Below are 56,929 nucleotides of genomic sequence, written 5' to 3'. Positions count from 1 at the left end.
GTCGCGCCGCCGAGGAGGGCGTCGAGGCGAGCTGAGGCATCCCGGAGGGGACCTGTACGCAGCCTGCCCGGGTACAGCCCCGAACGTGCCCGCCCCCGGGTGTCAGGTGGTGGCGGGCCGCTCGTCCTCGGGCTCACCGGGCAAGGCTGACTCCACCGGCGCGGACTCGGTCGAGGCGGCAGCCGCCTCCGAAGACCCCTCCGGCGCAGAAGCCTCCCTCCGCCCCAACTCCCCCGCCAGCCGCCGCTGTTCGTCCTCCACGATGTGGCGGGCCAGGGAGCGGTCCGAGACGTCGACGGCCTCGGGGTCGGATTCGGCGGTGTCGCTGCGGCGGGCGTAGGCGTCGAAGAGGCGGTCCTTGTTGCGGAGGATGTCGAGGAGGCGCTCGTCGACGCTGTCGGTGGCCAGCAGGCGGTGCACCTGGACCGGGCGGACCTGGCCCATCCGGTGGGCGCGGGCGATGGCCTGGTGCTCCATGGTGGGCTTGACCTGGGGTTCGCAGAGGATGACGACCGAGGCGGCCTGCATGTTGAGGCCGACGCCGCCCGCCTGGATCTGGCTCAGGAGTACGGCGTGGCCGGGGGCTGCGGCGAAGTCGTCCACGAGCTGCTGGCGCCGTTCCGCCGCCAACTCGCCGGTGAGCGGCCCGAAGACGTCCTCGCCGAGGGCCGCGTGCACGGTGGCGAGGACCTCGCGGAAGTAGGAGAAGACCACGGCCTTGAGCCCGTTGTCGGCGGCCTCGGCGAGGAGTTCGCGCAGCCGCTCCAGCTTCGCGGAGTCGGCGGGCGCGGCGTAGGCGGCCCGGCGCATGGCCATGAAATTGCCCGCGGCGACGGCCTCGGCGTACTCCTCCTTGTCGGCGGCGCTGAACTCCTCCCACTCGTCGACCTTGAGCAGGGCGGGCAGTTCGGTCAGTACGTCCTGCTGGTTGCGGCGCAGATACGCGGGCGCGACGGCCCTGCGGAAGGCCTGGGAGCCCGCCGCCCCGGCGCCCTGCTCGATGCGGTCCACCAGGGCGGGCTGGAGGTGGCGCACCAGGTTGCGGAACTCCTCGACCCGGTTCTCCATGGGGGTGCCGGTCAGGAAGAGCACCCGCTCGCTGCGTTCGGCCCAGCGGGCGACGGCCCGGGAGCGGCGTGCCGCCGGGTTCTTGACGTAGTGCGCCTCGTCCACGACCAGGAGCGCGGGCCGGACGCCCGGGTCCGCGAAACCGGTATCGAGGGTGCCGGCGAGCCCGGTGCCGGTGCCGGCGAGCCCGGTGCCGGTGCCGGCCGATCCCGAGCCGGAAGCCGCCGACCGCGAGGGGGAGTTGCCCGGCGCCGCGTCGGTGAGCGCGTGCAGGACGTCGAAGGTGGTGAGCGCGACGCCGCCGCCGGTCTGCCATTCGGCGAAGGCCTCGGCGCGGGCGGGGCCGTGTACCGGTACGGGGCGCAGGGCGCTGCGGGAGCGGATCTCGCGGGTCCAGTTGATCAGGACGCTCGCCGGGCAGACGACCAGGAAGTGGCGCTCGCCGCGGGCCGCGAGGTGGGCGAGGACGGCGAGAGCCTGGACCGTCTTGCCGAGGCCCATCTCGTCGCCGAGGACCACCCGCCGCTGCGCGAGCGCGAACCGGGCGCCGAAGGACTGGTAGCCGCGCAGCGAGACCCGCAGCAGGCCCTCGTCGAGGCGCTGCTCGCGTACCCGCCCGGCGACCTCGTCCGGCAGGAAGCCCTCGGCCGCCGCCACATCGGTCCCGCCGCCGGTGTACTCGGCGAGCAGGCTGTAGTACTCGGCGGAGCGCAGCTCGAAGTCGACCAGGGCGGCGAGCGGTTCGGCGTCCTCGCGCAGCAGGTCGACGCTGGACTGGGCGAGCAGACCCGGGGTCCCGGCGCGGTGCAGCTCGCCGGTGAGGGCGCGCAGCCGGGCAGCGGCGCCGAGGGCCGCCTCGCGGGTACGGCGCCGGGCGAAGAGCATCCGCAAGCGGCCCGCGGCGGGAGCGGCGAGCGGGAGCAGGGCGCCGAGTCCGCGGGCGGCGCGGGTGGCGGACTCGGTGGCGCGGCGCAGCTCGGGGCCCGCCTCGACCAGGCGGTGCAGGGCTTGGAGCAGGGCGATGGCGCGGGCGTCCGGTGCGTCGGCGTCGATACGTACCGAGACCGTCTCGGAGACCGCCTGGGCGAGCTGTTTCGCGGCGGCGAGGGCCTGGTCGGCGGTCTGCTGCCCGACGCCCGGTATCTGCCGCAGGGCATGGCGGCTGGCGGCGTGCACCGCGCCGACCGTGGTGTACCCGGCGTCCTCCAGGGCGCCGAGCCGCAGCCGTCCGCCGGTGACCTCGCGCAGCCGGGCCACGGCGATCTGGTCCAGCTCGGCGGCGATCAGCTCGTCGAGGACGGGGGCGAGCGCGGCGCGTACGGCCTCCTGTGCGCGGGTGTGGTCGGCGAGCAGCTGCCGGGCGGCGGCGTCCAGGGCGCGGGCCTCGGCGAGCAGCCCGGCCACCGCGCGCCCGGGGCGCTCAGCGCCGGGTCCGGGCGCCTCGGCCCCTCCGGCGGGACCGCCCCACCCGAGCCCCGCGGCCTCTGCGCCCCCTCCGCCTTCCGCCATCACGCCCCTCGCGCACCCACCGAATCCGTCATCCGTACCGCCGGGACCTGCTCGCCCCGGACCCCCGCTGTCCCTTCGTTCTCCGCTCGCTGCTTCTCTCGCATTACTTCTGCGCTTCTGTCGTTCTTCTCGCGCCCTCGGCTCGCACCGCGCTCTTCGTTCTCCCCGTCTCCTCAGCCCTTCTCCGTCTTCTTCGCCTTCTCCGTCTTCTTCGCCTTCTCCGCTCCCGTCCGGATTGCTTCGCCGCATCCTGCCACGCGCCACCGACACGGGGCCGGGCTGCCGGGAGGGGCGGCGGGCGAGCGGGTCACGGGTCGCGGGTCGCGGGTGGACGGCATCGGCTCACCCCGCCCCCGCCACCCCCCTCGCCCCCAGGCCCCGTTGACGTCGCGCCCCGTACCTGATTGCCTCCTACACCTACCGACCCCGCTGAGCGGCCGCTCAGCAACCCCTCCCGGGAGGCCGCGGTGACCTCGGTGCACGACCCCGGCTCGGCCCTGCCGCCGCTCCCCCGCCCCACCGCCGGTCCGTCCCGCCCGGCGGCCCCGACCGCCTCGCCCGTCCCGGCGGGCCCGGCGGACCCGGGAAGGCGGCCGCCCCCGGCCCCCTTCGCGGACCAGGTGCGGCTTGAGGCGGACGGAGAGGACCAGTACCTCGGTCTGTGCCATGAGGGGCGCAAGGGTGCGGGCTTCGGCGGATCGGTGCTCGCGCAGGCGCTCGCGGCGGCCTGCCGGACCGTGCCGGGGCAGCGGCCGGTGCACTCGCTGCACGCCTACTTCCTGCGGCCGGTCTCCTGCGAGGAGAAGGTCGCCTACCGTGCGCTGCGGATGCGGGACGGCCGCTCGTACTCGCTGCGCCAAGTCCTCGCCCGGCAGTCCGCCGGGGAGGTGCTGAGCCTGCACGCCTCCTTCAAGTCGCCGGAGCCGGACGGCCACCGCAGCCAGGTGCAGGCGCCCGGGGTGTCCGGACCCGAGGGTCTGCCCGACGCGCTGGCCGGCCATCGCTCACCGGCGCTGCGCGAGGTGCTCGACCTGCGGTACGTACCGGAGGAGGAGGTCCAAGTCGGCGGGCGCGAGGGCGAGTTCACCCTGTACACCTGGTCCCGTACCCGGCTGCCGCTGCCGCCGGAGTCCGCCGCGCACGCCTGCGCGCTCGCGTATCTGAGCGATGTGACGCTGGCGCCGACCGCGACCCGGGCCTTCCACCGGGTCTTCCCGCGCAGCGGGGGTTCGCCGGTACGGCTCGTCTCGCTCGACCACGCGCTCTGGTTCCACCGGCCGGTGCGCGCCGACGCGTGGCTGCTCTTCGCGCAGCGCAGCCGGATCGCGGCGGACGGACGCGCCCTGTGCCAGGGCGAGTTCTTCACCCGGAACGGCGAACTCGTCGCCACCGCCGCCCAGGAGGCCCTGCTGCGCGCCCCCGCCGACTGACCCGCGCCCGTCCAGGGCGTTTCCTTTCTTGCGCACCGGTATTGCGCACCGGCCCGCGCGGGCCCTGCCTGATCCGGCGGAAAAGCCCTACGACAGCCCGTGCTTGCGCGTCACCAGTCGTTCGGCCGCCCCGTGGCTGAGCAGGCGGCGCAGGGTGAAGACCAGCGGGGCGTTGCTGCCCACGGCGTAGAAGGCCTTGGGGCGTTGGGCCCCGATCGCGGTGAGGATGGTGTGGGCGACCTTCTCGGCGGGGATGCCGATCGCCTCGTTGGCGTCGAGCTTGGCGGCGACCGTGCCGTACTCGGCCGCGTAGGGGGAGCCCGGGGCCTGGTAGCGGGTGCGGCGCTCGCTGATGCCGGTGCGGATCGAGCCCGGTTCGACGGTGCTCACGTAGACGCCGTACGGGGTGAGTTCGCGCCGGGCGGCGAGGCCGAAGCCCTTGAGTGCCGCCTTGGAGGCCACATAGGAGGAGCGGAAGGCGAGCGGGAAGCTGGCCAGCATCGAGCCGACCATCACCACCCGGCCGTGGCGCCGCTCCCGCATGCCGGGCAGCAGGAGCTGGGTGAGCCGCACCGCGCCGAAGACGTTCAGCTCGAACAGCCGCCGCAGGGCGTCCATCGGCAGCTCTTCGAGGGCGCCGAGCTGGCTCTCGCCCGCGTTGTTGACCAGGATGTCGACCGGGCCCGCGGCCTCGGCGCAGGCGAGGATGGACGCCTCGTCGGTGAGGTCGAGCGGCAGGTACTCCACTCCGGGCAACCGGGCTGCCTCGTCGAGGAGTTCGGGCTTGCGGCTGGTGCCGAGCACCCGGTGGCCGCGGGCGACCAGGGCGGCGGCGACGGCGCCGCCGATACCCGAGGAGGCGCCGGTGATCAGTGCGGTCCGCTGGGTCATGCCGTCTCCCTCGGGTGCCAAGTGGTGCTGGATGGGCGGGGGTTCGCCTCGGGTGCCGGGCAAGTGCCGTCCGGCGTGGCGGAGTTCACGCGAGCGACCGGGCGAGGGCGCGGCCGGCCGCGCGGCCGGAGAAGATGCAGCCGCCGAGGAAGGTGCCCTCCAGGGCGTTGTAGCCGTGCACTCCCCCGCCGCCGAATCCGGCGACCTCCCCGGCCGCGTACAGGCCCTCGAAGACCTCGCCGTCCGGCCGGATGACGCGCGCGTCGAGGTCGGTCTCCAGGCCGCCGAGGGTCTTGCGGGTGAGCAGGTTCAGGCGCACCGCGATCAGCGGGCCGTGCGCCGGGTCGAGCAGCCGGTGCGGCTTGGCGACGCGGGCGAGCCGGTCGGGGAAGTAGGCGCGCGCGTTGCGCACCGCCATCAGCTGCATGTCCTTGGAGTAGGCGAGGTCCACCTCCCGGTCGCGGGCCAGGACCTCCCTTTCGACCTGAGCGTAGTCCAACTCCGGTGTGCTGCCGAGGGAGTTCATGCCGTCGACCAGATCGCGCAGGGTGCGGCGTACGACGAAGTCCTCGCCGTGTTCCATGAAGGCGGCGACCGGACCGGTCGGGCCCTTCTTGACCCGGTTCAGGGTCAGCTTCAGGTCCTTCCCGGTGAAGTCCGGGTTCTGCTCGGAGCCGGAGAGCGCGAACTCCTTCTCGATGATGGTCTGGGTGAGCAGGAACCAGGTGTGGGCGTGGCCCGTGCGCTGGATGTGCTTCAGCGTGCCGAGGGTGTCGAAGCCGGGGAAGTACGGCGGGGGCAGCCGCTGCCCGGTCGCGTCCAGCCAGAGCGGGGAGGGGCCGGGGATGATCCGGATCGCGTGGTCGGGCCAGATCGGGTCCCAGTTCCTGATGCCCTCGGTGTAGTGCCACATCCGGTCGCGGTTGACGATGTTGCCGCCCGCCTGCTCGGTGATCTCCAGCATCCGCCCGTCGACGTGCGCGGGGACCCCGCAGATCATGCGGGCGGGGGCGGGGCCGAGCCGCTCCGGCCAGTTCCTGCGCACCAGTTCGGGGTTGCCGCCGATACCGCCGGAGGTGACGACCACGGCCTGCGCCCGCAGCTCGAACGAACTCACCTTGTCACGCGAGGACTTGACGCCCCGCGGCGCCGCGGAGTCTTGGAGCACCGTTCCGCGCACGCCCACCGCGGCGCCGTTCTCCACCACCAGCTCGTCGACCTGGTGCCGGTGACGGAACATCACCAGGCCTTCCCGCTCTGCCCTCTTGACCGGTTCGAGGAAGACCCGGACCACCTCGGGTCCGGTGCCCCAGGTCAGATGGAAGCGGGGTACCGAGTTGCCGTGGCCGGAGGCGAGTCCGTCGCCGCGCTCGGCCCAGCCGACGTTCGGCATGAACCGCAGCCCGAGGCCGTGCAGATAGCTCCGCTTGGGTCCGGCCGCGAACTCCACATACGCCTGCGCCCACTTGCGCGGCCAGTGGTCCTCGCGCTCGCGGTCGAAGGCGGCCGAGCCGAGCCAGTCCTGGAGGGCGAGTTCGTAGGAGTCCTTGATCTTCATCCGGCGCTGCTCCTCGCTGTCGACGAGGAAGAGGCCGCCGAGCGACCAGAAGGCCTGGCCGCCGAGGTTGGCCTCGTTCTCCTGGTCGAGGACGAGGACCTTGCGCCCGGCCCGGACGAGTTCGTACGTCGCGACGAGACCGGCGAGCCCGGCCCCCACCACGATGACGTCCGCGACGTCTGCCCGCTCGCTCACTGGTCTTCCTCGCCTTCGCCGGGACCTTCGGTGGAGTACGCCATCAGTACGTGGCGGAAGAGCTCTTCGCGGCGGGCGCGTACGGCCGGGTCCGCGGGTTCGAGAAGCACCTGCACGCTGGTGCCGTCGTGCACGGCGATCAGCGCCTGCCCGAGTGCGGTGCGGTCGGTGACCCTGCGGCCGATCCGTGCCAGGGCTCCTTCGACCAGGGGCAGCAGGGCGTCCAGGATCGCCGCCTCGCGGGCCGCCATCACGCGCCTGAGCGGCGGATTGCGCAGCGCGTGCGCGGTGAACTCGGCCGTCACCCGGTACCAGGCGTCGTCGACCGGGATCACGTCGAGCACGGCGCGCAGCACCCGCTCGGGGTCGTCCGCGTCCAGCGCGCCGGAGCCCTCGGTGGCCGCGATCGCCTCGCGCAGGCCGTCCCGCATCGCCGCCGCGCGCTCCTCCCACATGGCGAGGAACAGCTCGTCGAGGGAGGTGAAGTTCGAGTAGAAGGCGCCGCGGGTGAAGCCCGCGCGCTCGCAGACCCGGTCGACCGTGGAGCGCCCGAAGCCCTCCTCGGCGAAGACGTGCAGAGCCGCGTCGAGCAGCCGCTGCCGGGTCAGGGCGCGGCGCCGGGTGACCCGCTTGGGCTGCTCACCACGCGTCAGGGATGTCATACGGTGCCGCTCTCCGCCGCCGTCGTCGCCGCCGGGCCCCGGAGCGGTGACCCCGGAGCCGGTCTCCGGACCCGGTGCCCGGGCCCGATACGCGGACCCGGGCGGCTGAACCGCTGGATGGCCGAACCGCCGGACAGCTGGAGACCCGGATCCGATACGGGAATGTATCCAGTACGTTCGTGTATCGACAAGGGGTGGGACGGAGACCGGTCCGCGCGGGCCGGGTGAGCCCCCGGCGCGACGAGGCGGCGCGGCGGCGGAGTGCGACCGGCCCCCTACCCCGACCGGCGCCGCGCCAGCATCCTCCGCTGCACCCGCCGTCCCCGCGCGACCGCCAGCGGAAGGGCGCGCAGCCCGAGCGAGGGCAGGGCGTCCGCGAGCCGCACCTGGAGTCCCCGCCGGCGCGGTACGGCGGTCACCGGGCGCGGGCGGTCGAGGACCCCGCGTACCGCCGCGACGACCTCCTCGGGCCGGAGCAGCTTGCCGGAGAAGGAGAGCGCCGAGGCGGGGTCGTCGAGCTTGTCGTGGAGCATCGGGGTCCAGATGCCGTCCGGGCAGACGCAGGAGATGTCGACCCCCTTGATCCCGGCGAGCCGCAGATCGGCGAGGGTGCTCAGGCTGAAGCCGAGGGCGGCGTGCTTGGACGCCGCGTAGACCGCCTCGCCCGGCACCGCGGTCAGCCCCGCCAGCGAGACCACGTTGACGATGTGGCCGCCGGTCTCCCGCATGGCCCCGATCGCGGCGACCGTGCCGTTGACGGTGCCGAGCGCGTTGACCTCGATCATCAGGCGGCGTACGTCCGGGGGTTGCTCCCAGGCGGGCCCGGTGGCGAGCACCCCGGCGTTGTTGACCCAGACGTCGAGGCGGCCCGCCTCCGCGAGGACGCGGTCCCGTGCCGCGGTGACCTGCGCCTCGTCCCGTACGTCGACGGCGGCCCAGCCGGCCTCGGGGCCGAGCGCGGCCGCCGTGGCCCGGGCCGCCTCCGCGTCGAGGTCGGTGACCAGGACCCGGTGGCCGCGCTCGACCAGGGCACCGGCGATCAGCGCCCCGAGGCCGCGGCCCGCCCCGGTGACCACCGCTCCGGCGGGGGCGCGGCTCACCGGCGGCCGCCCTGGATCTCGCCGTAGGAGATGCCGCCGTGGACGTAGGTGGGCACCACCGGCCAGAACCGCTTCCACGGGGCGAGTTCGGTGGAGGGCAGGATCTGCAGCCAGCGCGGGTCGGCCGCGCACCGGTCGGCGAGGGTCTTCTCCTTGACCATCGAGTCGTACTGGTCGAGCGAGTCCTCAAGGGTGTTGGCGTTGGGGCAGATCTCGCGGCCGAACTCCTCGTGGTAGCGGCGCACTCCGGGAATTCTCGACAGCTCCGGCTGCCAGTTGTCCAGCGCGATGCCGTTCTCGGAGGAGACCCACACCCCGTCGGGCGTGTTCAGCAGCAGCGAGTGGTTGCCGTCGGTGTGCCCGGGGGTCCACAACAGCGCGACGCCCGGGCCGAGTTCGACGTCCCCGTCGAGGACGGCGAACCTCTCCCGGTCGACACCGCCGAGCCCGCCCTCGACGTACCAGGCCCACTGCATCGGGTGCAGCGACTCCAGGGTCGCCAGCTCGCGGCGCTGCACCAGCATTCTCGCCTCGCCGAACAGCGGTGCGCGCGGGGCGGTTTCGCCCTCGACGACCTCGGTGGAGCCCAGGATCATCCGCGGGTCCTGCACATGCAGGTGGTCGAAGGTGCAGAAGTCGATGTCCGCCGGGGTCAGCTTCAACTGCCGCAGAACGTCGCCGGGTTGGGCGTAGTAGCGGACGATGGCGCGCTCGATCAGCCCCCCGCCGGGGACCCGGTCGGTGAGCCTCCGCAGATTGCGGTAGAAGGGCGCCTCCGCGGAGCCGTCCGGCACCGTCGGCTCGAAGACCAGGGTGCGGGCCCGGCCGTCGAAATCCTCGTACTGCACGACGATCATCCGGTTGATCATCGAGATCAGCGGCAGCGTGGGCACCGAAACGGCGTTGTGGAAGGCGTACTTGACCGGATAGGGCGCCGCGGCGATGTCCACCGACCGCACCGCGCGCACCTGGCCCTGCGCGGTGAAGCGCTCCTTGTACGCCGCGGCGGCCGCACGGACCGCCCGCAGCCGTTCGCCACGCGGCCACACCTCGTGGACGCCGTCGAACTCGGGGATCGGGCGGGCACCGATCGCGGTCAGGTGCTCGGTGCCGGTCGGGTGATCAGCGCCTGCCGGACGGTGCTCGCTCCCGGTCGGACGGTCGGTTCCGGGGGTCGCCATGAGCCGCTCCTCGCTCGCCGCGTCGGTCGTGGGGTCTTCGGGTGGTCCGGGTCGTCGGGCCAGCAGGATGCCCGCCCGGGTGGGGCGGTACTTGTTCCCGCGCGACAATCTCCGGAGCGGCTGCGCGGCGGGGGCGGCCCCTGAGCGACCGGTGGTCCTCAGGCCCCGCCGCGCGTGAGGCGCCGTACCTCGCCGGGGCTGGCCCCCCGCCAGCGCCGTACCGCATGGCTCAGTGCGGACTGGTCGGCGAAGCCCGCCATCGCGGCCACCTGCCCGAGCGGCAGATCGGTGGTGGTCAGATACCGCAGCGCGAGATCCCGCCGTACGTCCTGGAGGATCTCCTCGAAGCCGGTCGACTCCGCGGCGAGCCTGCGTTGCAGCGTGCGCGGATGCATCCGCAGGAGCCGGGCGATGCGGGCGAGCACCGGCGGGGTGGTGCCGAGGCTCGCGGTCAGCGCCCGGCGGACATGGGTGGCGACCAGGCCTTCCGGATCGGTGTGGTGCCCGGCCAGGTAGTCGACGGCGAGCCGCCGGATCGCCGCGTCCGCGCCCCGGAACTCCTCGTCGAGGAGCCGCCGTTCCACCCGCAGCGCGGCGCTCGGGGCCCCGAACCGCACCTGGGCGCCGAAGAACTCCGTATAGCGCGCGACCGGCGACAGCGGCTGGTGCGGCAGCTCCACCGACCGGAGCCCGGTGAGGCTCCCGACCAGCGCCACCGCCACCCGCTGGAAGAGTCCGAGCCCCAGCTCCATGGCCTGCGGGGAGTACGGCGACTCGCGCGGATCCTTGCGGTAGGTCAGCGCGACGACCTCGCGGCGCCCGCGCGGATCCGCCTCCACGGCGATGCTCAGCGCCGGGCTGTGCACGAACAGGAAGCGCGAGGCGCACTCCAGCGCCCCGGCCACCGTAGCGGAGGCCTGGATCGCCACCGCCAGCCGGCCGAGGATGCTCAGATCCTGGTCGTCGGCGAGCCGGAGGCCGAAGTCGGGGCAGCCGAGGTCCCGGGCGACCGCGTCCAGCATCAGGTCGTGGCCGGTGATCGGGATCAGCCCCTCCTCGGAGGTCAGCGCCTGCGCCGGGATCGCGAACCGTTCGAGGAACTCCCCCGGATCGCCGCCGAGTTCCGCGACCAGCGCCGCGAAACCGCGCAGGCTGGCTCCCCGGATCATCGCGCTCATCGGGGGATGGTAGCCGCGTACGCGGGACCGGTGTACCTCCCCGCCCGGGGCGAGTGCGTCACCTGGCGCGCCCGGATCGAGGACACCTGGATCCTCAACGAGGGCCACTGCGGCTGAGGTTCACGGCCCCGCCGGGGCGTACGCGGCAATCGGCGGGGCCGCACTCGGCGACGGTCACCGGTCACCGGTCGTCAGTGAGCAGTCCCCGGTCACCGGTCACCGGTCACCCCGGGCGACCCGGTGGTCCCGCCGATGCGCAGCAGCCGGGCCAGCCGGTCGGGCAGCGTCCAGTTGATGCGTCCGAAGAGGCCGACGAGCGCGGGGGCGAGCAGGCCGCGGACGATCACGGCGTCGATGACGATACCGAGGGCGAGGGCCGTGGCGAGGATCTTGACCTCCACGGCCGGCACGGTGGCCAGGGCGACGAACGCCAGGAAGAGGATCAGCGCGGCGCTGGTGACCAGCCTGCCGGTGCGCGCGATGCCGTCGACCACGGCGCGGCCGGTGTCCCCGTGGGCGTCGTAGGACTCGCGCATCCGGGCCAGGATGAACACCTCGTAGTCCATCGACAGTCCGAAGAGGAAGGCGAAGACGGCGATCGGCACCCAGGTGGTGACCGCGCCGCTGGCCTGCTGTCCGAAGAGCAGTTCGGAGCCCCAGCCGTGCTGCCAGATCAGGACGGTGACGCCGTAGGCCGCGGCGAGCGAGATCGCGTTGAGCACCAGCGCCTTCACCGGGAGCCACAGCGAGCGCAGGGCCTTCGCCAGGAGCAGGAAGGTCACCACGACCACGGCGAGCACCACCCAGACGACGTCCCGGTAGACGGCGTGCACGAAGTCCGCGTCCTCGGCGGGGCTGCCGCCCACCCGCGCGCCGCCGCCGTGCTCGTCGACCGCCTCGCGGATCCGGTCCAGCGCGGCCTTGCCCGCTCCGCTCGCCGGATCGCGGTCCAGATAGACCTGGAGCAGGCAGTCGCCGTCCGCCGACCAGCCTCCCGCGCGCGGGGCCGCCGCCGCGGCGACACCGGGCAACTTCCTCAGCTCGCCCGTCAGTTGGTCACCCGCGCCGCACGGCGCCAGCACCTCGACCGGCCGCAGGAACCCCTCGGGCACCCCGCCCTCGACCGCCGCGGTCGCCGCGCGTGAGGCGGGGCTGTCCGAGCCGAGCCCGCTGAGCTGCGGTGAGCCGAGCGAGAGGCCGAGGACCGGGACGCCGAGCGCGAGCAGGACCGCCGTACAGCCGAGGACGGTACGCAGGCGCCGCCGCAGCACCCCGCGGGCGATCGCCGCCCAGAAGCGGGACCAGCCGTCCGCGGGCTTGCGGCGCGGCCACTGCAACCGCGGGCCCCAGGCGCTGAGCAGGGCGGGCACCAGGGTGAGCGAGGTGGCCACGCTGAGCAGGGGGATGAGCAGGCCGCCGAGCCCGATGCTGCGCAGGAACGGCAGCGGGACCAGGACCAGCGCCGCCAGCGAGACGGCCACCGTCACCCCGCTGAAGAGGACCGAGCGCCCGGCGGTGCGCATGGCCTCCCGTACCGCGGCGTCGTTCTCGCGGCCCTCCGCGCGCTCCTCGCGCCAGCGGGTCACCACGAGGAGGGAGTAGTCGATGGCGACGCCGAGACCGATCAGGCCGACCAGGTACTGCACCACGAAGGAGACATCGGTGAGGGTGGTCAGCCCGAGGAGCGCGAGGAAGGTGGCGAGGATGGACACGGCCGCCACGAGCAGCGGCACCCCGGCGAGCAGCGAGCCGAAGACGAGCGCGAGGACCACCAGCGCCCCGGCGGCCCCGAGGACGACCTCGACGAGCACGCCCCGGTCGTCCTCGCCGTTCCCGCCCTCGGCCAGCAGCAGGAAACCGGTCAACTCGACGCCCGCACCGGCCCGTTCGACCACCGCCTCCACTCTCGGCTGCGCGGCCGCATAGGGCTCGGCCCCGGGCGTCACCGGCGGATACAGCAGGGCCACCGAGGTCCGGCCGTCCTTCGCGGTCAGCGCCCCGGCACCCGGCTCGGCGGCCGTGACCACCCGGGTCCCCGGCACCGCCTCGCGCACCGCCCGGCCGAGCGCCGCGGCCCGCCGCGGGGCGTCCGCGCCCTCGACGACCGCCGCGAGCGGGTCGGTGGAGCCCCCGCCGCGGTAGGTCTCGGCGATCCGCACATTGGTCTCGTACCCGGGCTGCCCCGGCAGCGCGAAGGTGTAGCTCAGCCGGTCCGTGGTGGTCGGGGCGAGCAGCGCCCCGGCCAGGGCCGTCACCAGCCAGATCCCGGCCACCAGCAACCGGTGCCGGAGCACCCAGTCGGTCAGCCTCTCCACCGGCAACTCCCCACGAACGGCACGTACGACGGCACGGACTCCGGCGGCGATACGCACAGGAGCGCCGCCGGCACCGGAGAGACGTATGCCACCACATCGCCACTCGAACCCCCGCGCTCACGAAAGCGGCGCCCCCTCGCGCACGGGGGTCGCGAGAGGGCGCCGGGGCGGACCGGGCCGAAGGGGAAGGGACGGCCGGGTCCGGTTCGGGTGAACGTCAGTGGGACGTACGGGACTTGGGGGCCTTGGGGGCCTTGGGTGTGTTGGCCGCGGTGACGTTGACGCCGGACCAGGCCGCGTCGACCGTCTTGTACTCGGTGCTGTCCTTCCCGTACAGGTCGGCGGCGGCGCTCAGGGTCGCCTTGCGGGCCTGGTGGAAGTCGGTCGTGGAGACCATGTAGCGGGTCAGCGCCTGGTAGAAGATCCGGGTCGCCTTGGACCGGCCGATGCCGGTGACCTTGGAGCCGTCGTGGGTGGCCGCGTCGTAGTCCACCTTCCCGATGGTCTTCTTGCCGCTGCCCTCGGCGAGCAGGTAGTACGCCAGCGAGGAGACCCCGGAACCGGCGTGCACCTCGGTGTCGTAGGCGTCCTTCGACCAGTAGTCGACGGTGCCTTCGAGCTTGTCGAGGGAGGGCTTGTCGAGGCGGCGGAGGAACTTCTGCTCCAGGCCGAGCTGTTCGCCGATCAGGTAGTTGGGCGGAGTGTTCTCGTTGTCGGCGGAGAACTCGACGTTGGCGCCGAAGATGTCGGCGAGCGACTCGTTGAGGGCGCCGGGTTCGCCGTACTGGGTGCCCGCGCCGTCGACGCGGGTGGGCTCCAGGGCGGCGGTGGCCTCGACCACGCCGTGGGTCAGCTCGTGGCCGGTGACGTCGAGGACGACCAGCGGCTTGGTGAAGTCCTTGCCGTCGCCGTCGCCGTAGAGCATGCAGGCGCAGTCCGGCGACCAGAAGGCGTTGCCGACCTTGTCGCCGTAGTGGACCAGCGCGTGCGCGCCCTTGCCGTCGTTCCTGATGCCCTTGCGGCCGAGGCTCTTCTTGTAGAAGTCCAGGGTGTTGGTGATGCCGTACTGGGCGTCGACGGCGGCGGTGGCCGGGTCCTTGACCGAGCCGTCACCCCACTTGTTGTCCTTGTCCGTGAAGGCCTTGGCCTTGGCGAAGTCCTCCAGCTCGGCGCCGCCCGCGTCGCGGGTCTCGGTGCCGCCGCGGGTGCTGTCCTTCAGCGTGTACGAATTCGCGCCCGTCTGCGTGGTGGACAACTCCACCTTGCCGACGAAGAAGGAGGTCCCCTCGCCCTTGGCGGCCGAGGGGAAGTCGGCCGGGGTACGGGGGCTGATGCTCGCCGCACCGGTCGGGGCGCCCTTGGCGGGCACGGTCCGCGGGTCGACGGTGTCGCCCTGCGCGCGCAGCTTCTCCTTCACCGCGGGCGAGAGGAAGGCCTCGTCGACCGGGGCGTTGCTGAGGATCCTGCCGGTGGCGGCGTCGAGGACGACCTCGCTCCGCCCGCCCTCGGCGCTGCCGCTTCCGTCGACCTGCACCCGGTAGGCGAGCGCGGTGCCCGACTCCCGTGCGCTCAGGACGAGTTCGGCCTCACCCGCCTCGCCCTTCGCGGCCTCGGCCGCCTTCTGTCGGGCCTGGCCCTCGGTCAGCCCGGGCCTCGTCGACTTCACGCCGACCTTGTGCGGGTAGGCGCGGGTCACGCCCAGGTACGCGGACTTGGCGCTGAGGTGGACGACGAGGTCACCGCCGAGCACCGGCAGCCCCTGGTGGGTGCGGACGAAGCGGACGTGCTGCTTGCCGCCTGCGTCCACCAGGGCGTCGACGGCCTTGAGCTTGTCCTTCTTGCCGACGCTGGTCGCGGTGGCGTGGGCGACGGCGGCCTTGGCGGCGGCCGTGACCGCCGACTTGGCGGCCTGCTGGGAGAGCCCGCCCCGCGCACCGGCCGAGGCGGCGGCGGACTCGGCCGGGGAGGCGGGAGAGGCGAGCGCGGAGCCCGCCGCTCCGGCGGTGAGCGTCGCCGCGGTGGTCACGGCGACGGCTATGGACAGACGGCGTATGTGGGGTCTACGCACGTGCACTTCCTTTGCGCTGCGTGGCGGCGGGGGCACCAACCACTCGTACGCGCGGCGCCCTTGGGGCGAGACCGCGGGGACTGGTCGGTCCCGCACAGACCCTGCAACGCCTGGCATGCACATGTCTATACCGCTAGGCGGCTTTTACCCGCCCATGCCCCGTAATTAACAATTGCCCGACTCTGCGTGACAGTTGAATGACCACGGGTGCTTCTGTGAAGGCGTGGTGAAGCGCCCTGCTCCCAGCAAGAGGGCATAAGTCGGGTCCGGGTTGCCCGACAGGAGGGAGCAATTCACACCCAACCGCCACCGGGCAGCGGCAGGCCCGCGATGACCGACTTGCCGCGCACGGGCCGCGGGCGCACGGCCCAGGTGGCGGCGAGGTGATCGACGAGGACCAGCCCCCGGCCGCTCTCACTGTCCGCGCTCGGCCACCCCACCTCGGACATCCGAGCCGCCGACCCGCCACTCTCCCCCGGATCCGAGACGGCGAGCCAGTAGTGCCCGTCCGCGGGCCAGAGCACCATCTCCACCAGCTCCTCCTCCCCGGCCCGCGCACCATGCCGTACGGCATTGGTCACCAACTCCGAGGTCAGCAGGTGCAGATCCTCACCGATCTGGGGCCACAGCCCCCGGGGAAGCGCCTCGACCACCGCCCGCCGGGCCCGTGCCACAGAGGCGGGCCGAGCGGGAAAGCGCCAGAGGGAGGGTACGAGCGGGATTTCGGGCATGGCGAACTCCGTTGAGGTGGTGGGGTGTTGGGGTTTCGGGGCACTGACGCGCCGAGACCGCACGCGACCGGTGGCCTACCGCCCTGGACGCGGGCACACCTCACCCCAGGACGAGTGGGCATGCTCGCGCGGTGCGCTTCCGGCATCGCGTTGCGTGTCTTGCGCGTGACTCAACGCTAGCCCCTCCGGGGGGTACTTGTCTCCCAGTGCGGAGGTAATTACCCCTTACGCATTGGACCGGGGATCGCTTGGCGGGGCAGACTGATCGCAGACATCTGGAGAGAGACACATGCCTACGCGACGCACGCCCACTCAGCGCCAACGACGCCTGGGTACCGAACTGCGAAAGCTGCGCACCGCCGCGGACCTCACCACGGACTACGCGGCGGGCCTCCTGGGGATGGACCGCACCCGTATCGCCAACATGGAATCCGGGATCCGGAGCATCAACGCCGAACGCGTGCGAACACTGGCCAGCAACTACGCCTGCGGCGACGACTCCCTCATCGACGCCCTTGTCGCCATGGCGGACAATCCCGAACGCGGCTGGTGGGAACGGTACCGGGGCACTCTTCCCTCAGGACTTCTCGACATCGCGGAACTGGAATGGCACGCGCGCCGCATCCTCACGGTCCAGACGATGCACGTCCCGGGACTACTTCACACCGAGGACTACGCACGCTGCATCTTCGATGCCGTCCTGCCGCCACTCCCGCGCCTGGAGGTCGAGTTGCGAGTCCAGCATCGAATGGAGCGGCAGCAGGTCATCTCTGACCCGCTCTCGCGTCCGTACGTCAACTACGTGCACGAAGCAGCGCTGCGCATGCAGTTCGGCGGCCGCACGGTGATGCGCAAGCAGCTGGAACACGTCTGCGCTGCCTCGGAACAGAGCAACGTCGAAGTACGTGTGATCCCGTTCGAGGCCGGCGTCTTTCCTGGAGCCGGGCATGCACTCCTCTACACCGAGGGCTCCGTTCCGCAACTCGACACTGCCCAGTTGGACACCGCTCACGGCGCCGAGTTCGTCCACGCCGAAGCCCAACTGGCCAAATATCGCAACCATCTGGCATGGATGGACGAACACTGTCTGAGCCCCGACCAGTCCCGGGAACTCATCTACTCCGCCGCCCGACAACTCTGAAGAGATCACATGCCTGACATCACTTGGGAACCCGCCTTCTGCGGTGAAGGAAACAACTGCTTCCGCCTCGGCACCGACGGCGACGGCAACGCCTACATAACCGTCAACGGCCAAGAGGACCGCTACCTCACCGACACCCGCGAAGCGCTCCGGGCCCTCATCACGGACATCAAGGCGGGCAAGGCTGACCACCTGCTGTAGCACCCAGACACAAAGAAACAAGACGCATGCTGACACACGCCGAGCCGGGTGACGCTCAGCAGGGCTCGTCCATCTGTTGTCCCTCACTGAGGAGACCCATGCCTGACATCACGTGGGAACCCGCCTTCTGCAGTGAAGGAAACAACTGCTTCCGCCGAGCAATGCTCAAGACCTGTGGATCGGTTCCGGGAGGGACGCGGAAGGCGTACCTTCCCGAATGATCCTTTGATGGTCTCCGAGTAGGCCCGCGTTGCAGCGCGGGTCGGTAAGGCACGCCCGTGCTCAGCGTAGTCACCGACGACGGCACCACCCAGTCCGGCTCCCTGATCGACGAGATCGTCCGGGAGGGCGCCCGCCGGATGCTGGCCGCCGCACTGGAAGCGGAAGTCAACCAGTACATAGCCGAGTTGGCAGCCGAGACCGACCAGCGCGGACGGCGCCTGATGGTCCGCAACGGCCACCACCAGCCCCGGACCGTGGTCACCGCAGCCGGCCCCGTCGAGGTCACCGCACCGCGGGTGAACGACCGCCGCGTCGACGACGAGACCGGCGAGCGCAAGCGGTTCTCCTCGAAGATCCTGGCTCCGTGGTGCCGCAAGTCGCCGAAGATCTCCGAGGTGCTGCCGCTGCTCTACCTGCACGGACTGTCGTCCGGGGACTTCGTGCCCGCGCTGGAGCAGTTCCTCGGCGGCACGGCCGGCCTGTCGCCCGCAACGGTGACCAGGCTGACCAGGCAGTGGCAGGACGACCATGCCGCCTTCCAGGACCGTGACCTGTCGGACCGCGACTTCGTCTACGTGCGGGCCGACGGCGTGGACCCGAAGGTCCGGCTGGGGCAGGCGCATTCGTGCGTCCTGGTCCTGCTCGGGGTCCGCCTGGACGGCACCAAGGAGCTGATCGCCCTGGCCGAGGGGCTGCGGGAGTCCACCGAGTCGTGGGCCGACCTGCTGCGCGACCGCCGCCGACGCGGCATGCGCGACCCGGAGCTGGTCGTCGGCGACGGTGCGATGGGCCTGTGGAAGGCCCTGAGCGAGGTGTTCCCCGACGCCCGACACCAGCGATGCTGGGTCCACAAAGCCCGGAATGTCACGAACTGTCTTCCGAAGTCCGCACAGCCGGGCGCGACGAAGGCGATGCAGGAGATCTACAACGCCGAGGACCGTGCCCACGCCGAGACGGCGATCGAGGCGTTTGCCAGGACCTACGGCACGAAGTGGCCCAAGGCTGCCGCGAAAATCACCGACGACCGGGACGAGCTGCTCGCGTTCTACGACTTCCCGGCGGAGCACTGGATCCAGCTGCGGACCACGAACCCCATCGAGTCGACCTTCTCCACGGTCAAGCTCCGAACCAAGGTCACGCGCGGGGCTGGCAGTCCGGCCGCCGCCTTGGCAATGGTGTTCAAGCTGGTCGAGTCCGCCCAGGAACGCTGGCGCGCGATCGCCGGCGCCCACCTAGTCGCCCTGGTCCGCTCCGGCGCCCGCTTCGAGAACAGCGTCCTGGTCGAGCGCACCGAGGTGGCGGCATGACCGAGCCACTCAACCCGGTCGGCCACGTGGCCGAGGTGGAACTGGCGATCGATCAGGTCACCATCGTGACCCCGACCGAGGTCACCGCGACCGTGCGCTGCATGCTCGGGCCCGTTCGCCGCGGTGCCCGCTTCGACCATATCCGTGACTCGGCAGAAGCCATCGACCTGGAACTGACGCAGATCCTCGCCTACCAGCGTCCCGTCGAAGAGCTCGACCCCGTCCACACCGCACTCGTGACCCTTCGAGGTACAGGAGTCCAGCACCTCATGTCAGCCACCCCCCGCTCCCGCTGGCAGGCCATCCGGGGAACCAACCCGCCACTGTCATAACCAAGCCATCCACAGGTATTGACTATTGCTCGCTTCCGCCTCGGCACCGACGCCGAAGGCAACGCCTACATAACCGTCAACGGCCAAGAAGACCACTACCTCACCGACACCCGCGAAGCCCTCCGGGCCCTCATCACCGACATCAAGGCAGGCAAGGCCGACCACCTGCTGTAGAGGGGAGGGCCGGCGCTTTACGAGGGCCGGTAGGTGTCGAAGTCGTGGTGACGGGCTGTCGGTGGCCGCTTCTACTGTTGCCCCATGGGGAACTACTTTCAGACCGTCGTCGATCTCGATGCCACACATGCGGACGCCCGGAGCCTGGCAGACAGCGGACTCGACTGGCTGGTCGGGGAGGGGATAGTCCGGGCCGAGCTGACCGACTGTGTTCTCGGGGCACCGACGGGGCATCCGCCCGGTCCCTCCTGGGCCAAGGCGGTCGGTCAGCAGGACTGGGAGCCCAGCGACGGACTCAGGATCGAGACCGACCGCACCGTATTCAACTGCGGCCAGGGCGAGCCCAGGTTCGCGGTGTGCCCCCATTGCGCCGGGCAGGCGGATTTCTACACCGACCGGCTGGAGGAGATCGAGGGTGCGTGGGACCTCTTCGGTGAGGCCATCAACGACTGGAGCGACACGGGCAGCGCGGCAGTAGCCTGCCCGCGGTGTCAGCGCCCCAGTGACCTGACCGCGTGGACCTGGTCGGATGACTACTTCGCCTTCGGGTATCTCGGTTTCGAGTTCTGGGACTGGCCCGACTTCAGCCCCGGCTTCCTCGAAGGTCTCTCCCGCGCGCTCGGGGGCCATCGCACGGTCCTCCTGAGAGGCAAACTCTGAGCGGGCCGGAGTTCCTCCGTCCTCCCCGTTCGGCCGGAGAGGGGTGCCTCCCTCAGTCGCTGCATGCCGCCCAGTGTGCAGAACTCGGATCGAGGTGCGGATCGCAGGATGCCCGCCGGCGACAGCGCGGCACAGGGGCGAGGCGAAGGCTAGGCTTGATCCATGACCGCACTGCCCGACTGGATGCGCCCGCCACGCGCGGAAGGCTGGTTCGCGGAGGACCTGGACCGCCTCCCCGAGGCGCCCCGCCACACCGAGCTCATCGACGGAGCGCTTGTCTTCATGATGTCGCCGCAGAGGTGGTGGCACGGCCACCTCATCACCATGCTCACGGTTGCCCTCATGGAGCAAGCGCCTGCCGAGTTCCGGGTGGGACGGGAGATGACCATCAAGCTGGATCAGCGGAACCGTCCCGAGCCGGACCTCCTCGTGACCACCGCCTCGTTCGAGGGCGACCGCACCTGGTTCACGGCCGAGGAAGTGAGCCTCGTCGTCGAGGTCGTCTCCCCCGAGTCCGCTCACCGTGACCGTACGGTCAAGCTGCGCAAGTACGCGGAGGCCGGGATCCCGCACTACTGGTGTGTCGAGGACGAGGACGGGTCCCCGGCCGTGCACGTCTACGAGCTGGACGAGCCGACCCGCGCCTACGCCCCCGCCGGGATTTACCGCGGCTCGCTCCGGCGCCCGGTGCCCTTCGCGATCGAGCTGGACCTGGACGCGCTCATCCCGCCGCGCGGCGGCAACGGAAGCGGCGGCTGAACCCACCGGACCCCGCCGCGGTCCCGTCCACGGCGAGGCACCCGGCGCCCGGTCAGCCCCCGTCGGAGTTCGACGGGCCGAACATCTCGATCTCGGCGAGGGCGACCTGCTTCTTCTCCGAGGTGGCGTACGCCGACTCGATGGTGAAGCGGACCTTGGTCACCTCGCCGACGCGGAAGGCGCGGCGCTGGCCGCCGGCTCCCTGGTCCAGGGTGAGGTGACGGGTCCTGGTCTTGCCCTCCTTGGTGGTGATGGTGGCCTTGAGGCGGTGCGGGAGGGCCGACTTGGTGAGTTCGTCGGCCTTGGTGGAGACGCCGGGGGTGATGATCAGGTCGAGCAGCCGGGTCGGCTGGTCGAAGCGGGCCTCGATCCACTGGCCCTCGCCGGTCCCGCGGATGCCGGAGCCCCACCAGGTGTTGTTGACCTTGTCGAAGGCCAGGTCCGGGTGGTGCCCCTGGTACGAGCGCGAGGCGCGGATGTCGTCCGGGGCGACCGGCGCGCGCTTGGCGAAGTGGTCCCGGGTGGCCTGCACCCCGGCCGGGATGCTGACCACGGCCCAGATCAGCAGGCCGAGGGCGAGAGCACCGACACCCCAGCTCAGAAGCCGGTCGAAGGCGCGGCGCAGCGGGGGCCGGTCGCCCGCCCAGGGGATCTCCCGGCGGCGGCCGAAGAGCGGCAGCCGACGCCACCACGGGCGGTGCTGCGCCTGCTGCATACCGTCCCGCTCCATCGGCATCGCGCAGCGGGTGCAGAAGCGGCGGTCGGGGCGGTTGGGGGTGGCGCACCACGGGCACGGCAGCCCGTGCTCGTGGCCCTGCTCGTACCCGGGCGCGCGGACCTGGGGCCGCTCGGCGAGCGGGCGGCCCGGCAGCACCGGGGCCACCGACCGGACCGGGGCGGGCCGGTGCTGCGGATCCTCCACCGGGACCAGGAGGGAGCGGACACGTTCGGTCATCGATTCACCGGCGGCCGGTACGGGCTCGGTGGGGGCGGTCTCGTCCGTACGGCGGGGTCCCGGGGCGGCGGGGGTTGCGTGCGGGGTGGAGGGGGATCCGCCCTGGGGCGCGCCGTGGAATCCCTGATGGGGTGCGCCTTGGGCCGAATGGTGTGCTGCCTGGGCGGAGTTGGCTTCGTTGTGCTGCGAACCGGTCGCGGGCCAGGCGGAGTTGGGTGCGCCTTGACCCGAACCAGCCCCGGGCCGGGACGGGTTGTCGTGGCGATGCGGGCCCGAGGGCTGGCTGTCCGGCCGGTACGGACCAGCGGACTGGGCGCCTGCCCGGGAGACTCCGTAGGACTGCCCCGAGGGGGAGGCGCCGGAGGACGGGCCGCCCGCCTCGGGCGGAAGCGGCAGGGAGGCGCTGCGCGGCGCGGGCGCGGGCACCTGCGGCGGGAGCGCGCCACCACCAGAAGGCCCGGCGCCACCGGACCGACCGTCACCGCCGGAGTGCCCGCGACCGCCGGAGTCACCACCTTCGGGCGCGGTGGGCCGCCGGTACGGACCGTCCTCCGCCGACCCGCCGGGCTGCTGCTGCGAACCGCCCACCACGGGCCCGGTGAACTGCGGATACGCGCCACCGCCCGCCGGGGGCGCGGCAGCCCGCCGGTGCGGATTCCCGGCGGCACCAGGCCCACCCGCGCCCTCCGCACCGGCACCGCTCCCACCCGAGGCACCCGAGGCACCCGAGGCACCCGAAGCGGCCGAAGTGCTTGAAGCGGCCGAAGTACCCGAAGCAGCCGGGGAGTTCGAGGATGCCGAGCCCCCCGGCGTTCCCTCGTCCCCGCGCTCCGTGCTCCGCCCCGGCCCCCGTCCCGTCCAGCTCAGGACCGCGCCGCAGGCGTCGCAGAAGGACTGGCCCGGTTCCGCCCGGGTGCCGCATTCGGCGCAGTTCTGGGAGGTCATGTCTGCGGAGTCCTTTCGGCGGGGGTCACCTTGACCGTGAAGGGCATATGGGCGGGGCGGGCGGCGGCCACCAGGGCGGAGAGGCGGTGTTCGTCCGCCGGTTTGGGGTCGGGCAGCCGCAGGGCGACGTGCAGGCTCGGGCGCGGGACGCCGGGGAAGCGGCCGAGGGGGCGGGCGCTCCAGTCGGCGCCGCCGCTCTCGGTGATCTCCGGTTCGGCGCCGAAGGCCAGCCGTACCGTCTCGGCGAGTCCGCGCCGGGTGCCGCGTACCCGGTGCAGATACGCGGCGGCGGCGACCGCCGCGCGCAGCCGGGGCTCCGGTTCGCTGCCGTCGGTCTCGGCGCCGACCCAGCCGGCCAGCCAGCGGGTGAAGTCGACCGGGGCGAGGGCGGGGTCGAAGTAGGCGGGCAGGCAGTCGAGGACGTTGAGGATGGGGGCGAGGACCTCGTCGAGTCCGCCGACGAAGCGCTGGGCGAGGTCGTCCTCGGCGAAGACCGCGGGCAGCATCGCCCCGATCGGCGCGGAGGAGCCGAGCCCGTCCACCGAGCCCCTCATGAGCCGTCCCCGATGACCCGGACCCGGTGGTCGAAGGAGAAGACCAGGGCCGGGGCCTCCAGGTCGATGCGGTCGGTGGGGTCGCCGCGCTTGCCGGTCAGCGGGTCGGCGGGGTGCAGGGTGACCTGGTCGACGAGTTCGACGCCGGGGACGCGTTGCAGCACCGCGAAGACCTCGCCGGACTGGACCGGGCGGCCGAAGGGCCAGCCCTTGCCGTCGGCGCCGCCGGTGAGCGGGTCGAGGTGGCGGTAGAGGGCGTCGTGGGCCTGGCGGCGGACCCGGTCGGTGTCCACCCCGCGGAAGGCGTGCACGGTGGCGACCACGGTGACGCCCTGGTAGTACGGCGGGCCCACGGCGAGCCGGGTGCCGATCAGCCTGCGCTCGTCCAGGTGCCGGGTGATGCGCTCCAACAGGGCGTCGCCGGGCACGAGTTGCTCGAAGCGGAGCCGTCCGCCGGGGTCCGGCACGGCCTGCGGGACGACCAGGACCCGTACCGCGTAGGAGCCGTAGTCGCTCTCCTTGCCCTCCAGGCAGGTGATGCGGGCGGTCTCGGGGGCGGCGCGGCGGGCGAGTTCCTCGTAGTCGCGCAGGGTCACGGCGCGCTCCTGGGCGCGCAGCGTGATCGGGGCGCGGACCTTGGCCTCCTCGACGCTCTCGCCGTCGACTCCGCCGCGGGCGGCCTCGCGGTTGACGACCTCCGAGACGTACGGCACGGAGGTGCGCAGCACCCGGACGGCGCCGCGGGCGACATTGCCCCGCCGGCCGCCGCCGGTGCGGTAGCGGCGGGCGCGCAGTACGGCGCCCTTCTCGGGGACGGCGCCGTACTGCCGCAGGGTGCCGTCGGGTTCGCGGACCGAGGGGCCGAAGGCGATCTCGCCGGTGGCCGCGTCCAGGGTGAGGTGGCGGTCGGCGGGGCCGGAGGCGGCGAAGTGCGGGACGACCCGCCAGTCCTGCCAGCCGCCCTCGGGCCCGGCGCTCTGGAGCAGCAGCGGCGGGTCGTCGCCGACCACGGGGGCGTGGGCGAGCCGCAGCCGCTGGCCGGGCAGCCCGGTGGACTCGCCGAGGCCCTCGTCGTCGACGGTCTCGGCGTGCACGGCGGGCGCGGTGCCGCCGATGGTGAAGCCCTCGGCGGCGCGCACGGTCGGCGAGGTGGTGTAGAAGGGCTGGCCGGGCAGGGGTTCGGTGACGCGGCAGCGCAGCCAGCCCGCCTCCTGGCCGCCGGAGCGGGAGAGCTGGTGGCCGCCGGGCACGTGCAGGATCAGCTCGCCGGGGCGGTTGAGGCCGCCGGTGCCGTCGCGCTCCAGCTCGCACTCCTGCCAGCCGTCCGCGGTCCAGGCCTCCCACACCAGCGGCGGCTGGCGCGGGTCCACGCCGACGCCGTCCACCCGGCTGTCCAGCTCCAGGGCGACCGCGCAGTGCGGGACGGCGGCGCTCAGCCCGAGCAGCATGCAGTCGCCGGGGCGGGGCGCCTCGGCGAAGCAGAGCAGGTCCTTGCCCGCTTCGAGGTCGCTGGTGCGGTCGGTGACCGCCTCGCCCTGGTGCTGCACCACCAGATGCCGCAACTCGCTGGGCACGACGGTCAGTTCGCGTTCGGTGGCGAAGACCACCGCGTCGTCGCCGTCGCCGCCGAGGGTGGCCGCCTCGGTGCCGAGCGGCAGCAGCACCGGGTCCTCGTGCGGCGCCGAGAGCCAGAAGGTGAGGTCGGTACGGGCCGCGGACGGCGGGAAGAGGGTGATGCCGACCAGGTCGAGGAAGGCCAGGTGGTTCTTCTCCGGGACCCGGTTGAGCCGGTAGACGATCTGGTCCGCCATGTGCGCGACCGTCTCGACCAGGGTCACCCCCGGGTCGGAGACGTTGTGGTCGGTCCACTCCGGCGCCCGCTGCTGGATATAGCGCTTGGCGTCGTCCACGAACTGCTGGAAGCGGCGGTCGTCGAGGTTGGGTTGGGGCAGTGCCATCAGCGGTCGCTTTCGGGAAGGGCGCCGGATTCGGCGTCCGGGTCCTCGTGGGAGGGGATGACGTAGAAGGGGAAGACCAGGCTGCGCGGGTTGTTGGTGCCGCGGATCGCGTAGCGCACGTCGATGAAGAGCACGCCCTGCTCCTCGCCCGCGGTCACCTCCACGTCGTGCACCTCGATGCGCGGCTCCCAGCGGTCCAGGCTCGCGTAGACCTCGTGCTGGATGCGGCCCGCGGTGGCCTCGTTGACCGGCGCGAAGACCAGGTCGTGGATGGCGCAGCCGAATTCGGGCCGCATCGGCCGCTCCCCCGGCGCGGTGGCGAGCACCAGCCGGATCGCCTCCTCGACCTCGCGCTCCCCGCTGACCAGGGCGATGCCCCCGGTCGGCCCGATCCGCAGCGGGAAGGCCCACCCGGACCCGACGAACTGTTCCGCCACAGCCCCTCACCAGCCTTTCGTACGCGTACGTGTCGTGCTCGGCCCCGCGCGGTCCACCGCGGGCACCTCAGGGTCCGATCGGGGGCGGCAGCGGCTTGCCCTTGTAGGTGAGGGTGGAGACGATGCTCATCAGGCCCGCGCCCATGGTGATGTTCGGCGAGGTCAGGCTGAGCACGCCGATCGCGCTGACGTTGACCGCGCCGGTGCCGTTCACCGAGACCGCGCCGAGCGCCTTCAGGGAGAGCGCGCCCTTGGCGTCCACGTTCACCGGGCCGCCCAGCGAGCGCAGGTTGACCATGCCGGTGCCCTGGATGTTGACCATGCCGCCGCTGCGCAGGGTCAGGGTGCGGCCCGCCTTCAGGGTCAGATCGGTGCCCGCGGTGATGGAGACGGAGCGGCTGCCGGTGATGGCGACCGTGCCCTTGCTGTCCACGGTGATCTCGGTCTTGGCCCGGTCCAGGTTGATGGTCAGCCGGTCGTTGCCGGTGCTCAGCCGCACGCCCTGCTTGCCCGCCGGGCCGTTCGGGCTGCTGAGCAGATCCATCCGGTTGCCCTCCCGGTCGGAGAGGGTGTGCCGGGCGGCCTTGTTGCGGGCGCCCGCGTAGAGCGGCTCCTTGACCTTGGTCGGGTCGTCCTTGCCGTTGTAGAGCCCGCCGATGACGTACGGGTGGTCGAGCGCGCCCCGGTCGAAGCCGACCAGCACCTCGTCGCCCACGTCCAGCGGGAAGATCGAGCCGCCGCGCTTGCCGCCCCACTGCACCACCCGGGTCCAGTCGCTGACGTAGGCGTCGTCCAGCCACGGGAACTGGAGCTTGACCCGGCCCTGCTTCTTCGGGTCGGAGACGTCGGTGACCAGGGCGCTGACCGTGCCCGGCAGCCGCAGCGCCTGGTCGCCGCCGCCGGAGGCGAGTCCGTACAGGGAGCGCCACTGCTGGCCGCTGACGGTGATCCAGGTCTCGTAGTGCCTGCCCTCGCTGAAGACGTGCCGGACCGAGGTCGGGGTGTACTTGCCCGCGAAGGGCTCGCCGACGTCGGCGAGGGTCACCGGCACCCCGGGGCGCAGCCAGGGCGCCCCGCGCACCACGACCTCCAGCTCCGCGAGCGAGCCGCTCACCTCGGCGTCCAGCGCCTTGGCGGCGGTGCGGGTCTCGGCGGGGCTGTCGTAGGGGGTCTGGGTCTCCACCAGCTTGGTGTTCCTCAGCTTGGTGGAGGCCTCGGCGGGGGTGACGCCGATGCTGATGCCCGGGTTCGGCTGCACCGTCAGGGTGGTGGTGGCCTTCTTCTTCTGCGCCACGTCCCAGCCGCGCGCCTCGACCTTGTTGTACTGCTCGGCGCCGGAGACCGCGGAACGCAGCCGCAGGATGTCGATACCGGCCTTCAGCTCGAAGCGGTTCTTGCGGCCCGGCGCGCTCGGCGCGGGCGCCCCGCTGGCCTTGTCCGGCACCGCGAACTGCAGCTTCCCGCGGGCGTTGACCCACAGCGCCATCTCGTTCTCGTCCGCGAGCCGCTGCAGGAAGTCCCAGTCGCTGACCCCGGACTGGCTGATGAACTCGTACGCCGGCGCCTTCGTCGACTCGACCCGGCCGAGCGGGATCCGCGCCTCCCCGGCGAGCTTGGTGGCGATGGTGTTGGCCTTCATCTGCCGGTACGCGGCGACCCGGCGCCGCCGCATCAGCCGGTGCCCGAGGTCGTAGCCGCGGATCACCGCGAAGCTGCCGGTGCCGTCGTAGTCGGCCTCCATCGCGCAGACCTCGCCGGTCAGCAGCGGGCCCGCGGTGGACTTGCCGTCCGAGACCGGGGTGATGACCACCTCGCTGCCGAACTTCACCTTCAGCTCGCCGAGCACCCGGCGGTAGGGATCGCGGAAGAGCAGCCGGAAGGCGGCCGGGACTCCGACGCCCTGGTCGACATAGGCCTCGGTGAGCAACGGCTTCTGGTCGGTGGTGAGTTCGCGCCCGTCGATGGTGACGACCGCGATGCTGGAGTAGGCGGGGGTGCTCACGCGTGCCGCACCTCCTCCACGGCGGGCAGCACCAGTTCGGTGCCCGCGGGCAGCCGCGCCGGGTCGTCCAGGCCGTTGGCCTCCGCGATCGCCCGCCAGACGGTGGCGTCCCCGTACTCCCGCCAGGCCAGCGACTGGAGCGAGTCCCCCGCCACCACCTGGTGCACCCGCTGCGCGGTGAGCGCGCCCGAGGTCGGGTTCTGCCCCTTGGTCTTGCCGGGGATCTCGTGCAGCCGCACCTGGCAGGTGGCCCGGATCGGCACCCCCGTCGTCCCGAAGAGCGAGTACGAGACCTCCACGCTGCTCACGTACGCCGTGAACCGCGCCGTGGAGAAGGAGCCCCACTGGAGCACCACCCAGGGCGGCGAGGGCTGCTTGGCCGCGATGCTCCGGCTGGTCACCTCGCAGCAGGCGAGCAGCGACTCGACCTTCTTCAGGACCGTGTTGCTGCTCGGCTTGTCGGAGGAGTCCAGGAAGATCTCCACCGTCATCTCGCGCGGCTCGGGCCCCATGAACTCCGGTATGGAGCCGTCCCGTACGGCCACCGTCGGTGTCGCCTTCCACTGCGCCCGTACGGAGAGCGAGAGCTGCGCCGGGTTGAAGTCGAAGGCGAACGACTTGATCAGTCCGCCCGGTGTGGTGCTCGACCCCACCGGCGGTTCGTGGATGGCGAGGCTCGCGCGCACCAGGCTCTTGCCCGCGCCGCCCCTGCTTCCCTTGGCCATGGTTGTGCCTGTCCTCCCTTACCGCCGCTGTCCGATCTGCTGCGCGTCCGGCGCGCCCGGGCCGCCGCTCAGTCGGTGAACCCGTGGTGGGTGATCTCCAGGACCTCGGTGGCGACCGCCGGGTTCGCCGGGTCGAGCGAGGGGCCCTGCCAGCTGACCGGCATCACGTCGATCAGGCCCCAGCGGGCGACCTCGGAGCCGTCCGCGCGCAGGGCGGCGATCTGCGCGGTGGGCCGGGTCAGGCCGGTGGTGACCGAGGAGATCCACTTGGCGACCTTGGTGGTGTCCGGGGTCAGCGGCCGGGTCAGCCGGATCGTGGAGAAGGTCACCCGGGACGGCAACTGCCAGACGAAGCCGTTGTTCCCGCCCTCCTGCCGGTGCTCGACCTCCACCGTGGACGACAGCCCCTCGCACCCGTTGAAGTACCCGAGGCTCTCGCCGTCGATGGTCAGGGTGAAGAAGATCGTGGATCCCGGGTCGCGGTCGCGGGACATCGGGGGCCTTTCTCGGTGGGGCGGGGGTGGAGTGCCGGGTGGGCCGGTCGGTGCGGGTCGGTCGGTGCGGGCCGGTCCGCTCTGGTGCGGCGGGCCCCGGGCGGGTCAGCGGCGGGGGTCGCGGAGGCGGCCCACGCGTTCGCGGTCCTGGCGGAGTTCGGTACGCAGCAGCCGGGTGATCCGCCCGGTCAACCGGTGGGTCAGCTCGTCGAGTTGGAAGTCGGTGAGGGCCCGGGGGTCGAAGCCGCCGTCGGGGACGGGGGTGTAGGAGGGGGGATCGTCGCTGCCGCCTCCGCCGTCGCCTCCGCTGCCGCCCTCGGTGTCGCGGGTGCGGGTACTCGTGCTCGTGCCGGTGCCGGTGCCGGTGCTGGTGGCGGACTGGTGGCGGGTGGTCTGGGCGGGGGCGTGGCTCGCTTGTCCGCGGGAGGCCGGGGTCCGGGTCTGCTCCGGTGCGGTGGTCTGCGATTCGGGGGTGCGCTGGACCGCGGGTGGGGCGGGGGTGGGTGCGGGCAGCGGTGCAGGCGTCGGCCGGGGTGCGTCCGCCGGGGTGAGGGGCCGGGTCACCGGGAGCGGGGTGGCGCTCGGGGCGGTACGGCGCAACGGGACGGCGGGCGCGGCGCGTCGGGCACTCGGGCGCGGGGCGCGCTGGACGACCGGGGGCGTCGCCAGGGCCGTGGCGGGGAGGGGCGGGGCGGCCGGGGGCCGGGGGCCGAGCGGCGCGTCGACGGTCGGGAAGGCGGGCGGCGCGAGGACGGCGGGGGTGACGTCGGGCGCCTCAACGGGTGCTACGCCAGGGGGTGTTGGCGTGGCGCCGGAAGCGAGTGGGGCCGGCCTGGTGGGCGGCTCGGGGGCCGGGTGGGTGCCGGTGGCGGAGGTGCCCTGGCCCGGGAGGGCGGCGCGCTGGACGGCTGGCTTGAGTGCGGCCGGGGCCGGTGGTGTCGGCTTCCGGGGTGCCGGGTTCGGTGCGGAGGAGGGGGCTGCCGCCGGGCTCGCGGGGGCTGCCGCCGGGGCTGAGCCGGTCTCCCCCGAGGTCGAGCCGGTGTCCAGCGGGCGGGTCAGGGGGCGGGCTGCGGTGGGTACGGCGGGCTGCGGGGCGGGAGCACCGAGTCCGAGGCGCCGGGGGGTGGCCGGTGCGGCGCGCTGTACGGAGCGGTGCGGGGCGGGGGCCGAGGTGCCGGGAGGCGGGGTCGGCCGGTCCGGGGCTGCGGGGGCCTGGGCGGTCGGTGCCGGTGTGCCCCTGGTGGCGGGGCGGAGGCCGGTCGTGCTGCCGCTCTCGGTGGGGCCCTTGGTCGGGACGGGCGGGCCCGAGGTGCGGTCGCCGGATGCGGCCCTACGTGAAGTCTCCTGCACCGAAGCCGAGTTGGGCGCTGCCGGGGCAGGGGTGGCTGCTCGTGCCCGCTGCACGGAGGGCGCGGTGGCCGGGGAGAGCGGGGCGGCGGGTGCCGCCGGTCCGGCGGTGGGCGTAGCGCGGTCCGGGCCCGGGGAGTGGGCGGAGTTCGGCTGCGGGTTCTCGGCGGGCCGGGGAGCCGGAGCCTGCGCGGATCGCGGAGCCGGGGTGGCGGAGGGCGCCTCCGCGGCGGCCCCGGTGGCCTCCGAGGCGGCGGAGAGGGCACCTGGGGTGGCGCCCGGCGGTTGCGTACGGGACGTGGTGCGGGGCCCGGACAGTGCCGGGGAGGCGCCTGGCGTGGACGGCGCCGGGGAGGGGTTGCGGGGCATGGACGGCGCCGGGGACGCGGGCTTCGGGGTGACCGGCGGCGTGGTGGCGCGCTGGACAGCGGTGCCGGAGGCCGAGGCACCAGGCGCCGAGGAGACCCTGGGTCCACCTGTCCCGGAGCGCGGGGCACCCAGGCCCGGCGTACGCGGGGTGGCGGAGGGGGCCGAGGACGGCGGGGCGGGGCGGCTTCCGGCCGGAGGCGCGCCTCGGCCGGGGGCGGAGGTGTCCGCCGTGGCTGAACTGGAGTGTGGGGCGGCGGAGTTCGGGTCCGGTCGGGAGGCCCCCGGGGGCACGGATGAGGGCGAGGTGCCGGCGGCCGGGGAGGCAGGGCGTGCGCTCGGGGCGGTGCCGGGGGCGGGGGCGGGCGTGCCGGGGGCGCCGGGAGCGGTGTCACTGCTGCCCCGGTCGGAGTTCGAGGCGCCGGTTGCCGGGCCGGAGGGGGACCTCTGGACCGATGCGGCTGCCGACGGCGCTGCGGGGGCGGCCGAGGGCCCCGGCGTACCGCTGGAGCCGCCCGGCGCCGGGGCGGCCGGAGCCGTGGGACCGGAGGTCGCGGACATCGCGGAGGCGGCATCGCTTGCCGCCCCGCCTCGGGAGCCGGATACCGAAGAGGGCTTCTCCGTCACGGAGTTGCCCGAAGGCTCCTGCGAGCGCTGCCGTACAGGCGGAGTGCCGGTCTGCCCGGACCGCGGTGACGGCTTGCCGGAAGTGCCGGTCTGCTCCGACGCCGGGCGGGGAGGGCTCGTCCGCTGCGGGGCGGTGCCGGTTGAACTGCCGGACTGCTGAGGGCTGTTGGCGGCTGCCCGCTGCACAGATGCCGACGCCCCGCTGTCTCGCGCCGGGGAACTCTCCGACGATGCATCACCGGAGGAAGAGCCGGTCCCCGGAGCAATTCCCCTCACTGGCCCAGCCGTTGGCGGGGCAGTGGACGGATCGCTGGAGGACGGCTCCTTCGGCTCAGGGCTCTGCCCCTTGTCCACACCTGTGGACGCGGGCGCGGCACCCGGGGCCGGAGCACTCGGCGCCCCGGCAGGGCCCGGCGTCCCACCGGCCCTCGCGCTCTCCGCCGCCCCGCTTCCCCCACCGGAAGCAGAGCCGCTGCGACCGGAGTTGCCCTGCGACGGCAGCCGGGTCGGCAGGGTACGCCGCTGCACGGGAGCGGCGGCGGACCTGGTCAACGCGGGGGCGGCCGGACGCGGTGCCGGAGCCGGAGCCACCCGGATCCCGGGCCGCGGAGCCGGAGGCACCGGCGCCCCGCCCATCGCCGAACTCCCGCCTGCCGACGCCGGTTTCACGGCAGCCGGAACCACGGGTGCGACCGCCGAGGACGTACTCCCGGAAGCAGAAGACGAAGCCGGAGCAGCGGCACCGGCACCGGCACCGGCAGCGGCAGCGGCAGCGGCAGCGGCAGCGGCGTCAGCAGCCGAGGCGGACGCGGACGGCGTCACCGTCCCCGCCGCCGAGGACGACGCGGGCAGCGCCGCACCCGGCGCCTCGGACACTCCCGCTGCGGAACCCCCCGGCCCGGCAGGCGCACCGGCACCCCGGCCCCCTACCGCCGGGCGCACCGTCGGCCGTACCGCACGCTGCACCGCGGGCCCTGACCCCGTGGACCCTGACGCCGTGGCCCCCGGCACCGCGGGCCCGGACGGCGCCGGAGAACTCGGCACCCCGGACCCAGGCAGCGCGGACGACGGCCCCGGCCCCACCGGAGGCCGCAACTGCCCTACGGCAGAGAGCTGTTGAGGACGCACCCCCGGCCCACCCGGAACCGCAGCACCCGGCGCGGGCACAGGTGCGGACGCGGAGGGAGAGGGAGGTGCCGTAGCGGAGGGAGACGCCGCGGCAGAGGGAGAGGCCGACGCGGGCTGAGACGCGGGCGGGGCCGACGACCGCAGTCCGCCCATCCGCTCCAGCCCCGAACTCCCGCTGCCCAGCGAGGCGTTGCCGCCCGCCGCACCCCTGAAGCTCGGGTCCTGCCAGGTGGCGAGGCGGCCGCCGAAGCCGGAGTCCGCGACGCCGGGTGCCTGTCGCGCGGCACGCTGAAGCGGGGGCAGCGCGGACCATGAGGCGGCGGCGACAGCGGGCCCCACACCTCCGGGGGGCGCGCCTTCACCCGTGCCCGTACCCGAGCCTGGGCCGGAACCCGTGCCCGTACCCGGACCGGTGCTCGTAGCCGGACCGGCACTCGGACCCGAGCCGGCACCGGTACCCGAGGCCGCTCCAGCCCCGCCCCGCCCCCTCTGCTCCCGACTCCCCCCACGCAGCCGGTCCAGGAACCCCACGGCTCAACCCTCCGTACTGCTGCGGTTGTTCAAGCGGGCGATCTGGTCGGTGAAGCGGCGGCGGTCGTGGTGTTCGAGGTCGAGGATGTCGTCCAGGGGCCAGTGGAAGTGGTAGGCGACGTACGCGATCTCCTCGTGCAGCCGGTCGGTCGCGTACGTCACGATTCCCCCAGGCGGCTCCCGCCGAGTTCCACCTCGAAGGGCTCGGCGCAGTGCGGGCAGCGGACCGCGGCGCGGGTGTGGCCCTCGGCGTTGACCTGGCGGTAGAAGTCCTGGAGGAAGGCCAGGTCGGAGGCGAACATGTTCTCCACCACGCCGTCGTGCATCATCGGCAGCGTGCCGAGCCGGGTGATGACCCGGCCGAGCAGCACCACCGAGAGGTACGCCGGGTTCTCCTGGACGCGGATGTCCCGCAGCGGCACCAGTTCGTCCCGGGCGGTGGCCAGGCGCATCACGCCGTCCCGGTGGACGGTGCCCGCCTCGTCGACGTAGCCGCGCGGCAGCTCGAAGGGGAACTCCGTCTGCAGGCGCCGCGGTTCGGGCGCCGGCGCGGGGGCCGGAGCGCTCTCCGGCTCGGGCTCCGGCGCCGGGGCGGCGGGCGGCGCGAGGGGCCCGCCCGCCGCCCGGACAGCGGTACGCCGCATTACTCGATGACCAGTTCTTCGAAGGTGATGGTGACCGTCTCGGTCAGCGCCGAGGCCTCACCGGCCTTCACCGTGCTGGTGTCGATCTTGCTGCACCAGGCGTTGCGCATGTTGTACCGCTTGACCGGATTGTTCTGGTAGTCCATCACCATGATCGTGGCGTTCTTGCGCGCGGTGCTCATCATGCCGTTGACGGACTCGGTGATCCACTGGTTGAAGGCCGCCGACTGCGTCATACCGCGGACCACGGTGCAGGTGCCCGCCTTCTTCACGCCGGGCAGCTTCTTGGTGACCGGCTTGCCCTGCGCCGAGACCTGCTGGTACTCGATGACGTCCTGTTCCAGGCTGAGGCCGCTGACCTCGGCGAGGTACTCGACCATGACACCGTCGATCTGGAGGCCGAAATTATGTGAGGTGAGGGCGTCACCCGGCTGGAGACTCATCTGTGCTTCCTCGTTGTGAAGGGCTTAGGTGCGGACGGGACGGAAGGCGGGACTACTCCTCCAACTCCCCGTTGCCGCTGGAGAACTGGGCCAGCCGGAAGATCACGAACTCGGCGGGCTTGACCGGGGCGATGCCGATCTCGCAGATCACCCGTCCGACGTCCACGGACTCCTGCGGGTTGGTCTCCTCGTCGCACTTGACGTAGTACGCCTCCTCCGGCCGGGCGCCGAAGAGGGCGCCCGCGCGCCACTCGTTGACCAGGAAGGCCGAGACATTGCGCCGGATCCGCGCCCACAGCGCGTGGTCGTTCGGCTCGAAGACCACCCACTGGGTGCCGATCAGGATCGACTCCTCCAGGTAGTTGAAGTACCGGCGGACGTTCAGATAGCGCCAGGCCGGGTCCGAGGACATGGTGCGGGCGCCCCAGACGCGGACCCCGCGGCCCGGGAAGGCGCGGATGCAGTTCACGCCGATCGGGTTGAGCAGGTCCTGCTCGCCGCGGGTGATCTGGATCTCCAGGTCCACCGCACCGCGTACGACCTCGTTGGCGGGCGCCTTGTGCACGCCGCGCTCGAAGTCGTTGCGGGCCCAGATGCCGGCCACATGGCCGCTCGGCGGGATCAGGCGGGCCTTGCCGAGGGACGGGTCGAAGGTCTTGATCCAGGGGTAGTACAGCGCCGCGTACTTGGAGTCGTACCCGGCGGTCTCCTGCCGCCAGACCCGGATCTGCTGAGCGTTGAGGCCCGGCGGCGGGTCGATGACGGCGACCCGGTCGCCCATCAGCTCGCAGTGCGCGATCAGCCCGAGCTGGACCGCCTTGACGGCCTCCAGGTCGATCGCGCCGCGCTGGTAGGCGGCCATCAGGTCGGGCACCGCGACCATCGAGACCTCGTCCACGGCCTCCAGACCGCCGAAGCCGGTACGGTCCGCGCTGTCACCGAGGTACTCGGCCGGACCTGCCGCCGTGTTCTCGGCCGCGGCCGGCTCGGGGGCGGTGGCGGCGGGCGGCGGCGCGGGCAGCGTCACCGTCTGGTTCTCCGGGCGGGCCAGCTGCGCGGCGGGCGCGGCCTCGGCGACCGTGATCAGCCGGGAGCGCTCCTTGACCTGGGTGACGACGTAGGAGCGGTTGCCCTTCTTGGCGGAGACGTCGAAGGTCTCGACCGCCTTGTCGCCGTCCTTGACGACGAGCTTGAAGCGCTCGGCGGGGCCCTCGCCCTCGGGGTCGGCGACCTCGACGGTGAGCGGGCCCTTCTGGCCGGTGCCGGTCGCCGTCACCGAGAAGGTGCCGAGCGCGCGGGGCTCCCCGGCGGGCAGCTCGGCCGGGCGCGGGGCGCCGGACACCGCGGCGGGGGCGGCCTCACCGGCGGCGCCCGCGGCGCTGCCGCCGACCCGGACCACGTACGCGGCGGTGCCGCCGTTGTTGAAGAAGCCGTAGACGGAGTGGGCCAGGTAGTAGCCGTCCGTGAAGTCACCGAAGGCGGCGACGTACTGGGTCCAATTGGTCACCAGCGTCGGCTCGTTCAGGGGTCCGGCCGGGGCGAGACCGACGAAGGCCGCGACCGAGGTGCCCACCCCCTCGATGGGGCGGGAGCCGCTGGCCACCTCCTCGACGTAGACGCCGGGCGACAGATAGGACGGCATGCTCTGCTCTCCTCGGGGTACGCGTCAGGACTGCTGCCCACGGTCGCGCGCGCGGCCGGTGCGGGAAACGTCCTCCGGTGCCCTCTCGGGGGCAGTACCCGTGCCCGGAAGGGCAGATTCCCTTCGCTGCCCCCGGAGTTGCCCGCGAGGACCTTCCGCAGCGGCGGCCCCCGCGGGCACGGTGGCTGATCGGCGTGGACCGCCGTCGTGGAGACGTGGAGTCGTGGAGGAGGAAGGCCCGTGCGCGCGCAGGACCAGGACAAGGACCGGGGCGGCCGGCCCGGGGCGGTACGCGCCCCCGCCCGCCCGCCGCTCGCCTCCCCCGCCGCGGGCCTGCTCGCACTGCAGCGCGCCGCGGGCAACGCCGCGGTCTCGCGCGCCCTCGGCGAGGAGCGGCACGAGCACGGCGCGGGCTGCGGGCACCAGGCGGTGCAGCGCGCGGCGGCCGAGGGGCACCGGCACGGCCCCGGCTGCGGGCACGAGGGCCCCCGGCAGCTGGGCGTGCAGCGGCGGATGGCGCCGAGCGGGATGGAGCGGGCCGCGGAGGAGCGGCGGGACTCGCTGGCCGAGGCGACCGGCAAGGGCGGCAGTTCGCTCGCCCCGCACATCCTCGACAAGGCCCAGCAGGCGTACCAGATGCCGATGGACCATGTGGTGGTGCACAACGACGCGGTGGCCCAGCGCGCCGCCGCCGACTTCGAGGCCCGCGCGCTGACCGTGGGCAACCACATCGTGCTCGGCGCGGACAAGGTCGACGACGAGACCATGTTCCACGAACTCGACCACGTACGGCAGCAGTCGCAGGGCGAGGTCGCGGGCCGCAACGACGGCTCGGGCGTGAAGGTCTCCCACGAGGGCGACGACTTCGAGCGCCAGTCCGCCGCCAACGGCCGCCGGGTGGCGCAGGGCGCGGCGCCCGACCTGTCGATGCCGGGGGCCCCGGCGGTGCAGCGCGCCGCGGACGGGGACCGCGCCGAGGGCCGGGAGTCGGTGCAGCGGATGCCCACCAGCGGCGGCCGGGTCAGCAAGAAGAAGGGCAAGGTGAAGGACGGCGCCTCGGTCGCCGCGGCCATCGTCTCGGCGCTGGTGGACAACCACGGCTGGGAGGCGCACGGCGGCGCCCGGGACAAGACCGTCCACCTGCCGATGAAGCCCGCGAACCCGCCCGCGCACGCCACCCGCGAGGGTCTCAAGGAGACCAAGATGGGCGGGATGTACCACGGTTCGGGCGGCATCAGCGGCAAGCGGTCCTTCAAGCAGGTGCCGGTGGAGCAGGCCCTGCGCTGGATCTCCACCGCCGCCTTCAACTACCTCAACGACCTGGGCAAGCAGCCGGAGGAAGTGCAGGCCGGCGTCGCCGGCGTCGACTCCGCGCCGGTCGCGCCGAACACCGAGACCCTGAAGAAGTACGAGCTGTACATCTCCTCCAACAAGGACACCGCCAACAAGGCCCTCGCCGACCTGCGCGGCACCAAGAACAACGCCCGCGCCTTCCTCACCGACCTGCTGGCGGCGAACACCGCCACCGTGAACGACACGAACACCGAGCGGATGCCGTTCGAGAAGCGGCACGCCAGCAAGCTCGCGAGCCGCCTGCTCGGCTCCGCGGAGGGCTCCGAGCGCTTCGGCGAGCTGCTCCAGGCGCTCGCCGGACCGGTCAACATCCCGGAGGGGCGCGCCGAGCAGGGCGAGGACGGGCTGCACGCCGAGCGCCGCATCATGGCGAGCGCGCCCGAGGGCAGCATCCCGGCGAACCGCATCGCGGGCGTGAAGCGGCCCTGCATGGTCTGCTACATGGAGCTGTTCATGGGCGACGACTCCAAGCGCCCTGGCCCCTTCTGGCCGAGCAAGTCCTCCAGCATCGGCATCGAGGACTACACGGTGGCGGGCGCCGCGAAACTCGCGGCCCGCATCGACGCGGCGGCGCGGGCGGCCGGCGGCACCCACGTCACCCTCCGGGTCGACTGCGGCGGCAAGGAGCGCGTGGACACCGGCCACGGCTCCGAGTCCGACTCCCCCGCCTCCGACAACGCGGGCGGCCGCGACAGCAGCCCGGAGGCGATGGACACCGCCGCCTGAGGCGGGCCCGCGCCGCCGGTACCCCGGGGGCATCTCGCGCTGTCCCCGGGGGCAACCGGGCCTGCCCCGCGGCCTGCTGACCCGCGGCGGGCCCGCCGGTAGCGTCGACGGCGTGAGCCTGTGGACCTCTCTCGAACCCGCCTCCACCACGGTCGATCCCGGTAGCAGTACGCGGGTGCGGCTGCGGGTGCGCAACACCGGTGACGTCGTCGACGAGTACCGCTTCGAACCGGTGGGCCCGGTGGCCCCGTGGACGACCGTGGAGCCGGGCACCCTGCGCCTGTACCCCGGCACCACCGGAACCGTGGAGCTGACCTTCGCCCCGCCGCGCACCCCCGACGCCGAGGCCGGCCCGAACCCGTACGCGGTGCGGATCACCCCGACCGAGCACCCCGAGGCGGTCACCGTGCCGGAGGGGAACCTGACGGTCACCCCCTTCACCGAGGTACGGGCCGAGCTGGTGCCCCCGGTCGTCAAGGGGCGCTTCCGCGGGCGCCCGCGCCTCGCGGTGGACAACCTCGGCAACACCAAGGTGACCGCCTCGCTCAGCGGCAGCGACAACGGCGACAAGCTCGCCTACGAGATGCGGCCCGCCAATGTGCAGATCGAGCCGGGGCGGGCGGTGTTCGTCGACACCACGCTGCGGCCCCGGCAGATCATCTGGTTCGGCTCCAAGGAGGAGCAGCACTACAAGCTCGCGCTGCGGCGCTCCGGGGCGCAGCCGGTGGACGTCGACGGCACCTTCGTGCAGCGCGGCTTCCTGCCCCGCTGGCTGATGACCGTCTTCGGCATCTTCCTGACCCTGGCGATCGCCTTCGTGATGATCTGGCTCGCCTACAAGCCGCAGGTGCACAGCCTGGCCAGGGAGAAACTCCAGGAGACGGGGAGCACGCTGCCCCCACCGCCGCCGACCTCGGCGCCGCCCAGCCCCAGCGCCACCCCCAGCAAGGAGCCGGAGCCGGTCCAGTCCCAGCCGAAGGGCGGGGGCGGTGGCGGCGAGGAGAAGAAGAAAAAGCCCCGCGAGCGCACCGCCGCCGACGCGGTGCGCGACGCCGTGGAGCTGAAGCCGGGCCGCCACATCTGCTACCGCGCCCTGGTCGCCGACAAGGGCTGGCAGAAGCCGGTCTGCGACGGCGCCGACCCGGTGGAGACCGAGGGCTCCTGGGAGGGCAAGCCGCCCATCAAGGCCCTCAACATCGCCACCTCCGGCACCAAGGGCGTGCACGCCGCGGCGGCCTACGCGCTCGGCGGCTGGAAGGAGCCCTGGGTCACCAAGCCGGACGGGCAGAACCTCTACATCGGCAGCAGCAAGGAGTCCGAGTCCCCGCTCCAGGGCTACACCATCAAGGTCCCCGACGGCTCGGTCTGCCAGGTCGCCCGGATCGAGGTGGACGGCTGGCGCCCGCTGGGCTGCACCAAGCCCGGTGAGTGGATGTACGGCGGCGCCGACATGATGAAGGAGGAGACCCGGGGCCGGAAACTGGTGGCCTTCCGGTTCTCGGTCTGACGGCCGCTTCTCGGTCTGACGGCACGCCTTCCGATTCCCGTACGGAGGGTTCCCCCGACTCCCGTACGGAGATGGCCCCCGGTCGACGATCAGGTCGGCCGGGGGTCCTTTTCTCGTGCGTACGGGGCCTGGGTCCAGTCCAGGTCCAGGTCTGGTTCCAGGTCGGGGTCCTGTTCCCGTCCGTACGAGGGTGTCGCTCAAGAGCCCTTGTTCCAGGGGCTGTTGCTCAAGCTGGCCTGTTTCAGGCGCTGTTGCTCAAGTGGCGTGCGTGCCGCGTTTGTTGGCCGACGACCGGTTGGCCGATGACTGGCTGCCGAGGGCCGACACCGGTCGTACGGAGGAGGCCACCCTGCCGCCTACCAGCCCGCCTCGCCCGGGACCAGCCGTCCCGCCTTGCGGTACTCGCGGCGGGCGCCCTCCCACAGGTCCGCGTCGCCGAGGAGTTCGCCGCGTCCGGCGGCGAGATAGGCCGCGGTCACCACGGCACTGCGGATGGAGCCGCCGGACAGCTCGAACTCCCGTGCCTGCGGGGCCGGATCGACACCCTCGGCGCGGGGCACGGCGGAGAGGCTGTAGCGCCACAGGGCGAGCCGCTGCTCCGGGTCCGGGAAGGGGAAGTCGACCACCGAGTCGAGCCGCCGGGTGAAGGCCTCGTCGATGTTGGCGCGCAGATTGGTGGTGAGCAGCGCGATGCCGTCGAAGGACTCCAGGCGCTGGAGCAGATAGGCGCTCTCCAGGTTGGCGTACCGGTCGTGCGCGTCCTTGACCTCGGAGCGCTTGCCGAAGACGGCGTCCGCCTCGTCGAAGAGGAGCACCGCGTCGGTGCGGTCCGCCTCGCTGAAGACGCGCTCCAGGTTCTTCTCGGTCTCGCCCACGTACTTGTCCACGATGGACGACAACTGCACGACATACAGGTCGAGTCCGAGGTCGGCGGCGACCACCTCCGCGGAGAGCGTCTTGCCGGTGCCGGACTCGCCCGCGAACAGGCCGAGCACCCCGCGGCCCCGGCCGCCGCCCGCGCTCAGCCGCCAGTCGCCGAGCACCCGGTCGCGGTGCCGGGCGCGCAGGGCGAGTTCGCGCAGCTGGGCCAGCGGCTTCTCGGGCAGGACCAGGTCGGGCCAGCCGACCGCGGGCCGGATCCGCCGGGCGTGCTGCTCCAGGCCGGAGGCCGACTGCTGCCGGGCCGCGAGCCGGATGTGCTCCGCGCCGAGTGGGGCGTCCTCGAAGGCGGCCAGCGCCCGGGCGGCCTCGGCGGCCCGGCGCACCCGCTCACCGCCGAGCCGGTACGGGGCGACCGCCGAGGCCAGGTCGAAGCCCTCGGCCGCCGGGCCGAGCGCCGCCGCCCAGGAGGCGGCACCCCCGGCCCGCAGCCGGGGCGCCTGAAGCACCAGCGGGTCGTAGGGGGACCAGTGCGGGTCGTACGGGCGCGGGTCCGCGAGCAGTACGGTCACATCCCCGGCGGCGCCCAACTGGTGTACCAGGGCCTCGGGTTGCTCCGGCAGCTCGGTCAGGACCACGGCCTGCCCGGTGAGCCGCGCCTCGCGCAGCAGGGCGGGGACCCGCTCCTGGGGGCCGCTGAACCGCAGGGCGGCCAGTCCCGCCGCCCGCAGCGCCGAGGTGAGCGCGGCCACGCCCCCGCCCTCCCGGTGCTCCCGTACGTAGCCGAACAGCGGGCCCTGGCGCAGGCGTCGGGCGAGCCGGGCGACGAACTCCGCGCCGTCCGGGGTGTCTTCGAGGGAGGGCGGTTCGGGCAGCGGGTGCAGATGGCCGCGGAGTTCCGGGTCGGGAGTGTCGTCGCCGAGGAGGTGGCCGAGCAGCCGGTCCGGTACCCGCAAGGAGCGGCTGAGGAAGGGGCGTTCGGGCTCCTCCACCTCCAGCAGGCCGAGCGCCCGCAGCGGCGCCGAGGGGTGGAAGCGGGCCCGCGCCCCGGCCTCGTACGCGGGCGCCCCGAGCAGGTCGAGGGCGAGCCCGATGGTGGCCCGGCGCCTGCTCACATCGTCGTTGAGGTAGCCGTAGAGCGGCTCGAAGGAGCGGTCCAGGTCGGGGGCGAGCGCGACGAGCAGGACGGCGGTGTCCCGCTCGGTCAGGCCGTTGCGGGCGGCGAGGGCGCTCAGCGGGTCGGGCGAGTCGGGGGAACTGCCCTCAGGGGCAGGGGAGTTGCCCCCGGCGGCGGAGCGGTCGCCGTCCGGCGGGGCAGTGGGGTGGTCGCTGCCCGAAGGGGCGGCGGAGCCCTGCGCCGTCCCGGGCCCGCCCGGCCGGTGCAGCAGGTGGTGCACCGCCTCCTCGGAGAGGTAGAGGCCCCGCAGCGGGTCCTCGGCGGTGGGGTCACCGGCCGAGCGGTGGGCGACCAGGGCGGCGACCCGTTCGCGCAGGGCGGCCAGTCCGGTGAGCAGGGGCGCGGGGGCGGCGGGTGCGGTGTCGGCGCGGGACTCGGTCATCGCTGGTTCTGCTTGTCCTGCCGGTTCTGACTGTCCTGCCGGTTCCGGTTGTCCTGCCCGTTCCGCCCGCCCTGCCTGTTCCGCTCGCGGGCGGCCTCGCGGGCGGTGGCGAGCTGCCCCGGGCGGTGCGCGCGTTCGCCGTCCTCCGGCGGGTCGTCGTCCAGTCCGCGTACCCGTACCACCGCGCCCTCGGTGACCGGCGGGCCCGCGTCGTACTCGGGGTAGGCCGGGAAGGGCGCGGTGACCACCAGGTCGAGGGAGGGCTTGAGTTCGCCGCCGAGCGCGGACCAGATCTCGGCGAGCGAGCGGGACTCAGTCTGGATCCCGGCCACCGTCACCGGCACCGACAGGCCCAAGTTGCCCAGCGAGCCCGGGAGTTCGTCGGGGCCGAGCATCTCGCGGGGCAGCAGAGTCGCCAACACGGCGGAGAGCAGCCGGTGTTCGTCCTGCGGGGTCTTGGTCCAGGCCGTCACCAGATACGAGAGGCGGAACCAGCGCGGCGGCTGACGGCGCCGCACCACGACCTCGCGCTCGTCGCGCACCGGCACCTGCCCGCGCTGCCGGCGGGCGACGTCCTCGCGGATGTCGTACAAGTAGGCGTTGACCACCGGGGCGTTGCGCCGGGCCGCCCAGTCCCGGGTGGGTGCCTCGAAGGACACCTCGATGCCCGAGCCGGTCAGCGCGCCGCCGCCGAGCAGCCCCTTGAGGACCTCGTCCACCTCGTGGATCACCGTCGTGCTCCTGAATCGCCTTGCTGGTACGGCCTGTGGGGATGGATCGGCCCTGTCGGCACGTCCCGTCCGGGTGAATCGCCCTGCCGGTGCGCCCTGTTCGGGTCCCTCGCCCTGCCGGGTGGACCCTGTCCAGGTCCATCACCGAGCCGGGCGGGCCCAGTTCGGGGAATCCCGGGCGCGTCCCTCTGCCCGCCCGGTACCGATCGTGCCGCCTCCGTACGGGCGGGCCGAGGCGCGGCGGGGACGGCGGGCGGGCAGAGCCGCTGCCCCGGGGTCCGCCCGCGGGTGCCCGGAAGGTCAGATGTAGCCTTCACGCAGGGCATATGCGACGGCGTGTGCCCGGTTGCGCAGGTGCAGTCGTGTGGTGAGTCCGTGCATGACGTTCTTGACGGTGCGTTCGGAGTAGGACAGTTTGCCCGCGATCTCCCCGGTGTCGAGGCCCTCGGCGATGAGCCGCAGCACATCCACCTCGCGTGGTGCAAGGCCCAGCGAGGGCACGCCCGATCTGCCCGCCGTACCCCGGTGCAGGGTGCCCACCTGGCTGATGAGTCTGCCCAGCAGGTCGGCCGGGAGGTCGCCCTCCCCGCGCGCGGCGGCGAGCACCGCCTGCACGAGCCGGTGCGCGGTGGCCTCCCGCCGCCAGACGATGGCGCCGACCCCGCAGCCGATCACATCGAGGAGTTCGTTCTCCCGCAGGGTCGCGGTGACCAGGACCGCGCGGGTGCCCTCGCCGCGCACCAGCCGCCGCACCCGGGTGAGCGCGTCCTCGTCCAGGGCGTCCTCCACGAGGAGGGCGACCGTGCCGGGTCCGGAGTCCTCGCGCATCTCGATCTCGGGCCGGTGGCGGAGCAGGCTCGCGGCGCCTTCACGGGACAGCGGGTCCGGAGCGGCGACCGTCACCGGTATCCGCCGCGCGATGCCGGATTCCGGCGTCCGGGGTGAGCTGAGCAACCGATTCTCCCAGGTGAACGGTGTGATGCCGAAGCCAGGCGACCGGACGGACCGGCCAAACCTGCGCCGGGCTCACCTTTGTTCGCCCGCCCGCCCCGCCGCAATCGTGGACCCCCACGAGGGGCACCACGAGAGCAGCCTCCGGGCCACCACGAGAGACCCGGAAAAGCGGACAGAACACCAGGTCAGACGGGGTGCACCGGAAGCCGCGGATCCGCTTTCGAATTCGTTGCGTTTTTCCGCAGTGACCATCGCCACGGGAACCGCCCAGGTCCCGGACGGAGTACCTCATGACGCGCGGTCCGTCTCTCCCTCCCCCGCCGACGGCAGGCGCCCACCCCCAGCACCCCAGGAGGCCGCGATGACCGCACCGCTCTTGGAACGCGAGGGCGCCCAGGCGCTGTTGGTGGCCGAAGCCGCTCGCGCCCACGCGGGCACCGGCCGCCTGGTGCTGCTGCGGGGAGCCACCGGCACCGGCCGCACCGCCGCCCTGGAGCGCGCCACCGCGCAGGCCGCCGCGCTCGGACTGCGCGTGCTGAGCGTGCGCTGCTCCCCCGAGGACCGGGCGGCCCCCTTCTCCTCCGTACGCCATCTCCTGTGCGGCATACCGGAGTTCACCGACTCCGAACCGTCCGGCACCGGCGAGCGGGACACCGCGGCGCGGCTCTGGCGGACGCTGTACACCTATGCCGAGCAGGCCCCGCTGTGCGTGGCGGTGGACGACGTGCACCTCGCCGATCCGCTCTCGCACCGCTGGTTCACCGAGGCCGCCCGGCGCGTCGACGCCTTACCCCTCCTCCTGCTGGCCACCGAGCGCAGCCAGTACGACATCGCCCCGCACCCGGCCGGACTCACCCACACCCTGCCGCCGTCCCTGGTGCGCACCCTCACCCTCCACCCGCTCGGCGAGGCCGCCGCGACCCGGCTCGTACGCGACGAACTCCCGTCCGCCACCCCGCAGTTCATCGCCGACTGCGTGAGGGCGGGCGCGGGCAGCCCGCTTCTCCTGCGCGCCCTCCTTGAAGACCTGCGGGAGGCGCCCGGCACCCGCCTGCCCGAGAGCAGCGCCGCGCTCTACCCCGGCGCCTATCCGGCGGCCGTCTCCTGGTGGCTGGACAGCGCGGGGAAGGAGACCGCCGAGGTGGCCCGCGCGCTCGCGGGCATCGAACTCACCGCTCTTCCTGAGGACTTGGCGGACCCGGCGGAACTCCTCGCCGCGGCGAGCGGAACCGACCCGGCGCGGGTGACCGGCTGGCTCACCGCCATGACCCGGCTCGGCCCGCTGCGCCCCGACGACCGGGGCCGCCCGCGCTGGGCCCACCCCCTGCTGCGCGACGCGGTGCTCGCGGGCTGGCCCGCCGAGCGGCGCCTCGCCGCGGGCCGGGCGGCGGCCGGGGAGATGCTGCGCCGCGGCGACCCGGTGGAGGCGGTGGCCCGGCAACTGCTCGCCGTCACCGCCCTCGGCGAGCCCTGGGCGCTGCGGACCCTGCGGGACGCGGCCGCCGTCGCGGTACGCGAAGCCCGCCCCGCCGACGCCGTCCGCTATCTGCGCCGCGCGCTGGACGAACCCCTCCCGGACGCCCTGCGGCAGCGGCTGCTCACCGAGTTGGGCTCGCTGGAGTACAGCGGCAGCACGGCACCCGGCGGCATCCCGCGGCTGACCGAGGCGCTGCGGCTGCCCGCCGGATCCCAGGACCGGGTGCGCACCGCCCTCGCCCTCGGCACCGCCCTCGCCGACCGCGGCGAGGTGCAGCCCGCGGTACGGGTCCTGCACCGGGTCGCGGGCGGCCTGGCCGGACACCCCGAACTGGCCCGCACCGTACGGGCTGCCGTCGCGCTCCTCTCCGACCAGGACCAGACGGTCCGCGCCGAGGCCTACCGCGCCCTGAGCGACACCGCCGACCGCTCCCCCAGCCTGGTCGGCACCGCGGGAGCGGCCCTGCTCGTCCGGTACGCGGCCACCGCCGGGACCAGTTCGGCCCGCGAAGCGATGGGCCGCATACGGGAGTTGCTCACCGGCCCCGCCGACCCGCTCGCCGAACCCTTCCTGCTCGGCACCGCCGCCGCGGTCGCCCAGTGGGCCGACGAACTCGACGAGGCCGAGGCCCTGGTGGAACGCGGCCTGGACGGCCAACGCCCCGGCTATCTCCACCCCATGGCCGCCGCCCTGCGCAACGTACGCCTCGACGTCACCGCCGCCCGGGGCGACCACCAGCGCATCCTCGCCGAACACGCCGCCCGCTCCGGGCCGGACCCGCACGGATCCGAGTCCGCCGGGCCCGGGCCCGAGTCGGCCTCCCACGGGCCTGAGTTGCCTTGGCGCGAGCCTGAGTCGGCTTGGCGCGGGGCCGAGTTGGCTCGGCGCGGATCCGAGTACGTTCAGCGCGGGCCCGAGTCGGCTTGGCGCGGATCCGAGTCCGCTCGGCGCGGGCCCGAGTCCGCTCAGCACGGGCCCGAGTCCGCTCAGCACGGGCCCGAGTCCGCTCGGCGCGGATCCGAGTACGTTCAGCGCGGGCCCGACAACGCCGATGCGCACGCCGTTCTCGCCCTCGTCGCGACCGGCCGACTCGGCCGGGCCCGGCGCCTGGTGGACAGCCGCCTGCTCCGCGAGGCCGCCGAATCCTGGGAGTTGAACCGCTTCCTCTACGCCCGCGGGGTCCTGCGCTCCGCCGAGGGCGACCTCCCCGGCGCCCTGCACGACTTCCTGGAATCCGGCCGCCGGCAGAGCGCCCGCACCGTGCACAGCCCCGTGGTCACCCCCTGGCGCTCGGCCGCCGCCGCCTGCCAACTCGCCCTCGGCAACCGCCCGGAGGCCCTGGCCCTCGCCACCGAGGAACTGCGCCTGGCCCGCGTCTGGGACACCCCGCGTACGGTAGGCCGGGCCCTGCGCGCCCTCGGCCGCGCCACCGGCGGACCCGAAGGCCTGCAACTCACCACCGAGGCAGTCGAGTTGCTCCGCTCCGCCCCCGACGGCACCGAACTGGCCGCCGGCCTCCTCGACTTGGGCGTCCAACTCCTCGCCCACGGAGACCGCCCCCGCGCCCGCGCGGCCCTCCGCGAAGCCGCCGCCCACGCCGAACGCCTCGGCGCCCTCCACCTCCGCACCCAGGCCGCCGACGCCCTCCGGGAAACCGGGGCCCGGCGCGCGCCGTCGCCTCATACGGGGGCCGACTCACTGACCGCCGGGGAACGCCGGGTGGCGGACCTCGCGGCGCAGGGCCGTACCAACACCGAGATCGCGGAGCTGCTCGGCTTGGCCCGGCGGACCGTGGAGACCCATCTGACCAGCACGTACCGGAAGTTGGGGGTGCGGGGGCGGGGGGAGCTGGGGGTGGGGTTGAAGGGCGAGGACACCCCGACGTGAAGGCCGCTCCCGGCACCTACGGGGGGCCTGACGCCCTCGGCGTGCCTGTGGTGCCGGTGAACACGGTGTGCCTGGGCCTGGCAACCGTGGGCAGGGTGCCCGTGAGCAGGGCACGCGTGAGCAGGGTGGACTACCGCTGGTGACGGGTACGCAAGGGACGGCCGGACCCGAGGGAACACCGTTCACGTGGACGTGGCGCCGCGGGAGCGACGCCTACCGTTGACCTGAACGACCTGGTTGACCTGGTTGACCTAAGCGTGGAGCCCCACCAGCGCCGCGATCGACCGGCCCCACTCCCCGGCCGGGCCCGGCCAGTCGAGCGGAGTGAAGAAGCCGACGATCAGGAAGAGGCACGCTCCGAGCAGGGCTTCCACGAGTCCGGTGTTCCAAGCGGACGATTCACTGTCCCGGTCCAGCGAAAGCGTGCCCGCCACCATGATCGAGAATCCCAGAGCGGCGTAGACCAGGAGGCCGGCGACCGCCGCCGAAACCGTGAATGCCACGGCCTGCCAAGCTGCCGGGTCGGCCGCGTACGCGGCCCGAACGGCCGTGACGGTGACCATCGGAACGGCCGCGGGGAGCGCACACAGCATCAGGTGAACACTGATGCGGCCACGCCGCGGCGGCCCCGGCACCGGAGGCTTGGGCCGCTCCGGAGTCCCCGGCTCTTCCTGGGCATCCGTCTGAGACACCGCCGTGGATCGGGAGCCGGAATCCCGCCCGGCGGACTCGGCGGACTCGGCGGACTCGGCGGACTCGGCGGACTCGGCAGGAGAGTTCGCGAGGTGTCCGTCCTCCGGGGCAAGAGGCAGAACCGTCTCCCCCGCCACGGTGCCGGATCCCGGTCCGAGCTGCTTCACCCTCGCCTGCTCGCCCAGGGAGCGCAGTTCTTCGCGTACCGAGGCGAGCTGCGCCTCGGCCTCGTCCATGATGTCGGTCAACTGCGTTCCCTCCACGCGCAGTTGTTCCGTACGGTCTTCGCCGCGAGGTGCCGGCAGATCGTTCTCCTGCGGCGCCGCCTCTCGATCGTCCTGGGCTCTCCGCAGCTGGGCCGCCTCCTGCTGGGCCCGCAGCATGAGGGCCTCCGCCTCCTTGCGTCCCTCCTGCGCCTCCCGCAGCATTCGCTGCGCCTGGATGACGCGGAGTTCGGACTCCTGGAGTTGCTCCTGCACCTCGGCGAGGGCTTCGGCGCGGCCTTCCTCCCGGGCGCGCTGCGCCTCCTCCGCCAGTTCGGTGCAGCGCTCCCGCCACTCGGCCGCCGTCAGGGTCAGCACCTGGACCAGCGTGTGCAACTGGTCGTCCATCCGGAGGACGGCCAGACCGCTCTCGGTCTCCGAGCCCCCCTCGGCCGAGGAGACGGTCCGTACATGGATATGGGTGATCTGCTGGTCCCTGCCGGACTGGAAGATCTGGGCCCGATCCGAAGCCCTGCCCCAGAGCTCGGCCCGCCGACGGGACTCTCCGTCGGCGTCGCCCGGCGCGGTGGGGCTCATCGCTCGGTGATGTGCTGGTCACCGGCGGCCTGGTAGGAGCGGCCGTTCCCGGACACCCGGGCCTCCATCCGCACGCCGCCGTTGATCGTCCGCCCCGACGAGGCCTCGTTCAGCCTGATCAGCAACCCGTCCAGCTCGGGCGCGGCCTGGGGGTGCTCGGTGAGCAGCTCCGCCACGCGTCGGCGCCAGTGCGCCTCCAGGTTGAGGGCGGCCTCGGTGTCACCGCTCTCCGCCGCCGCGAGCAAGGAGCGCCGCGACGCCTCCAGGGCCTCCTCCACGTCTTCGGCGGCCGCGGGGTGGAACCGCCGCCACACGCTCACGACGCCGTCCCTGGCCTGCTGCCACCCCTCGGTCACCAGGAGCGACACGACGGTGGTGCCGGCGGAAGCGGCCAGCGTCAGCAGGGTCTGGTCCATGGAAACCCCCCGGAGTCCGGCGGACCGGGCCGCGCGGTCTCGTCGGCCTGGTCAGAAGTGGGAGCCCCACGTTAGCCCAACTTGCCTGTATATGCCGCCAGTTGCCGCCTGACACCGCCCGACCCCAGCCCAGGAGAGCGGCCCGCCTCGGCCCCGAGGGACCGGCGCCGGTCAGCCGACGACCCGTACACCGTCGCCGTCGACGACGATCGCCTCGCCGTCCCGCAGCGCCACGAACGGCTCGTGATGGTCGATGTAGTGCTGGACGGTGTGCTCGATCTCCTCGGTCTCGGGGTGGTCGGAGCGGTAGTGGGGAGCGACCGCGAAGGGCAGCAGGCCGAGCCCGTCCCACAGCACAGGACCCTCGGGGTAGCCCGCGGGAAGGTGGTCCGGGTCGTCCACGTGGCCGGCGATGCCGCGCAGAGTGGTGCCCGCGACAGCCGCGGCGGCACTGTAGCCGCCGAGGACCAGGGCGTCGGAGGCCAGGAGTTCCGGCAGCAGTACGTCGGCGCCGCTGTGCCGGAGAGCACGGCGCAGGACGAAGGTGTTCCCACCCCGCACATACACCAGGTCGAAGTTCTCCAGAGTTTTCCGGAGCGAAAGGTCACCACTGAAATAGTCGCGCAGGTCGAGTTCCTCCGGAGCAAGCCCCACCGATCGCAGTTCCGCGACCTCACGCTCCAGGGAGGCATTCCTGGAATCCGCGTCCTGGAAATCATAGGCATTCATCACGAGTGCCGTGCGGGTACGTCCGGCGAGCAGGCGCCGCAACTCCTCGGGCCTATTCCCGATGCGAAATGAAGAAAGATAAAGAAGCATAACGCGCAGTATACGAGGGCGCCGAACTCGAATCAGACACACACCTGGGGTCCGACCCCGAAAAGTCGGACCCCAGGTGAACTGCTGCGCCCGCCGGATCAGCGAGAACGGAGCGGCGTCATCCGCTACACATTGAACCGGAACTCGACAACATCCCCATCCCGCATCACATAGTCCTTCCCCTCCATGCGCGCCTTCCCCGCCGAGCGCGCCTCCGCGACCGAGCCGGTTTCCACCAGGTCGGCGAAGGAGATGACCTCGGCCTTGATGAAGCCCTTCTGGAAGTCGGTGTGGATGACTCCGGCGGCTTCGGGGGCCGTGGCGCCCTTCTTGATGGTCCAGGCGCGGGATTCCTTGGGGCCGGCGGTCAGGTAGGTCTGGAGGCCGAGGGTGCGGAAGCCGACGTGGGCGAGGGTGGCGAGGCCGGGTTCCTCCTGGCCCACGGACTGGAGGAGTTCGAGGGCCTCGTCCTCGTCGAGTTCGGCGAGGTCGGCCTCCAGCTTGGCGTTGAGGAAGATGGCCTCGGCGGGGGCGACCAGGGCGCGCTGCTGGTTCTTGAAGTCCTCGTCGGTCAGCTCGTCCTCGTCGACGTTGAAGACGTAGAGGAAGGGCTTGGTGGTGAGCAGGTGGAGGTCGTGCAGGAGCTCCTCGTTGCCGGAGCCCTGGACGATGCCCGCGGAGAAGAGGGTGTCGCCCCTCTCCAGGATCTCCTTGGCCTCCTCGACCGCCTTGACCTTGGGGGCCACGTCCTTCTTGATCCGGGACTCCTTCTGGAGGCGCGGCAGGACCTTCTCGATGGTCTGGAGGTCGGCGAGGATCAGCTCGGTGTTGATCGTCTCGATGTCATCCTTGGGCGAGACCTTGCCGTCGACGTGCACGACGTTCTCGTCCTGGAAAGCGCGGATGACCTGGCAGATCGCGTCGGACTCGCGGATGTTCGCGAGGAACTTGTTGCCCAGCCCCTCGCCCTCGCTCGCGCCGCGCACGATGCCCGCGATGTCCACGAAGTCGACCGTGGCGGGCAGCACCCGCTGCGAGGAGAAGATCTCGGCGAGCTGGGTGAGGCGGGGGTCCGGTACGCCGACGACGCCGACGTTGGGCTCGATCGTGGCGAACGGGTAGTTGGCCGCGAGCACGTCGTTCTTGGTCAGGGCGTTGAACAGGGTCGACTTGCCGACATTGGGCAGACCGACGATTCCGATCGTGAGCGACACGTTGCGACTTCCCGTACGTCAGGGCTGGTGGGCGAACTGGCTTTGCCGAGGGACCCGGGGTGAGCGCACGCACGGGCCGGTCGCCCAGTCTACGGCGTACGGGACCCGGCGCCCGAAGGCCTCTCGCGCCCCCGCCGGCGGCCCGTGCCCCGGCGCGTACCCCCGTCCCACACCACCCCCGCAGGCTCTCCACTTCACGGAGGACATCGGGATGCTTGGCCAAGACAGGTCAAAGCGCGTGTCCCGACGGCCGCCCGGCACATGATCGGATCTACGTTGGTCCGGTGGAGCAACCGAGGACCCGTCCCCCCCAGAGCCGTCAGCGCCGGACCGCGCCCCTGCCGCCGCAGGGCGGCCCGCGCCGCACCGCACCAGTCGCGGTCAGACGGCCGCAGGCGCCGGGCGCACCGGCCGCGCGTACCCCCCGCCGCCCGGGACCGGAGCGGGGCCCGCGACCGGGGCGTGATCCACGGCCCGGCCGCGGCGCCGGTGCGGGTCTCGCGGAGCGGATCCGGCAGCTGCCCAACCCCCGGCTGACCGGGCTGGGCAGCGGGCTGTTCTGTGCCGCCGCGATGTTCCTGGTCGCCGGTCTGGACCGGCTGCTCTTCGGCTCCTCGCTGGCGGTGTACGGATTCTTCTTCCTCCCGGTGAGCGCGCTGACCGCGCTGTGGGTGCGCAATGCCGACCTGGTGCTGGCGCCCGTCGTCGTCCCGATCGCCTTCGCGGTCGGCGTCTTCCCCGTCGCGGACACCGAGGGCGGGATCGGCGGCCTGCTGATGGGCCTGTTCACCGCGCTCGCCCTGCACGCGGGCTGGCTCTACGGCGGCACCCTGGTCGCCGGTCTGATCGTCTCCGTACGCAAGATCCGCCTGATGGCCCGGCGCGCGGCGGCCCGCCGTGGCCGCCCGCCGCAGCCTCCGGGGGGTCAGGGGACCCGGCGGCCGCGCCCACCGGCCCAGGGCGGACCCAAGGGTGGCCCCCACGGCAGCCCCCAGGCCGGACGGCGCCCGGCCCGCCCGACGCGCGCCTGAGCGACCAAGCCCCAGAACTGAGGTTCCCAGTCCTCCGAGCCCCGCACGCAGGAAGGGCGCCGCTTCCCCGGCGGCGCCCTTTCTCGTACCGGTTCTCGTACGGATTCTCGTACCGGCAGCCCTACTTCCCGCCGTACGTCCCGTGCGCTCGCATCGCCGCGCCGACGATGCCCGCGTTGTTGCGGAGTTGGGCGGGGGCGATCTCGGCCTTGACGTGCTTGATCAGGGGCACGAACTTGTCGGCCTTGCGGCTCACCCCGCCGCCGAGGATGAAGAGTTCGGGGGAGAACAGCATCTCCACGTGGAGCAGGTACTTCTGGAGCCGGTGGGCCCAGTGCTCCCAGCTGAGGTCGTTGTCGTCCTTGGCCTTGGTGGAGGCGTGCTTCTCGGCGTCGTGGCCGTGGAGTTCGAGATGGCCGAGTTCGGTGTTGGGGACCAGGGTGCCGTCGACGAAGAGCGCGCTGCCGATGCCGGTGCCGAGGGTCAGCACGAGGACGGTGCCCTTGCGGCCGCGGCCCGCGCCGAACTGCATCTCGGCGACTCCGGCGGCGTCGGCGTCGTTCAGGACCACCACCTCGGCACCGCCGAGGCGCTCGCTGAGCAGGCTCCGGGCGTCCACGTCGAGCCAGCTCTTGTCGACATTGGCGGCGGTGCGGATGGTCGAGCCGTCGGTCACCACGCCGGGGAAGGTGACGCCGACCGGCCCGTCCCAGTCGAAGTGGCGCACGACCTGTTCGACACCCTCGCCGACGCCCTCGGGGGTCGCGGGATGCGGGGTCAGCACCTTGAAGCGGTCGGCCGCAAGCTCGCCCCGGTCCAGGTCCACGGGTGCGCCCTTGATCCCGGAACCGCCGATGTCCACGCCGAAGATCTCCATGGCGCTACGGTAAAGCCTGCCGCGCGCCGCCAGGGCCCGTGCGCCCCGGCCCTTCACCCCTGCTTCACCCCTGCGGTCCGCCGGGGGTGCCGCGGGAGGGGCGCGCCTTCGCGGGCACGCCCCGGCCCGGCACTACTCGCTCTTCGACTGCCCCTCAGCGGAGCCGCCCCCGACGAGGGCGGCGGCCTCGGCGCGCAGATCGCGGCGGAGTTCCTTGGGGAGGGAGAAGTGGATGGACTCGTCGGCCGTCTTCACGATCTCGACGTCCTCGAAGCCGCGGGCGGCCAGCCACTCCAGTACGCCCTCGACGAGCACCTCGGGCACCGAGGCCCCGGAGGTGACACCGACCGTGCGCACGTCCTCGGTCAGCCAGCTCTCGTCGATCTCCTCGGCGAAGTCGACGAGATAGGCCTCGCGGGCGCCGGCGAGCTTGGCGACCTCCACCAGGCGCACGGAGTTGGAGGAGTTGCGCGAGCCGACCACGATGACCAGATCGGCGTCGGCGCCCATCTCCTTCACCGCGAGCTGGCGGTTCTGGGTGGCGTAGCAGATGTCGTCGCTGGGCGGCGAGATGAGCTGCGGGAACTTCTCCTTGAGGGCGTCGACGGTCTCCATGGTCTCGTCGACCGAGAGGGTGGTCTGGGAGAGCCAGACCACCTTGGACTCGTCGCGGACCTCGACCTGGGCGACGTCCCCGGGGCCGTCCACCAGCGTGATGTGCTCGGGGGCCTCGCCGGAGGTGCCGATGACCTCCTCGTGGCCCTCGTGCCCGATCAGGAGGATGTCGTAGTCCTCCTTGGCGAAGCGGACGGCTTCCTTGTGGACCTTGGTGACCAGCGGGCAGGTGGCGTCGATGGTGGCGAGCCTGCGCCCGGCGGCCTCCTCGTGGACGACCGGGGCGACGCCGTGCGCGGAGAACATCACGATCGAGCCCTCCGGCACCTCCTCCGTCTTCTCGACGAAGATCGCACCCTTGCGTTCGAGGGTCTGGACGACGTACTTGTTGTGGACGATCTCGTGCCGTACGTAGACCGGGGCGCCGTACTGTTCGAGGGCCTTCTCCACGGCGATCACCGCGCGGTCCACGCCCGCGCAGTAGCCCCGGGGCGCGGCCAGCAGGACCCGCTTGCCGGCAGGGGCGGAGTCGGCGTCGGACGGACCGGCCGCACTGGCAGGGGAAGCAGTCATGGCACCCATCGTAGGGCGTCACCCCGCGGTCCCGGCGCCCCTGTGGAAAACCTCGGGACCAGGGGTGCGGTGCTCTCCTGTGGACAGTCCCGGTTTGTCGGCGGCGGCCGATACGCTCGGCGCATGGCTGTGAACACCTCGGCTCAGGCGCCGCTGCCCGTCGGTCAGGTCTCGCGCCTGATCGGCGGCTGGATCGACCGGCTGGGCGCGATCTGGGTGGAGGGGCAGATCACCCAGCTCTCCCGGCGCCCCGGCGCGGGCGTCGTCTTCCTGACGCTGCGCGATCCCTCGCAGGACATCTCGGTGAGCGTGACGTGCTACCGCCAGGTCTTCGAGGCGGTCGCCGATGTCGTCACCGAGGGCGCCCGGGTCGTGGTGTTCGCCAAACCCGAGTGGTACGCGCCGCGCGGCCAGCTCTCCCTGCGGGCCACCGAGATACGGCCGGTCGGGGTCGGCGAACTCCTCGCGCGTCTGGAGCGGTTGAAGAAGGCCCTGGCGGGCGAGGGACTCTTCGCGGCCGAGCGCAAGCGGCCGCTGCCCTTCCTGCCGCAGCTCATCGGGCTGGTCTGCGGCCGCGCCTCGGCGGCGGAGCGCGATGTCCTGGAGAACGCCCGGCACCGCTGGCCCGCCGTCCGCTTCGAGGTGCGCAATGTCGCGGTGCAGGGGGTGCACGCGGTGCCCCAGGTGGTCCAGGCCGTCAAGGAGCTGGACGGGCACCGGGACGTCGATGTGATCATCGTGGCGCGCGGTGGCGGCAGCGTGGAGGATCTGCTGCCCTTCTCCGACGAGCAGCTGGTGCGCACGGTCGCCGACTGCCGTACGCCGGTGGTCTCCGCGATCGGGCACGAACCGGACAATCCCCTGCTCGACCATGTCGCGGACCTGCGCGCCTCCACCCCGACCGACGCCGCGAAGAAGGTGGTGCCGGACGTCGGCGAGGAGTACGAGCGGGTGCGGCTGCTCCAGGACCGGGCGCTGCGCTGCCTGGAGTCCTTCCTGGAGCGCGAGGAGCGGGGGCTGGCCCACGCCCTCGCCCGGCCCGTCCTGCGGGACCCGCACCGCATGATCGACGACCGCGCCGAGCAGGTGGGCGCCCTGGCCGACCGCGCCCGCCGCACCCTAGGCCACCTCCTGGACCGCGCCTCCTCCGAGCTGACGCACACCCGCGCCCGGGTGGTCGCCCTCTCCCCCGCCGCCACCCTGCGCCGGGGGTACGCGGTCCTGCAGACCGCGGACGGCACCGTGGTGCGCGAGCCCGCGGACGCCCCCGAGGGCGGGCCGCTCCGGGCCCGGGTCGCGGGGGGCGAGTTCGGGGTGGTGCGGGTGGAGGAGTAGCCCCGCCCGCACCCCACCACGCGCACCGGGGGCTGTCGCGGACAGCGCACCACCGGCCGCGGCCACCGCACCCCGGCGGCCCGCCGCACCGTACGAGAACTACGAGAACAAGGCAGAGGAATGGCAGCGGAATGACCAGCGAGACACCGACCGAGCAGGGCACGGCCGCCGCCGAGGCCCTCGGCTACGAGCAGGCGCGCGACGAACTGGTCGACGTGGTACGCCGGTTGGAGGCCGGCGGCTCCAGTCTGGAGGAGTCCCTCGCGCTGTGGGAGCGCGGCGAGGAGCTGGCCCGGGTCTGCCGCCGCTGGCTGGACGGCGCCCGCGCCCGCCTCGACGCCGCCCTCGCGGCCGAGGACGCAGAGGAGGGGGAAGAAGAGGAAGAGGAAGAGGAAGGGGGAGCGACGGCCGCCGGGGACGAGGAGTAGCGAGGAGCGGCGGCCTGCGGGCGGACCGCCCGGCACCCGGCCCGGCGCTCCTGTGAAGTCGATCACGGCAACCCGGCTTTTGTTGAAACTTCAACCTACCTCTCGTACGGTGGGTCCCACGGCGCTGAACTGCCGTCTCCCTCGACGAAAAGGCTGACCATGTCCCTCGTTCTCGACCCCGCCGCCCAGGACCTGCTGTTCCGCGAGGCCCGCACCGCGAACACCTTCACCGACGAGCCGGTGACCGAGGAGCAGGTCCAGGCGATCTACGAACTGGTCAAGTACGGGCCCACCGCCTTCAACCAGTCCCCGCTGCGGGTGACCCTGGTCCGCTCCGCGGAGGCCCGGGAGCGCCTGGTGCCCCACATGTCGGAGGGCAACCGACCCAAGACCAGCACCGCGCCGCTGGTCGCGATCCTCTCCGCGGACAATGAGTTCCACGAGGAGCTGCCCACGCTGTTCCCGCACTTCCCGCAGGCCAAGGACGCCTTCTTCAGCCAGCGTGAGACCCGTGAGGCCTCCGCCGGATTCAACGCCGCACTGCAGGCCGCGTACTTCATCATCGGTGTGCGCGCCGCCGGTCTCGCCGCGGGACCGATGTCCGGCTTCGACCCCGAGGGCGTCCGCAAGGAGTTCCTCGACGACGACCACACCCCGCTGGTCGTCGTCAACATCGGCAAGCCGGGCGAGGACGCCTGGTTCCCGCGTTCGCCGCGCCTCTCCTTCGAGGACGTCGTCAAGACCGTCTGAGCACCGCCGCGCACCTCCCGTACGCGGGCGCATCCGTACCCCGTACCCCGTGCCTCGTCGCACCCCGTACGCGGAAGAAAGGGCCTCCACCCGGCAGCAGCGCCGGACGGAGGCCCTTTCCCTGTCTTCGATGACTCGCCGTCTTCGATGACTCGCCGTCTTCGAAGGCCGGCGACCTTCGGCGGCTCGCCGTCTTCGATGGCCCGCTCGGAAGCCTTGAGGGAGCTTCGAGCGGGAAGCCCTGGCGAGAAGTGATCCGGAGCCGCCTCCTCAGGACCGCTTGAGGCGCTCCGCCACATGTGTCAGCTCGGAGCGGGAGGCGGGGCCGGTGACGACCGTGGTCACGCCCTTCTCCTTCAGGACGAGGGCGTCGTAGTCCGAGCCGTCGTAGCGGCGCCAGCGGTCGCCGCCGATCTCCTGCGTGAGCTTTGTCTCGTCGGCCCCGCGGGTGACCCGGTCGATGAAGCGGGAGGGCCGCTCGGTGGACTGCTCCACCGCGACATACGTCCGGTCCGGGCCGTGGAAGCCGAGGTGCCAGGCCTTGAAGGCGGCCCCGTCGAAGCGCACCGAGGTCGCCGCCCAGCCCTTGCCGAGGCCCTCCGGCGCGGCCACCGGATAACCGGCGGCACGGCGGGCGGTGGTGAGTTCCACCTGGTAGTCGACCTTCTGCGGGGGCTTCTCGGTGTCGTCGTGCGGGAGGACGAAATAGATCACTGCCGCGAACGCGCCGATGGCGGCCAGCGACAACACCATGTCGCGGACCGTCTGCCTTCCTCTCATACCTGCCACCCGCCCATGGTCTCAGGTCCCCGCGACCGCCCCGCG

49 protein-coding genes (1 of these 49 only partly in view) are annotated in these 56,929 nt (G+C 73.0%); 17 read left to right on the top strand and 32 right to left on the bottom strand.

Features of this window, described 5'->3' with window-relative positions:
- Window positions 1-35: the end of a hypothetical protein gene (locus tag HFV08_RS01475; RefSeq protein ID WP_168534986.1), read on the top strand. The gene continues 190 nt to the left of window position 1, outside the view; only the last 35 of its 225 coding nucleotides appear in the window; its start codon lies off the left edge, out of view; the stop codon is at window positions 33-35.
- A gap of 67 nt (window positions 36-102) precedes the next feature.
- Here HFV08_RS01475 and HFV08_RS01470 read toward each other — a convergent pair whose 3' ends face one another.
- Window positions 103-2,577 (bottom strand): DEAD/DEAH box helicase, encoded by a 2,475-nt coding sequence (locus HFV08_RS01470; protein ID WP_168534984.1) that lies wholly within the window; start codon window positions 2,575-2,577, stop codon window positions 103-105.
- 467 nt (window positions 2,578-3,044) lie between these two features.
- On the opposite strand from HFV08_RS01470, the gene HFV08_RS01465 reads away from it, so the two are divergent.
- Entirely contained in the window at window positions 3,045-4,007 is a 963-nt protein-coding gene (locus HFV08_RS01465) for an acyl-CoA thioesterase domain-containing protein (protein ID WP_168534982.1), read from the top strand.
- An 87-nt stretch (window positions 4,008-4,094) separates the two neighbouring features.
- Here the strand turns inward: HFV08_RS01465 and HFV08_RS01460 are convergent, their stop codons facing one another.
- The 9 genes from HFV08_RS01460 to HFV08_RS01420 all read right to left on the bottom strand — a co-directional run bounded on the left by HFV08_RS01460 (window position 4,095) and on the right by HFV08_RS01420 (window position 15,886).
- Window positions 4,095-4,898 carry an SDR family oxidoreductase gene (locus HFV08_RS01460; RefSeq protein WP_168534980.1) on the bottom strand — a complete coding sequence of 268 codons (804 nt, stop codon included), beginning with the start codon at window positions 4,896-4,898 and terminating at the stop codon, window positions 4,095-4,097.
- Between the two features lie 85 nt (window positions 4,899-4,983).
- Window positions 4,984-6,651, bottom strand: coding sequence for an FAD-binding dehydrogenase (locus tag HFV08_RS01455; RefSeq protein WP_168534978.1), 1,668 nt, complete (start codon window positions 6,649-6,651; stop codon window positions 4,984-4,986).
- Window positions 6,648-7,313: a TetR/AcrR family transcriptional regulator gene (locus HFV08_RS01450; RefSeq protein ID WP_168534973.1), complete on the bottom strand. Its 666-nt coding sequence runs from the start codon at window positions 7,311-7,313 to the stop codon at window positions 6,648-6,650. The genes HFV08_RS01455 and HFV08_RS01450 overlap by 4 nt, the downstream gene beginning before the upstream one ends.
- Window positions 7,314-7,588: 275 nt before the next feature.
- The gene (locus HFV08_RS01445) at window positions 7,589-8,413 is read right to left on the bottom strand and encodes an SDR family oxidoreductase (RefSeq protein WP_168534971.1); all 825 of its coding nucleotides are present in this window, start codon (window positions 8,411-8,413) and stop codon (window positions 7,589-7,591) included.
- The gene (locus HFV08_RS01440) at window positions 8,410-9,594 is read right to left on the bottom strand and encodes an MBL fold metallo-hydrolase (protein WP_246341422.1); all 1,185 of its coding nucleotides are present in this window, start codon (window positions 9,592-9,594) and stop codon (window positions 8,410-8,412) included. Before HFV08_RS01440 ends, HFV08_RS01445 begins: the two co-directional genes overlap by 4 nt.
- Window positions 9,595-9,752: 158 nt before the next feature.
- On the bottom strand, window positions 9,753-10,772 hold the full coding sequence (locus HFV08_RS01435; protein WP_168534969.1) for an AraC family transcriptional regulator: 1,020 nt from the start codon (window positions 10,770-10,772) through the stop codon (window positions 9,753-9,755).
- Window positions 10,773-10,981: 209 nt separating this feature from the next.
- Entirely contained in the window at window positions 10,982-13,087 is a 2,106-nt protein-coding gene (locus tag HFV08_RS01430) for an MMPL family transporter (protein ID WP_168534967.1), read from the bottom strand.
- A 217-nt stretch (window positions 13,088-13,304) separates the two neighbouring features.
- Window positions 13,305-15,155 carry a M4 family metallopeptidase gene (locus HFV08_RS01425; RefSeq protein WP_168534965.1) on the bottom strand — a complete coding sequence of 617 codons (1,851 nt, stop codon included), beginning with the start codon at window positions 15,153-15,155 and terminating at the stop codon, window positions 13,305-13,307.
- Window positions 15,156-15,448: 293 nt separating this feature from the next.
- Entirely contained in the window at window positions 15,449-15,886 is a 438-nt protein-coding gene (locus HFV08_RS01420) for an ATP-binding protein (protein WP_168534963.1), read from the bottom strand.
- A 289-nt stretch (window positions 15,887-16,175) separates the two neighbouring features.
- Between HFV08_RS01420 and HFV08_RS01415 the strand changes: the two genes are divergently transcribed.
- The 7 genes from HFV08_RS01415 (at window position 16,176) to HFV08_RS01385 (ending at window position 20,682) form a co-directional block, all read left to right on the top strand.
- Entirely contained in the window at window positions 16,176-17,027 is an 852-nt protein-coding gene (locus HFV08_RS01415; protein WP_168534961.1) for a helix-turn-helix domain-containing protein, read from the top strand.
- Between the two features lie 9 nt (window positions 17,028-17,036).
- On the top strand, window positions 17,037-17,228 hold the full coding sequence (locus HFV08_RS01410; RefSeq protein ID WP_168534959.1) for a hypothetical protein: 192 nt from the start codon (window positions 17,037-17,039) through the stop codon (window positions 17,226-17,228).
- Between the two features lie 278 nt (window positions 17,229-17,506).
- On the top strand, window positions 17,507-18,757 hold the full coding sequence (locus HFV08_RS01405) for an IS256 family transposase (RefSeq protein ID WP_168534957.1): 1,251 nt from the start codon (window positions 17,507-17,509) through the stop codon (window positions 18,755-18,757).
- Entirely contained in the window at window positions 18,754-19,089 is a 336-nt protein-coding gene (locus HFV08_RS01400; protein ID WP_168534955.1) for a hypothetical protein, read from the top strand. Before HFV08_RS01405 ends, HFV08_RS01400 begins: the two co-directional genes overlap by 4 nt.
- 18 nt (window positions 19,090-19,107) lie before the next feature.
- A complete protein-coding gene (locus HFV08_RS01395) occupies window positions 19,108-19,263 on the top strand; it encodes a hypothetical protein (protein ID WP_168534953.1) in 156 nt (51 codons plus the stop codon).
- 84 nt (window positions 19,264-19,347) lie between these two features.
- The gene (locus HFV08_RS01390) at window positions 19,348-19,923 is read left to right on the top strand and encodes a hypothetical protein (RefSeq protein ID WP_168534951.1); all 576 of its coding nucleotides are present in this window, start codon (window positions 19,348-19,350) and stop codon (window positions 19,921-19,923) included.
- Between the two features lie 162 nt (window positions 19,924-20,085).
- Window positions 20,086-20,682 carry a Uma2 family endonuclease gene (locus tag HFV08_RS01385; protein WP_168534949.1) on the top strand — a complete coding sequence of 199 codons (597 nt, stop codon included), beginning with the start codon at window positions 20,086-20,088 and terminating at the stop codon, window positions 20,680-20,682.
- A gap of 52 nt (window positions 20,683-20,734) precedes the next feature.
- Here the strand turns inward: HFV08_RS01385 and HFV08_RS01380 are convergent, their stop codons facing one another.
- From HFV08_RS01380 to HFV08_RS01345, 8 genes are all read right to left on the bottom strand, one after another.
- Entirely contained in the window at window positions 20,735-21,637 is a 903-nt protein-coding gene (locus tag HFV08_RS01380) for an NADase-type glycan-binding domain-containing protein (RefSeq protein ID WP_168534947.1), read from the bottom strand.
- Window positions 21,638-22,578: 941 nt separating this feature from the next.
- Window positions 22,579-23,136, bottom strand: coding sequence for a phage tail protein (locus tag HFV08_RS01375; protein ID WP_168534945.1), 558 nt, complete (start codon window positions 23,134-23,136; stop codon window positions 22,579-22,581).
- Entirely contained in the window at window positions 23,133-25,094 is a 1,962-nt protein-coding gene (locus HFV08_RS01370; RefSeq protein ID WP_168534943.1) for a putative baseplate assembly protein, read from the bottom strand. The genes HFV08_RS01375 and HFV08_RS01370 overlap by 4 nt, the downstream gene beginning before the upstream one ends.
- The gene (locus HFV08_RS01365) at window positions 25,094-25,531 is read right to left on the bottom strand and encodes a gp25 family contractile injection system sheath assembly initiator (RefSeq protein ID WP_040248823.1); all 438 of its coding nucleotides are present in this window, start codon (window positions 25,529-25,531) and stop codon (window positions 25,094-25,096) included. Before HFV08_RS01365 ends, HFV08_RS01370 begins: the two co-directional genes overlap by 1 nt.
- Window positions 25,532-25,598: 67 nt before the next feature.
- Window positions 25,599-27,533 carry a VgrG-related protein gene (locus tag HFV08_RS01360; protein WP_168534941.1) on the bottom strand — a complete coding sequence of 645 codons (1,935 nt, stop codon included), beginning with the start codon at window positions 27,531-27,533 and terminating at the stop codon, window positions 25,599-25,601.
- Window positions 27,530-28,258, bottom strand: a complete 729-nt coding sequence (locus HFV08_RS01355) for a CIS tube protein (RefSeq protein ID WP_168534939.1) — start codon at window positions 28,256-28,258, stop codon at window positions 27,530-27,532. Before HFV08_RS01355 ends, HFV08_RS01360 begins: the two co-directional genes overlap by 4 nt.
- Window positions 28,259-28,326: 68 nt before the next feature.
- Window positions 28,327-28,752, bottom strand: coding sequence for a phage tail protein (locus HFV08_RS01350; RefSeq protein WP_040248832.1), 426 nt, complete (start codon window positions 28,750-28,752; stop codon window positions 28,327-28,329).
- Between the two features lie 105 nt (window positions 28,753-28,857).
- The gene (locus HFV08_RS01345) at window positions 28,858-29,316 is read right to left on the bottom strand and encodes an extensin (RefSeq protein WP_168534642.1); all 459 of its coding nucleotides are present in this window, start codon (window positions 29,314-29,316) and stop codon (window positions 28,858-28,860) included.
- A 1,381-nt stretch (window positions 29,317-30,697) separates the two neighbouring features.
- Here HFV08_RS01345 and HFV08_RS01340 point away from each other — a divergent pair.
- Window positions 30,698-31,252, top strand: a complete 555-nt coding sequence (locus HFV08_RS01340) for a hypothetical protein (RefSeq protein ID WP_168534937.1) — start codon at window positions 30,698-30,700, stop codon at window positions 31,250-31,252.
- Between the two features lie 1,502 nt (window positions 31,253-32,754).
- Here the strand turns inward: HFV08_RS01340 and HFV08_RS01335 are convergent.
- Genes HFV08_RS01335 through HFV08_RS01320 form a run of 4 tightly spaced genes read right to left on the bottom strand, consistent with a single transcriptional unit; the run spans window position 32,755 to window position 35,480 of the window.
- Window positions 32,755-32,913 carry a DUF6760 family protein gene (locus HFV08_RS01335; protein WP_168534935.1) on the bottom strand — a complete coding sequence of 53 codons (159 nt, stop codon included), beginning with the start codon at window positions 32,911-32,913 and terminating at the stop codon, window positions 32,755-32,757.
- Window positions 32,910-33,395, bottom strand: a complete 486-nt coding sequence (locus HFV08_RS01330; RefSeq protein ID WP_168534933.1) for a hypothetical protein — start codon at window positions 33,393-33,395, stop codon at window positions 32,910-32,912. Before HFV08_RS01330 ends, HFV08_RS01335 begins: the two co-directional genes overlap by 4 nt.
- On the bottom strand, window positions 33,395-33,838 hold the full coding sequence (locus tag HFV08_RS01325) for a contractile injection system inner tube protein (protein ID WP_040248841.1): 444 nt from the start codon (window positions 33,836-33,838) through the stop codon (window positions 33,395-33,397). Before HFV08_RS01325 ends, HFV08_RS01330 begins: the two co-directional genes overlap by 1 nt.
- A gap of 52 nt (window positions 33,839-33,890) precedes the next feature.
- On the bottom strand, window positions 33,891-35,480 hold the full coding sequence (locus tag HFV08_RS01320; protein WP_168534931.1) for a phage tail sheath family protein: 1,590 nt from the start codon (window positions 35,478-35,480) through the stop codon (window positions 33,891-33,893).
- 240 nt (window positions 35,481-35,720) lie between these two features.
- Here HFV08_RS01320 and HFV08_RS01315 point away from each other — a divergent pair, with 240 nt between their 5' ends.
- Complete coding sequence (locus HFV08_RS01315; RefSeq protein WP_168534929.1) at window positions 35,721-37,559, top strand: eCIS core domain-containing protein; 1,839 nt, start codon at window positions 35,721-35,723, stop codon at window positions 37,557-37,559.
- A gap of 112 nt (window positions 37,560-37,671) precedes the next feature.
- Window positions 37,672-39,066, top strand: coding sequence for a COG1470 family protein (locus tag HFV08_RS01310; protein ID WP_168534927.1), 1,395 nt, complete (start codon window positions 37,672-37,674; stop codon window positions 39,064-39,066).
- A gap of 356 nt (window positions 39,067-39,422) precedes the next feature.
- Here HFV08_RS01310 and HFV08_RS01305 read toward each other — a convergent pair whose 3' ends face one another.
- The 3 genes from HFV08_RS01305 to HFV08_RS01295 form a co-directional block, all read right to left on the bottom strand.
- Window positions 39,423-41,504 (bottom strand): ATP-binding protein, encoded by a 2,082-nt coding sequence (locus HFV08_RS01305; RefSeq protein ID WP_168534925.1) that lies wholly within the window; start codon window positions 41,502-41,504, stop codon window positions 39,423-39,425.
- A complete protein-coding gene (locus HFV08_RS01300; protein ID WP_168534923.1) occupies window positions 41,501-42,235 on the bottom strand; it encodes a Pvc16 family protein in 735 nt (244 codons plus the stop codon). Before HFV08_RS01300 ends, HFV08_RS01305 begins: the two co-directional genes overlap by 4 nt.
- A 300-nt stretch (window positions 42,236-42,535) precedes the next feature.
- Window positions 42,536-43,189: a helix-turn-helix transcriptional regulator gene (locus tag HFV08_RS01295; protein ID WP_210429706.1), complete on the bottom strand. Its 654-nt coding sequence runs from the start codon at window positions 43,187-43,189 to the stop codon at window positions 42,536-42,538.
- A gap of 361 nt (window positions 43,190-43,550) precedes the next feature.
- Here HFV08_RS01295 and HFV08_RS01290 point away from each other — a divergent pair, with 361 nt between their 5' ends.
- Window positions 43,551-46,553: a helix-turn-helix transcriptional regulator gene (locus tag HFV08_RS01290; RefSeq protein ID WP_168534921.1), complete on the top strand. Its 3,003-nt coding sequence runs from the start codon at window positions 43,551-43,553 to the stop codon at window positions 46,551-46,553.
- Between the two features lie 251 nt (window positions 46,554-46,804).
- Here the strand turns inward: HFV08_RS01290 and HFV08_RS01285 are convergent, their stop codons facing one another.
- The 4 genes from HFV08_RS01285 to ychF all read right to left on the bottom strand — a co-directional run bounded on the left by HFV08_RS01285 (window position 46,805) and on the right by ychF (window position 50,495).
- Window positions 46,805-48,046: a hypothetical protein gene (locus HFV08_RS01285; protein ID WP_168534919.1), complete on the bottom strand. Its 1,242-nt coding sequence runs from the start codon at window positions 48,044-48,046 to the stop codon at window positions 46,805-46,807.
- A complete protein-coding gene (locus HFV08_RS01280; RefSeq protein WP_168534917.1) occupies window positions 48,043-48,462 on the bottom strand; it encodes a hypothetical protein in 420 nt (139 codons plus the stop codon). The genes HFV08_RS01285 and HFV08_RS01280 overlap by 4 nt, the downstream gene beginning before the upstream one ends.
- 171 nt (window positions 48,463-48,633) lie before the next feature.
- On the bottom strand, window positions 48,634-49,191 hold the full coding sequence (locus HFV08_RS01275) for a Type 1 glutamine amidotransferase-like domain-containing protein (protein ID WP_246341421.1): 558 nt from the start codon (window positions 49,189-49,191) through the stop codon (window positions 48,634-48,636).
- A 215-nt stretch (window positions 49,192-49,406) separates the two neighbouring features.
- The gene (gene ychF / locus HFV08_RS01270; RefSeq protein ID WP_168534915.1) at window positions 49,407-50,495 is read right to left on the bottom strand and encodes a redox-regulated ATPase YchF; all 1,089 of its coding nucleotides are present in this window, start codon (window positions 50,493-50,495) and stop codon (window positions 49,407-49,409) included.
- A 284-nt stretch (window positions 50,496-50,779) separates the two neighbouring features.
- Here ychF and HFV08_RS31260 point away from each other — a divergent pair, with 284 nt between their 5' ends.
- Complete coding sequence (locus HFV08_RS31260) at window positions 50,780-51,526, top strand: DUF6542 domain-containing protein (RefSeq protein WP_376770541.1); 747 nt, start codon at window positions 50,780-50,782, stop codon at window positions 51,524-51,526.
- Between the two features lie 121 nt (window positions 51,527-51,647).
- Here HFV08_RS31260 and ppgK read toward each other — a convergent pair whose 3' ends face one another.
- Together ppgK and HFV08_RS01255 are read right to left on the bottom strand one after the other, a co-directional pair.
- Window positions 51,648-52,403: a polyphosphate--glucose phosphotransferase gene (gene ppgK / locus HFV08_RS01260; protein WP_168534913.1), complete on the bottom strand. Its 756-nt coding sequence runs from the start codon at window positions 52,401-52,403 to the stop codon at window positions 51,648-51,650.
- A 132-nt stretch (window positions 52,404-52,535) separates the two neighbouring features.
- Complete coding sequence (locus HFV08_RS01255; RefSeq protein ID WP_376770540.1) at window positions 52,536-53,600, bottom strand: 4-hydroxy-3-methylbut-2-enyl diphosphate reductase; 1,065 nt, start codon at window positions 53,598-53,600, stop codon at window positions 52,536-52,538.
- Window positions 53,601-53,714: 114 nt separating this feature from the next.
- On the opposite strand from HFV08_RS01255, the gene xseA reads away from it, so the two are divergent.
- From xseA to HFV08_RS01240, 3 genes are all read left to right on the top strand, one after another.
- A complete protein-coding gene (gene xseA / locus HFV08_RS01250; protein ID WP_168534909.1) occupies window positions 53,715-54,926 on the top strand; it encodes an exodeoxyribonuclease VII large subunit in 1,212 nt (403 codons plus the stop codon).
- Between the two features lie 131 nt (window positions 54,927-55,057).
- Window positions 55,058-55,354, top strand: coding sequence for an exodeoxyribonuclease VII small subunit (locus HFV08_RS01245; protein ID WP_168534907.1), 297 nt, complete (start codon window positions 55,058-55,060; stop codon window positions 55,352-55,354).
- A gap of 159 nt (window positions 55,355-55,513) precedes the next feature.
- On the top strand, window positions 55,514-56,104 hold the full coding sequence (locus HFV08_RS01240; protein ID WP_168534905.1) for a malonic semialdehyde reductase: 591 nt from the start codon (window positions 55,514-55,516) through the stop codon (window positions 56,102-56,104).
- A gap of 270 nt (window positions 56,105-56,374) precedes the next feature.
- Here the strand turns inward: HFV08_RS01240 and HFV08_RS01235 are convergent, their stop codons facing one another.
- On the bottom strand, window positions 56,375-56,884 hold the full coding sequence (locus HFV08_RS01235; protein ID WP_040248880.1) for a DUF4245 domain-containing protein: 510 nt from the start codon (window positions 56,882-56,884) through the stop codon (window positions 56,375-56,377).
- Window positions 56,885-56,929 lie beyond the last annotated feature (45 nt).

The organism is Streptomyces physcomitrii (genome assembly GCF_012273655.1).
GTDB classification, from domain to species: domain Bacteria; phylum Actinomycetota; class Actinomycetes; order Streptomycetales; family Streptomycetaceae; genus Streptomyces; species Streptomyces physcomitrii.
Note: the sequence above shows the minus strand (reverse complement) of the source record. Positions and strands in the feature narration are given on the sequence as shown.

Excerpts from the sequence above, each read along its gene's own strand:
- HFV08_RS01470 (WP_168534984.1), bottom strand. The coding sequence starts at position 2,577 with ATGGCGGAAGGCGGAGGGGGCGCAGAGGCCGCGGGGCTCGGGTGGGGC.
- HFV08_RS01460 (WP_168534980.1), bottom strand. The coding sequence starts at position 4,898 with ATGACCCAGCGGACCGCACTGATCACCGGCGCCTCCTCGGGTATCGGC.
- HFV08_RS01450 (WP_168534973.1), bottom strand. The coding sequence starts at position 7,313 with ATGACATCCCTGACGCGTGGTGAGCAGCCCAAGCGGGTCACCCGGCGC.
- HFV08_RS01440 (WP_246341422.1), bottom strand. The coding sequence starts at position 9,594 with ATGGCGACCCCCGGAACCGACCGTCCGACCGGGAGCGAGCACCGTCCG.
- HFV08_RS01435 (WP_168534969.1), bottom strand. The coding sequence starts at position 10,772 with ATGAGCGCGATGATCCGGGGAGCCAGCCTGCGCGGTTTCGCGGCGCTG.
- HFV08_RS01420 (WP_168534963.1), bottom strand. The coding sequence starts at position 15,886 with ATGCCCGAAATCCCGCTCGTACCCTCCCTCTGGCGCTTTCCCGCTCGG.
- HFV08_RS01415 (WP_168534961.1), top strand. The coding sequence starts at position 16,176 with ATGCCTACGCGACGCACGCCCACTCAGCGCCAACGACGCCTGGGTACC.
- HFV08_RS01410 (WP_168534959.1), top strand. The coding sequence starts at position 17,037 with ATGCCTGACATCACTTGGGAACCCGCCTTCTGCGGTGAAGGAAACAAC.
- HFV08_RS01400 (WP_168534955.1), top strand. The coding sequence starts at position 18,754 with ATGACCGAGCCACTCAACCCGGTCGGCCACGTGGCCGAGGTGGAACTG.
- HFV08_RS01390 (WP_168534951.1), top strand. The coding sequence starts at position 19,348 with ATGGGGAACTACTTTCAGACCGTCGTCGATCTCGATGCCACACATGCG.
- HFV08_RS01385 (WP_168534949.1), top strand. The coding sequence starts at position 20,086 with ATGACCGCACTGCCCGACTGGATGCGCCCGCCACGCGCGGAAGGCTGG.
- HFV08_RS01380 (WP_168534947.1), bottom strand. The coding sequence starts at position 21,637 with ATGACCGAACGTGTCCGCTCCCTCCTGGTCCCGGTGGAGGATCCGCAG.
- HFV08_RS01375 (WP_168534945.1), bottom strand. The coding sequence starts at position 23,136 with ATGAGGGGCTCGGTGGACGGGCTCGGCTCCTCCGCGCCGATCGGGGCG.
- HFV08_RS01370 (WP_168534943.1), bottom strand. The coding sequence starts at position 25,094 with ATGGCACTGCCCCAACCCAACCTCGACGACCGCCGCTTCCAGCAGTTC.
- HFV08_RS01355 (WP_168534939.1), bottom strand. The coding sequence starts at position 28,258 with ATGGCCAAGGGAAGCAGGGGCGGCGCGGGCAAGAGCCTGGTGCGCGCG.
- HFV08_RS01350 (WP_040248832.1), bottom strand. The coding sequence starts at position 28,752 with ATGTCCCGCGACCGCGACCCGGGATCCACGATCTTCTTCACCCTGACC.
- HFV08_RS01330 (WP_168534933.1), bottom strand. The coding sequence starts at position 33,395 with ATGCGGCGTACCGCTGTCCGGGCGGCGGGCGGGCCCCTCGCGCCGCCC.
- HFV08_RS01325 (WP_040248841.1), bottom strand. The coding sequence starts at position 33,838 with ATGAGTCTCCAGCCGGGTGACGCCCTCACCTCACATAATTTCGGCCTC.
- HFV08_RS01320 (WP_168534931.1), bottom strand. The coding sequence starts at position 35,480 with ATGCCGTCCTATCTGTCGCCCGGCGTCTACGTCGAGGAGGTGGCCAGC.
- HFV08_RS01305 (WP_168534925.1), bottom strand. The coding sequence starts at position 41,504 with ATGACCGAGTCCCGCGCCGACACCGCACCCGCCGCCCCCGCGCCCCTG.
- HFV08_RS01290 (WP_168534921.1), top strand. The coding sequence starts at position 43,551 with ATGACCGCACCGCTCTTGGAACGCGAGGGCGCCCAGGCGCTGTTGGTG.
- HFV08_RS01285 (WP_168534919.1), bottom strand. The coding sequence starts at position 48,046 with ATGAGCCCCACCGCGCCGGGCGACGCCGACGGAGAGTCCCGTCGGCGG.
- HFV08_RS01280 (WP_168534917.1), bottom strand. The coding sequence starts at position 48,462 with ATGGACCAGACCCTGCTGACGCTGGCCGCTTCCGCCGGCACCACCGTC.
- HFV08_RS01275 (WP_246341421.1), bottom strand. The coding sequence starts at position 49,191 with ATGAATGCCTATGATTTCCAGGACGCGGATTCCAGGAATGCCTCCCTG.
- ppgK (WP_168534913.1), bottom strand. The coding sequence starts at position 52,403 with ATGGAGATCTTCGGCGTGGACATCGGCGGTTCCGGGATCAAGGGCGCA.
- HFV08_RS01255 (WP_376770540.1), bottom strand. The coding sequence starts at position 53,600 with ATGGGTGCCATGACTGCTTCCCCTGCCAGTGCGGCCGGTCCGTCCGAC.
- xseA (WP_168534909.1), top strand. The coding sequence starts at position 53,715 with ATGGCTGTGAACACCTCGGCTCAGGCGCCGCTGCCCGTCGGTCAGGTC.
- HFV08_RS01245 (WP_168534907.1), top strand. The coding sequence starts at position 55,058 with ATGACCAGCGAGACACCGACCGAGCAGGGCACGGCCGCCGCCGAGGCC.
- HFV08_RS01240 (WP_168534905.1), top strand. The coding sequence starts at position 55,514 with ATGTCCCTCGTTCTCGACCCCGCCGCCCAGGACCTGCTGTTCCGCGAG.
- HFV08_RS01235 (WP_040248880.1), bottom strand. The coding sequence starts at position 56,884 with ATGAGAGGAAGGCAGACGGTCCGCGACATGGTGTTGTCGCTGGCCGCC.